49 protein-coding genes (1 of these 49 running past the window's edge) are annotated in these 57,671 nt (G+C 38.1%); 18 read left to right on the top strand and 31 right to left on the bottom strand.

Annotation, left to right across the window (positions count from 1 at the left end):
* Both argJ and PVV64_RS03600 read right to left on the bottom strand, forming a co-directional pair.
* A protein-coding gene (gene argJ, locus PVV64_RS03605) for a bifunctional glutamate N-acetyltransferase/amino-acid acetyltransferase ArgJ (protein WP_273759904.1) crosses the window boundary here: on the bottom strand, nt 1-208 show its beginning. 1,025 nt of this gene lie to the left of the window's left edge; only the first 208 of its 1,233 coding nucleotides appear in the window; the start codon lies at nt 206-208; the stop codon falls past the left edge of the window.
* Between the two features lie 131 nt (nt 209-339).
* Nucleotides 340-1,293: a peptidylprolyl isomerase gene (locus tag PVV64_RS03600; RefSeq protein ID WP_273759843.1), complete on the bottom strand. Its 954-nt coding sequence runs from the start codon at nt 1,291-1,293 to the stop codon at nt 340-342.
* A gap of 415 nt (nt 1,294-1,708) precedes the next feature.
* Here PVV64_RS03600 and secA point away from each other — a divergent pair, with 415 nt between their 5' ends.
* The 4 genes from secA to prmC all read left to right on the top strand — a co-directional run bounded on the left by secA (nt 1,709) and on the right by prmC (nt 6,995).
* Nucleotides 1,709-4,426 carry a preprotein translocase subunit SecA gene (gene secA / locus PVV64_RS03595; RefSeq protein ID WP_273759842.1) on the top strand — a complete coding sequence of 906 codons (2,718 nt, stop codon included), beginning with the start codon at nt 1,709-1,711 and terminating at the stop codon, nt 4,424-4,426.
* Nucleotides 4,365-4,862 carry a Fur family transcriptional regulator gene (locus tag PVV64_RS03590; protein ID WP_273759841.1) on the top strand — a complete coding sequence of 166 codons (498 nt, stop codon included), beginning with the start codon at nt 4,365-4,367 and terminating at the stop codon, nt 4,860-4,862. Before secA ends, PVV64_RS03590 begins: the two co-directional genes overlap by 62 nt.
* 190 nt (nt 4,863-5,052) lie before the next feature.
* Nucleotides 5,053-6,132: a peptide chain release factor 1 gene (gene prfA, locus PVV64_RS03585; RefSeq protein ID WP_273759840.1), complete on the top strand. Its 1,080-nt coding sequence runs from the start codon at nt 5,053-5,055 to the stop codon at nt 6,130-6,132.
* Complete coding sequence (prmC, locus tag PVV64_RS03580) at nt 6,129-6,995, top strand: peptide chain release factor N(5)-glutamine methyltransferase (RefSeq protein ID WP_273759839.1); 867 nt, start codon at nt 6,129-6,131, stop codon at nt 6,993-6,995. Before prfA ends, prmC begins: the two co-directional genes overlap by 4 nt.
* Here the strand turns inward: prmC and nrdF are convergent.
* From nrdF to nrdH, 4 genes are read right to left on the bottom strand one after another with little or no spacing between them, the layout of a single operon-like run.
* Nucleotides 6,992-7,966 (bottom strand): class 1b ribonucleoside-diphosphate reductase subunit beta, encoded by a 975-nt coding sequence (gene nrdF, locus PVV64_RS03575; RefSeq protein ID WP_273759838.1) that lies wholly within the window; start codon nt 7,964-7,966, stop codon nt 6,992-6,994. The two genes, prmC and nrdF, sit on opposite strands and share 4 nt — an antisense overlap.
* An 11-nt stretch (nt 7,967-7,977) precedes the next feature.
* The gene (gene nrdE, locus PVV64_RS03570; protein WP_273759837.1) at nt 7,978-10,128 is read right to left on the bottom strand and encodes a class 1b ribonucleoside-diphosphate reductase subunit alpha; all 2,151 of its coding nucleotides are present in this window, start codon (nt 10,126-10,128) and stop codon (nt 7,978-7,980) included.
* Complete coding sequence (nrdI, locus tag PVV64_RS03565; RefSeq protein ID WP_273759836.1) at nt 10,110-10,508, bottom strand: class Ib ribonucleoside-diphosphate reductase assembly flavoprotein NrdI; 399 nt, start codon at nt 10,506-10,508, stop codon at nt 10,110-10,112. Before nrdI ends, nrdE begins: the two co-directional genes overlap by 19 nt.
* Nucleotides 10,508-10,732 carry a glutaredoxin-like protein NrdH gene (nrdH, locus tag PVV64_RS03560; protein ID WP_269030073.1) on the bottom strand — a complete coding sequence of 75 codons (225 nt, stop codon included), beginning with the start codon at nt 10,730-10,732 and terminating at the stop codon, nt 10,508-10,510. The genes nrdI and nrdH overlap by 1 nt, the downstream gene beginning before the upstream one ends.
* A 694-nt stretch (nt 10,733-11,426) precedes the next feature.
* On the opposite strand from nrdH, the gene PVV64_RS03555 reads away from it, so the two are divergent.
* The 7 genes from PVV64_RS03555 (at nt 11,427) to PVV64_RS03525 (ending at nt 19,308) form a co-directional block, all read left to right on the top strand.
* Nucleotides 11,427-12,179 carry a metal ABC transporter ATP-binding protein gene (locus tag PVV64_RS03555; RefSeq protein WP_273759903.1) on the top strand — a complete coding sequence of 251 codons (753 nt, stop codon included), beginning with the start codon at nt 11,427-11,429 and terminating at the stop codon, nt 12,177-12,179.
* 4 nt (nt 12,180-12,183) lie between these two features.
* Nucleotides 12,184-13,092: a metal ABC transporter permease gene (locus tag PVV64_RS03550; protein ID WP_273759835.1), complete on the top strand. Its 909-nt coding sequence runs from the start codon at nt 12,184-12,186 to the stop codon at nt 13,090-13,092.
* On the top strand, nt 13,068-13,994 hold the full coding sequence (locus PVV64_RS03545) for a metal ABC transporter solute-binding protein, Zn/Mn family (protein WP_273759834.1): 927 nt from the start codon (nt 13,068-13,070) through the stop codon (nt 13,992-13,994). Before PVV64_RS03550 ends, PVV64_RS03545 begins: the two co-directional genes overlap by 25 nt.
* A 1,086-nt stretch (nt 13,995-15,080) precedes the next feature.
* The gene (gene ugpB, locus PVV64_RS03540; RefSeq protein WP_273759833.1) at nt 15,081-16,406 is read left to right on the top strand and encodes a sn-glycerol-3-phosphate ABC transporter substrate-binding protein UgpB; all 1,326 of its coding nucleotides are present in this window, start codon (nt 15,081-15,083) and stop codon (nt 16,404-16,406) included.
* Between the two features lie 106 nt (nt 16,407-16,512).
* Nucleotides 16,513-17,397, top strand: a complete 885-nt coding sequence (ugpA, locus tag PVV64_RS03535; protein ID WP_273759832.1) for a sn-glycerol-3-phosphate ABC transporter permease UgpA — start codon at nt 16,513-16,515, stop codon at nt 17,395-17,397.
* Between the two features lie 10 nt (nt 17,398-17,407).
* The gene (ugpE, locus tag PVV64_RS03530; RefSeq protein WP_273759831.1) at nt 17,408-18,259 is read left to right on the top strand and encodes a sn-glycerol-3-phosphate ABC transporter permease UgpE; all 852 of its coding nucleotides are present in this window, start codon (nt 17,408-17,410) and stop codon (nt 18,257-18,259) included.
* Between the two features lie 2 nt (nt 18,260-18,261).
* Complete coding sequence (locus tag PVV64_RS03525; RefSeq protein WP_273759830.1) at nt 18,262-19,308, top strand: sn-glycerol-3-phosphate import ATP-binding protein UgpC; 1,047 nt, start codon at nt 18,262-18,264, stop codon at nt 19,306-19,308.
* A gap of 107 nt (nt 19,309-19,415) precedes the next feature.
* Here the strand turns inward: PVV64_RS03525 and PVV64_RS03520 are convergent, their stop codons facing one another.
* From PVV64_RS03520 to PVV64_RS03510, 3 genes are all read right to left on the bottom strand, one after another.
* On the bottom strand, nt 19,416-20,138 hold the full coding sequence (locus tag PVV64_RS03520) for a glycerophosphodiester phosphodiesterase family protein (RefSeq protein ID WP_273759829.1): 723 nt from the start codon (nt 20,136-20,138) through the stop codon (nt 19,416-19,418).
* Between the two features lie 220 nt (nt 20,139-20,358).
* On the bottom strand, nt 20,359-21,915 hold the full coding sequence (gene guaA / locus PVV64_RS03515; RefSeq protein ID WP_273759828.1) for a glutamine-hydrolyzing GMP synthase: 1,557 nt from the start codon (nt 21,913-21,915) through the stop codon (nt 20,359-20,361).
* Nucleotides 21,916-22,046: 131 nt separating this feature from the next.
* On the bottom strand, nt 22,047-23,333 hold the full coding sequence (locus PVV64_RS03510) for an RsmB/NOP family class I SAM-dependent RNA methyltransferase (protein ID WP_273759827.1): 1,287 nt from the start codon (nt 23,331-23,333) through the stop codon (nt 22,047-22,049).
* Between the two features lie 1,270 nt (nt 23,334-24,603).
* Between PVV64_RS03510 and PVV64_RS03505 the strand changes: the two genes are divergently transcribed.
* On the top strand, nt 24,604-24,753 hold the full coding sequence (locus PVV64_RS03505) for a hypothetical protein (RefSeq protein WP_208441582.1): 150 nt from the start codon (nt 24,604-24,606) through the stop codon (nt 24,751-24,753).
* 162 nt (nt 24,754-24,915) lie between these two features.
* Here PVV64_RS03505 and guaB read toward each other — a convergent pair whose 3' ends face one another.
* The 3 genes from guaB to PVV64_RS03490 all read right to left on the bottom strand — a co-directional run bounded on the left by guaB (nt 24,916) and on the right by PVV64_RS03490 (nt 29,875).
* Nucleotides 24,916-26,415 carry an IMP dehydrogenase gene (guaB, locus tag PVV64_RS03500; protein ID WP_273759826.1) on the bottom strand — a complete coding sequence of 500 codons (1,500 nt, stop codon included), beginning with the start codon at nt 26,413-26,415 and terminating at the stop codon, nt 24,916-24,918.
* Between the two features lie 140 nt (nt 26,416-26,555).
* Nucleotides 26,556-28,127 carry a phospholipase D family protein gene (locus PVV64_RS03495; RefSeq protein WP_273759902.1) on the bottom strand — a complete coding sequence of 524 codons (1,572 nt, stop codon included), beginning with the start codon at nt 28,125-28,127 and terminating at the stop codon, nt 26,556-26,558.
* A 362-nt stretch (nt 28,128-28,489) separates the two neighbouring features.
* Complete coding sequence (locus tag PVV64_RS03490) at nt 28,490-29,875, bottom strand: sigma-54 dependent transcriptional regulator (protein WP_273759825.1); 1,386 nt, start codon at nt 29,873-29,875, stop codon at nt 28,490-28,492.
* Between the two features lie 250 nt (nt 29,876-30,125).
* Between PVV64_RS03490 and PVV64_RS03485 the strand changes: the two genes are divergently transcribed.
* Nucleotides 30,126-30,485 (top strand): hypothetical protein, encoded by a 360-nt coding sequence (locus PVV64_RS03485; RefSeq protein ID WP_273759824.1) that lies wholly within the window; start codon nt 30,126-30,128, stop codon nt 30,483-30,485.
* 678 nt (nt 30,486-31,163) lie between these two features.
* On the opposite strand, the gene PVV64_RS03480 is transcribed toward PVV64_RS03485, so the two are convergent.
* Nucleotides 31,164-32,156, bottom strand: coding sequence for an SIS domain-containing protein (locus tag PVV64_RS03480; RefSeq protein WP_273759823.1), 993 nt, complete (start codon nt 32,154-32,156; stop codon nt 31,164-31,166).
* Between the two features lie 39 nt (nt 32,157-32,195).
* On the bottom strand, nt 32,196-33,086 hold the full coding sequence (galU, locus tag PVV64_RS03475; RefSeq protein WP_273759901.1) for a UTP--glucose-1-phosphate uridylyltransferase GalU: 891 nt from the start codon (nt 33,084-33,086) through the stop codon (nt 32,196-32,198).
* 272 nt (nt 33,087-33,358) lie between these two features.
* Here galU and PVV64_RS03470 point away from each other — a divergent pair, with 272 nt between their 5' ends.
* The gene (locus tag PVV64_RS03470; protein ID WP_273759822.1) at nt 33,359-34,615 is read left to right on the top strand and encodes a lytic murein transglycosylase; all 1,257 of its coding nucleotides are present in this window, start codon (nt 33,359-33,361) and stop codon (nt 34,613-34,615) included.
* Nucleotides 34,616-34,684: 69 nt separating this feature from the next.
* On the top strand, nt 34,685-35,692 hold the full coding sequence (locus tag PVV64_RS03465) for an SGNH family hydrolase (RefSeq protein WP_273759821.1): 1,008 nt from the start codon (nt 34,685-34,687) through the stop codon (nt 35,690-35,692).
* Nucleotides 35,693-36,074: 382 nt separating this feature from the next.
* Here PVV64_RS03465 and PVV64_RS03460 read toward each other — a convergent pair whose 3' ends face one another.
* Nucleotides 36,075-38,099 carry a M3 family metallopeptidase gene (locus tag PVV64_RS03460; RefSeq protein WP_273759820.1) on the bottom strand — a complete coding sequence of 675 codons (2,025 nt, stop codon included), beginning with the start codon at nt 38,097-38,099 and terminating at the stop codon, nt 36,075-36,077.
* Nucleotides 38,100-38,452: 353 nt separating this feature from the next.
* Here PVV64_RS03460 and mgtE point away from each other — a divergent pair, with 353 nt between their 5' ends.
* From mgtE to ppa, 3 genes are all read left to right on the top strand, one after another.
* The gene (gene mgtE / locus PVV64_RS03455; RefSeq protein ID WP_273759819.1) at nt 38,453-39,829 is read left to right on the top strand and encodes a magnesium transporter; all 1,377 of its coding nucleotides are present in this window, start codon (nt 38,453-38,455) and stop codon (nt 39,827-39,829) included.
* 1,079 nt (nt 39,830-40,908) lie between these two features.
* On the top strand, nt 40,909-42,735 hold the full coding sequence (gene typA, locus PVV64_RS03450) for a translational GTPase TypA (RefSeq protein ID WP_273759818.1): 1,827 nt from the start codon (nt 40,909-40,911) through the stop codon (nt 42,733-42,735).
* Between the two features lie 68 nt (nt 42,736-42,803).
* A complete protein-coding gene (ppa, locus tag PVV64_RS03445; protein WP_273759817.1) occupies nt 42,804-43,334 on the top strand; it encodes an inorganic diphosphatase in 531 nt (176 codons plus the stop codon).
* A 38-nt stretch (nt 43,335-43,372) separates the two neighbouring features.
* Here the strand turns inward: ppa and PVV64_RS03440 are convergent, their stop codons facing one another.
* From PVV64_RS03440 to PVV64_RS03365, 16 genes are all read right to left on the bottom strand, one after another.
* Complete coding sequence (locus PVV64_RS03440) at nt 43,373-43,690, bottom strand: DUF167 domain-containing protein (RefSeq protein ID WP_273759815.1); 318 nt, start codon at nt 43,688-43,690, stop codon at nt 43,373-43,375.
* Nucleotides 43,691-43,714: 24 nt separating this feature from the next.
* The gene (locus tag PVV64_RS03435; protein WP_273759814.1) at nt 43,715-44,008 is read right to left on the bottom strand and encodes a YggT family protein; all 294 of its coding nucleotides are present in this window, start codon (nt 44,006-44,008) and stop codon (nt 43,715-43,717) included.
* A 339-nt stretch (nt 44,009-44,347) separates the two neighbouring features.
* A complete protein-coding gene (locus PVV64_RS03430; protein ID WP_273759813.1) occupies nt 44,348-44,908 on the bottom strand; it encodes an invasion associated locus B family protein in 561 nt (186 codons plus the stop codon).
* Between the two features lie 111 nt (nt 44,909-45,019).
* A complete protein-coding gene (locus tag PVV64_RS03425; RefSeq protein WP_273759812.1) occupies nt 45,020-45,541 on the bottom strand; it encodes an RNA pyrophosphohydrolase in 522 nt (173 codons plus the stop codon).
* Between the two features lie 39 nt (nt 45,542-45,580).
* On the bottom strand, nt 45,581-46,891 hold the full coding sequence (locus tag PVV64_RS03420; protein ID WP_273759811.1) for a S41 family peptidase: 1,311 nt from the start codon (nt 46,889-46,891) through the stop codon (nt 45,581-45,583).
* The gene (locus PVV64_RS03415; RefSeq protein WP_273759810.1) at nt 46,888-48,039 is read right to left on the bottom strand and encodes a peptidoglycan DD-metalloendopeptidase family protein; all 1,152 of its coding nucleotides are present in this window, start codon (nt 48,037-48,039) and stop codon (nt 46,888-46,890) included. Before PVV64_RS03415 ends, PVV64_RS03420 begins: the two co-directional genes overlap by 4 nt.
* Nucleotides 48,040-48,260: 221 nt before the next feature.
* The gene (gene rlmH, locus PVV64_RS03410) at nt 48,261-48,743 is read right to left on the bottom strand and encodes a 23S rRNA (pseudouridine(1915)-N(3))-methyltransferase RlmH (RefSeq protein ID WP_273759809.1); all 483 of its coding nucleotides are present in this window, start codon (nt 48,741-48,743) and stop codon (nt 48,261-48,263) included.
* Between the two features lies 1 nt (nt 48,744).
* On the bottom strand, nt 48,745-49,188 hold the full coding sequence (rsfS, locus tag PVV64_RS03405; protein ID WP_273759808.1) for a ribosome silencing factor: 444 nt from the start codon (nt 49,186-49,188) through the stop codon (nt 48,745-48,747).
* A 334-nt stretch (nt 49,189-49,522) separates the two neighbouring features.
* Nucleotides 49,523-50,116 (bottom strand): nicotinate-nucleotide adenylyltransferase, encoded by a 594-nt coding sequence (locus PVV64_RS03400; protein WP_273759807.1) that lies wholly within the window; start codon nt 50,114-50,116, stop codon nt 49,523-49,525.
* A 29-nt stretch (nt 50,117-50,145) separates the two neighbouring features.
* A complete protein-coding gene (locus PVV64_RS03395; RefSeq protein ID WP_273759806.1) occupies nt 50,146-51,405 on the bottom strand; it encodes a glutamate-5-semialdehyde dehydrogenase in 1,260 nt (419 codons plus the stop codon).
* Nucleotides 51,406-51,453: 48 nt separating this feature from the next.
* Complete coding sequence (proB, locus tag PVV64_RS03390) at nt 51,454-52,593, bottom strand: glutamate 5-kinase (protein WP_273759900.1); 1,140 nt, start codon at nt 52,591-52,593, stop codon at nt 51,454-51,456.
* 5 nt (nt 52,594-52,598) lie between these two features.
* Complete coding sequence (obgE, locus tag PVV64_RS03385) at nt 52,599-53,621, bottom strand: GTPase ObgE (protein WP_273759805.1); 1,023 nt, start codon at nt 53,619-53,621, stop codon at nt 52,599-52,601.
* Nucleotides 53,622-53,795: 174 nt separating this feature from the next.
* The gene (locus tag PVV64_RS03380) at nt 53,796-54,518 is read right to left on the bottom strand and encodes an RlmE family RNA methyltransferase (RefSeq protein ID WP_273759804.1); all 723 of its coding nucleotides are present in this window, start codon (nt 54,516-54,518) and stop codon (nt 53,796-53,798) included.
* 35 nt (nt 54,519-54,553) lie between these two features.
* Nucleotides 54,554-55,864: a Ppx/GppA phosphatase family protein gene (locus tag PVV64_RS03375; protein ID WP_273759803.1), complete on the bottom strand. Its 1,311-nt coding sequence runs from the start codon at nt 55,862-55,864 to the stop codon at nt 54,554-54,556.
* Nucleotides 55,865-56,690: 826 nt separating this feature from the next.
* Nucleotides 56,691-57,299: an invasion associated locus B family protein gene (locus PVV64_RS03370; protein WP_273759801.1), complete on the bottom strand. Its 609-nt coding sequence runs from the start codon at nt 57,297-57,299 to the stop codon at nt 56,691-56,693.
* Nucleotides 57,296-57,671, bottom strand: a 376-nt coding sequence (locus tag PVV64_RS03365) for a YadA-like family protein (RefSeq protein ID WP_273759800.1), incomplete at its 5' end; no start/stop codon positions are given. The genes PVV64_RS03365 and PVV64_RS03370, both read right to left, overlap by 4 nt.

Raw genomic sequence — 57,671 nt, 5'->3', positions numbered from 1 at the left:
ATGCGCGACAATGTTCCACAGGAGCAGACGGACATTTTGAGCGCGTAAAAACACCAGCTACACTTGCCGGTTTATCAAATATGATGAAAAGAAGATCTGTACGACCTTTATATTTAATCCCAGCTTCAGCTGTTGCTATCCGCACACCAAATAGCGGCGGAAGCTCCGGTATATTTTGCGGAGATAACGGAGATATTTTTAAAACCACACTCTGTTTTCCATAAAAAGAGATAAAATGATTGTAGATAAGTTGTCTCTCATTAAATGACTGCTCAGCTTTTTGAACGACATTCATCACTCAAATCACCCAGCAAAATACTTTCTACTACTTCTTCTTTATTATTCCGTATCTTCTTCATCGGCTGTTTCATCCGGAAGCGGTGTCCCATTCTGATTAATCGATTGCATAAGCTTTGTCACATTGGGATCAGGATATTTCACATCCATTTTACTGCGCAAATCAACAATCAGTTTTTGGTAGCGTTCTCTTATCAACTGTGTACGCAACATCTCTTTAACATCATCAAATGCAGGAGGTTGTTTTAAACGACGATCTTCTACCTTAATAACATGCCAGCCAAAAGGACTTTCAACGGGTGTTTTGGTATATTCGCCAACTTTTAAGCTAAACGCAGCATCTTCGAAAGGTTTGACCATTTGACCATGGCTAAAATAACCAAGATCACCCCCTACAGCCGCAGAACCATCTGTTGAAGTCTTTTTTGCAATCTCTTCAAAATCTTCCCCTTTATTTAAACGCTTCACGATAGCTTCTGCTTCTTTTTTCGTTTTAACTAAAATATGACGCGCCTTTACTTCATCCTCTTTAGGCAAAGCAGCAACTTCCTTTTTGTAAAGAGTTTCCAAATCATTATCAGAAATCTGGTCAACAATTGTCTGTTTAAAATAAAGCTGCTGGAGCACATTATCACGCATAACCGCCATACGTTTATCATAAGCTTCACTCTTATCAATGCCCTTGTCCCTAGCTGCTTTCGCAAGTGCTTGCATATCCAAATAAGCTTTTAAAACCATTATACGGCGTTGTTCATCAGGAAAACGTACTAAATTAGGATTTATTTCAAGCGCTAAATCATCTAATTGTCCTGCAGTAATATCCTTCCCCTCAATAACCGCCATCACATGAGAAGAAGGAACTGCCTTTTCAGAAGCTTTCTCCAAAGTCTTTAAATCATCTGATGGTGAATTCAAACTTTCTTGGGCTATCACCCCTAAACTCGTACTTGCCAATACAGCTAATGCTAAAAATAGCGTGCTAAAGTTGAATTTCATAAATATACTCCTTAAAATGAAGGCAGATTCAAAATCTCATTTTATTTGAATGTAGCATTTTAATCTCTAAACAAAGATAAATAAATCAGTAATTTTATTTTAAAAAGCATAAACTTGTCCTTTTATCTTCGTTTACACCACCCTCTCTCATACTCATAAAAAACATGAGAATATAGAAAATGACATATTATATCGTAAATTACTTGGTATTGTCTTAGCTAAAAAGCACTCCTAAAGTTGACACGGTGCACTTCGCCTCTTATCTCTATTTTACAATCAAATGAAAAATTGCACACCCACAAGTATAATGGTACCACTTGCATCCAGTTATTAAACACTTTTGGGATTGTAGAATATGGGGATAACATATGCATTACCCAATCATAATGGTAACAATTAAAAGAAAGGGCCAGAGATGGTCGGTTTAGGTGTTTTTGCACGCAAATTTTTTGGTTCAGCTCAAGAGCGACGTCTCAAAGCTCTTCGCCAAAAAGTTATGAAAATTAATGAGTTAGAAGAACAATTCGTGAAATTAAGCGATACGCAACTCTGTCAAAAAACTGACGAGTTTCGTAAACGTCTCGCTACAGGTGAAACCGTTGACTTGCTCCTACCAGAAGCTTTTGCAACTGTCCGTGAAGCAGCAAAGCGTGTTTATGATATGCGTCCTTTTGATGTACAGCTTATTGGTGGAATGGTCCTTCATGACTGTGGTATTGCTGAAATGCGCACTGGAGAAGGTAAAACATTAATGGCAACTTTGCCAATTTACCTCAATGCATTGGAAGGAAAAGGCGTTCATGTTGTGACAGTCAACGATTATCTTGCTAACCGTGATGCTGAAACGATGGGAAAAATCTTCGGTTTTCTAGGGCTAACAACAGGCGTGATTCTCCATGACCTTGAGAGTGATGCCCGTAGAGCAGCCTATGCATGCGACATCACCTATGCAACAAATAATGAATTGGGCTTTGATTACCTGCGCGACAATATGGCTTTTGATCGTAGTCAAATGGTCCAACGTGGGCATCATTATGCCATTGTTGATGAAGTTGATTCGATTCTCATTGATGAAGCCCGTACTCCTCTTATCATTTCTGGTCCTCTAGAGGATCGTACTGATTTCTATAATCTTATTGATACATTTATTCCCGCTTTAACTCCAGAAGACTATGAAATAGACGAAAAACAAAAAACAACAACTTTTACTGAAGTGGGTACTGAAAAAATTGAAAAAATGCTCGAACAGGCTGGGTATCTTAAAGGTGAAAGTCTTTATGATATCGAAAATGTTGCTATCGTCCATCATGTCAATAACGCCCTTAAAGCCCATAAATTGTTTGTCTGTGACAAGGATTATATTGTACGCAATGATGAAATTGTTATCATTGATGAATTTACAGGTCGTATGATGCCAGGACGGCGTTATTCTGAAGGACTTCATCAAGCCTTAGAAGCTAAAGAGCATGTTGCTATTCAACCAGAAAATCAAACACTTGCTTCCATTACTTTCCAAAATTATTTCCGTATGTATCGGAAACTTTCTGGAATGACTGGAACAGCCACAACAGAGGCCGAAGAATTCAGTAATATTTATGGCCTTGAGGTTGTAGAAGTCCCCACAAACTTGCCCATACAGCGTCTTGATGAAGATGATGAAATCTACCGAACTGCAGAAGAAAAATATCGTGCTATTGTCCGTGATATCCGTCAAGCACATGAAAAAGGACAACCCATTCTTGTTGGAACAACCTCTATTGAAAAGTCAGAACAATTAGCAGAACGTTTACGAAAAGAAGGCATTACCGATTTTAGAGTCTTAAATGCCCGCTATCATGAGCAAGAAGCATATATTATTGCACAAGCTGGTGTTCCTGGAGCTCTTACCATCGCAACAAATATGGCGGGTCGTGGTACTGATATACAGCTTGGTGGGAATGTTGAGATGCGTATCCGACAAGAATTACAGGATATGCCAGATGGAACAGAACGGACTGCTAAAATTGACGAAATTAAAAAAGATGTTAAACAGCTTAAAGAAAAAGCATTAACCGCTGGTGGTCTTTACGTTATCGCTACTGAACGCCATGAGAGTCGTCGTATTGATAACCAACTGCGTGGACGTTCTGGTCGCCAAGGTGATCCTGGGCGCTCAAAATTCTTTCTTTCTCTCCAAGATGATCTCATGCGTATCTTCGGTTCCAACCGTATGGATAGTATGCTGCAAAAGCTTGGGTTAAAAGAAAATGAAGCGATTACTCATCCGTGGATTAATAAAGCCCTCGAAAAAGCGCAAAAAAAAGTCGAAGCACGAAACTTTGAAATTCGTAAAAATTTGTTAAAATATGACGATGTCATGAATGATCAACGCAAGGTTATTTTTGAACAGCGTATGGAAGTCATGAATGCAGAGGATTTGACAGACATGATCCTTGAAATGCGTCATGAAGTGGTTGAAGATCTCGTAGAAGCTTATATCCCATCTGGAACATATTCTGAAAAGTGGAAGGTGAAAGCTCTACAAGAGGAAATTCAACAACTCTTCAATCTTGAGCTCCCAATCGAGGCATGGGCCAAAGAAGATGGAATTGCCGAAGAACAAATTTTAGAACGCGTATCAAATGCTGTTACAAAACTTGAAAATGAACGTACTGAACGCTATACTCCAGAGGTCATGGCTTATTTTCATAAAGCAATATTACTCGAAACTATTGACACGTTATGGCGTGAGCATTTGGTAAGTTTAGATCATCTGCGTTCTGTTGTTGGCTTTCGTGGTTATGCCCAACGGGATCCACTCAACGAGTATAAGACAGAGTCCTTTGAACTTTTTCAAAGCATGCTGAGAAATTTACGTAGAGTCGTGACTTCTAAACTCATGCGTTTTGAAATTATTCAACAACCTACAGAGCCACTTATGCCTGAGCAAACGGATGTCGATCACTTTGTTCAAAATGATCAAGAGAAAGGAAAAACTTCCACCCTGTGGGCACAAACACAAGAAAATAGAATTGTTAACCCGAAAGACCGTGATCCCAATGACATTACCACGTGGGGCAAGGTGGGACGTAATGAACGTTGTCCTTGTGGTTCAGAAAAAAAATACAAACATTGTCATGGAGCCTTCGTTTAAAAAAACAATGAAGAAGATGAATAAAAAACGAAATTATGAGAAGGAATTACGCGCTGCAGGTCTAAGAGTAACACGTCAAAGGCGCATTATTCTTGATATTTTGGCTGAAACAAACGACCATCCAAATGCGTTTGAAATTTTTCAGCGTGCTCACAAAATAGATTCGAGTATTTCGCTTTCAACCGTTTATAGAACAATGAAAACATTAGAAGGAAATGGAACAATTCATCGCCATAGCTTTAGTGGTGGGCCCTCTCGTTTTGAGCAAGCAGATGGCCAACACCATGATCATCTCATTGATGTGGAAACAGGGCAAGTGATCGAATTTCATTCTGATATCATTGAAAAGTTGCAAGAAGAAATTGCTAAATCCCTTGGCTATGATATTATTCATCATCGCCTTGAACTTTATGGAAAAAAAACAACTCTCAAGTAGCTTATCTCGCATGCGTCATCAAAACGCACTTTAGGAAAAGAAGATTTTCTACAAGTTTACGCGAAAAATCTATAGTTTTCATTGGCAAGAGAGTTTTTCTGCTTTATGAGCCTCTGTTATCTGATTGCTATAAGGCAACCAATTGCTCGTATTACAACAAAATATTATAACAAATTAGGCTAATATTGTCATGGTTTCTTTGCCAAAAGATCGCATAAAACAGCTTGAAAAGCGCTTCGAAATAATTGAAAGCCAAATGGCAAAAAACCCAGATGCTGAAACTTATGTAAAATTAGCTTCTGAGTATGCAGAACTACAGCCAATTGTTTCTTCTATACGAACACTCAGTGCTCTTTATAGAGAAATTACGGATCTCGAAACACTTATCAGTGATAAACTCACAGATACAGAGATGCGTCATCTTGCCCAAGAAGAACTCCCATTATTATGTCAGAAAATGGAACAACTTGAACAAGAACTGCAGATTCTTCTTTTACCTAAAGACGTTGCTGATGAAAAAAGTGCCATTGTTGAAATTCGCGCAGGAACCGGCGGTTTAGAAGCAGCGCTTTTTGCAGGAGATCTTTTCCGTATGTATGAGCGTTATGCTGCTTCCCATAACTGGAAAGTTGAAGTTGTTTCACTTAATGAGGGAGAAGTTGGTGGATATAAAGAAATTATTGCCAGTATTTCAGGGAAAGGAGTCTTTTCTAAACTGAAATTTGAATCAGGCGTTCATCGTGTACAACGTATCCCTGAAACAGAAACCGGTGGACGTATCCATACATCTGCTGCTACCGTTGCTGTCCTTCCAGAGGCTGAAGAAATTGATATTGAAATTCGCCCTGAAGACATCCGTATTGACACCATGCGTGCCTCTGGAGCAGGAGGACAGCATGTCAATACAACGGACTCAGCTGTTCGTATCACGCATATTCCAACAGGGATTATGGTAGTACAAGCAGAGAAATCACAACATCAAAACCGTGCACGAGCGTTGCAAATTTTACGTGCACGCTTATTTGATATTGAACGACAAAAAGCGGAAAATGAACGTTCAGCTTCTCGTAAAAATCAAGTCGGCTCTGGTGATCGCTCAGAGCGTATTCGTACTTATAATTTTCCACAAGGACGTGTCACTGATCACCGTATTAATCTCACTCTCTATAAGCTTGACCGCATTCTAGAAGGAGAGCTTGATGAGATTATTCATGCATTGATATCCGATCATCAAGCAGCCCTCCTTATGGCAATGGATGATCATGGATGAACGCGCATACTCTCAACAATGTTATCCGACAGACTCAAGAAAAATTGCGCACTCAGGGAGTTTCTGAAGCCAATCTTGAAGCAAAAATACTTGTTGAATGGATCACAAATACAAATGCATCGGATAGAATTCTTCAACCCAATCTCTGTCTGTCCTTTGAGCAAATTGCACAATTAGAAAGTGCCATTCAACGACGTATTGCTGGCGAACCTGTTTACCGTATTATAGGTGTGAGAGAGTTTTATGGCATCTCTTTCGCACTCTCTCAAGAAACATTAGAACCACGTCCTGATACAGAGACGCTGGTGGATCTTGTTTTACCATTCCTCAAAAAACAGAGTGAAAAAACAAAAAAAATAACACTGCTGGATATGGGAACAGGAAGCGGTGCTCTTGCTATTGCAATTCTTAAACAAGTTCCTCAATCCTCTGCAGTGGCTGTTGATATTTCTGAAAATGCCCTCAAAACAGCAACAAAAAATGCAAAGAATGCCAATGTTATCAATCGTTTTACACCTCTTCTTAGTGATTGGTTTGATTCTGTTACAGGCCAATTTGATCTTATTCTTTCGAATCCACCCTATATTCCAGAAAAAGATATCCAAAATCTTGCAAAAGAAGTGCGACTCTATGATCCATTGCGTGCACTGATTGGTGGAGAAGATGGCCTTGATTTTTATCGAAAGCTTTCTGATAAAGCCGCAAACTACTTAAAAGCAGAAGGTTATGTTGCTGTTGAAATCGGCTACTCTCAAGAAAAAGAAGTTTGCGACTTATTTGGAAAAAATGGCTTTAAGTGTTTAGAAATGCGCAAAGACTTAAGTGGTGTCCCCCGCGCCCTTCTCTTTGTATACAACCCTTAAAATTCCCAATCATCATCTGTCGTGGCAACTGCCTTGCCGATAACATAAGAGGAACCTGCTCCTGAAAAAAAGTCATGATTTTCATCCGAGTTTGGTGATAAAGCCGCCAAAATAGCTGGATTAACACGGCAAACTTCTGGTGGGAAAAGAGCTTCAAAACCCAGATTCATGAGGGCTTTGTTTGCATTATAATGAAGAAAAATTTTGACATCTTCTGTCAATCCAAGTGCGTCATAAAGATCTTCAGTATATTTGCATTCAATATTATAAAGGTCAAAGAGTAAGTTAAAAGCAAAATCCTTAATTTCTTGCTTTTTGTCCTCATCAAGTTTTGCAAACCCTAATTGAAATTTATAGCCTATATAGTAACCATGGACAGCTTCATCACGAATGATAAGCCGAATAAGATCAGCTGTATTTGTTAATTTAGCACGACTGGCCCAATACATAGGCAAATAAAAACCAGAATAGAATAAAAAGCTTTCAAGCAGAGTTGAAGCAATTTTCTTCTTTAGCGGATCATTCCCTTCATAACGTTCAAGTACTAATCTGGCTTTTTTTTGTAAATGAATATTTTCCTCTGACCATCTAAACGCATCATCAACTTCTACCGTCGAACAAAGGGTTGAAAAAATAGAAGAATAAGAACGCGCATGAACCGCTTCCATAAAAGCAATATTTGTCAATACTGCCTCCTCATGCTCTGTTATTGCATCAGCAAGCAGTGAAATGGCTCCTACGGTATTTTGAATCGTATCTAGAAGAGTTAACCCTGTAAAAACACGAATCGTGAGCTTGCGTTCTTCCTCTGTTAAACTTGACCATGAAGGAATATCATTAGAAAGCGGAACCTTTTCAGGCAACCAAAAATTTCCAGTTAAGCGGTTCCATACTTCAAGATCTTTCTCATCATGCAATCTATTCCAATTGACAGCGCAAACAACAGGATTTTGGGTTGTAATCTTTGTCATGTGATTATCTCCTATAGACTGCACGAAACACAGCCATCCACTTCCGTTCCACTCAATGCTACTTGCCGCAACCGTATATAATAAATGCTCTTTATACCTTTTTTCCAGGCATAAATTTGTGCACGGTTAATATCACGCGTGGTAGCGGTATCTGGAAAAAAGAGCGTTAATGAAAGACCTTGATCAACATGCTGCGTGGCAGCAGCATAGGTATCAATAATCTTTTCAGGGCCAATCTCATAGGCATCTTGGTAAAAATCTAAATTTGTATTATCCATGTAAGGAGCAGGATAATAAACGCGCCCAATTTTTCCCTCTTTGCGAATTTCAATCTTCGAAGCAATGGGATGAATAGAAGAGGTTGCGTGATTAATATAAGAAATAGACCCAGTGGGGGGAACTGCTTGCAGGTTGCGATTATAAAGCCCATACTCAACAACTGAAGCCTTGAGTTCCTGCCAATCCTTTTGATCTGGTATAGCAATATTATTCCGTGCAAAAAGCTCTTGTACAAGTGCAAATTGCGGCTTCCACTCTTTCTCAATATATTTGTCAAAAAAACGACCATCTGCATAAGCAGACTTTTCAAATCCTGCAAAGATTTCCTTACGCTCGCGTGCAATTAAATTGGAAGCACGTATTGCATGATAGGTTACCGTATAAAAATAGATATTGGTAAAATCAATCGCTTCTGGAGACCCATAATAGATCTTCTCACGCGCTAAAAAACCATGCAAATTCATTTGTCCCAAACCAATCGCATGGCTTTCAGCATTGCCTTTGGCAATAGAGGGTACACAAGCAATATCGCTCATATCGGAAACAGCAGTAAGAGCACGAACAGCAGCTTCCACTGTTTGCCCGAAATCAGGACTTTTCATTGCTTTGGCAATATTCATGGAACCAAGATTACAAGATATATCACTTCCAACAGTGCGGTATGTTAAATCTGTCTCTAATTCACTTGCCTCACTCACCTGTAAAATCTCTGAACATAAATTGCTCATACTTATCCGCCCAGCTATCGGATTGGCTCGATTAGCAGTATCCTCAAACAAAATATAGGGATATCCTGATTCAAATTGAATCTCCGCCAAAGTCTGGAAAAAAACACGTGCACTTATTTTCTTTTTACGAATCCTTGCATCATCAACGAAAGACCGATAATGCTCCGTCAAAGAAATATCGCTAAAGGGTTTGCCCATAACGCGCTCAATATCATAAGACGAGAATAGGTACATATCCTCATTATTACGTGCAAGCTCAAAAGTAATATCGGGAATAACAACACCAAGTGAAAGCGTTTTAATTCTGACTTTTTCATCAGCATTCTCACGCTTTGTATCTAAAAACTTCATAATATCTAAATGATGTGCATGTAAATAAACAGCACCAGCTCCCTGCCTTGCACCAAGCTGATTGGCATAAGAGAAAGAATCTTCCAAAAGTTTCATCACCGGTAAAACACCTGAAGATTGATTTTCTATCTGCTTGATCGGAGCTCCCGCTTCTCGCAAATTTGTCAAACAAAGCGCTACCCCTCCACCGCGTTTTGAAAGCTGTAAAGCTGAATTAACCGAACGCCCTATGGACTCCATGTTATCTTCAACACGCAACAAAAAACACGACACCAACTCGCCCCGTTGTTTTTTCCCTGCATTCAAAAATGTCGGAGTGGCAGGTTGAAACCGTCCTGTAATAATTTCATCTACAAAAATTTCAGCAAGAGCCTTATTGCCCTGTGCTAAATAGAGAGAAACAAGGCAAACACGGTCTTCATAACGCTCAAGATAGCGCTTTCCATCAAAAGTCTTCAGTGTATAGCTGGTATAATACTTAAATGCACCCAAAAAAGTGGGAAAGCGAAACTTAAACGCGTAAGCACGCTTAAAAAGCTTCTTAATAAAAGAAAAATCATAAAGTTTAAACAAATCTTCTTCATAGTAACCTTCTTCTATCAAGTAGTCTATTTTTTCCTTCAAATTATGAAAAAAAACCGTATTTTGGTTAACATGCTGAAGAAAATATTGTCGCGCGGCAAGTCTATCCATATCAAATTGGATATGACCGTTTTCATCATAAAGATTAAGCATCGCATTCAGTGCATGATAATCTGTGATCTGACCTGTTTTTTGCGCCTGTTCTATACCAATTGTTTCCAAAATCTTTCCAATCCCTTTTTTACACAAATAACATCTTCATCAGTTCCACGCAGCTCAAAACGATAAAGGCAAGGTACAAAACATTTTTCAGAAATGATCTTGCTTGCTAAATTATAATAGCGACCAAAATTACGATTCCCACCACCAATGACACCACGAATGAATTTGCGGTTCTCACTTTCATTGAGAAAACGAATAACTGCTTTCGGCACAGCTCCTCTTCCCTCACCATCTGCATAAGTCGGAACAATCAATACATAAGGTTCACCAACTAACACAGACGGTTTTTTTTTATCAATTTTGAAGAGTCGTTGACCAAGCTGTGAAACAAAATGTTCAGTATTACCCGTAGCACTCGAATAATAAACAATAAGTCCCATTAAACACAAAGACCACTAATCATATCTGGTCTAAAACCAGACCAATGATTTTCACCACAAACAACGACAGGAACCTGACGATAACCCAAAGATTGAACAAAAATATAGGCTTGTTCATCACGAGAAATATCCACAACACGATAATGAATACCCTTCGCATCAAAGGCACGACGTGTAGCATCACATTGGACGCAAGATGGTTTGCTATAAATAGTGACCGGCATTTTCTTCAACTTTCACAATCTTAACAAATCAACCCTCAAAGGGTTCATTCTGATTCATTTATAAATACTCAAGGATAACAAAAAAATAGAAATTGTACGCAAACACATATAGCTATACTCTTTATTCAAATAACACATAGCTTCCTGAATAGAATAGAAGTCCCCATCAAATAATTTTAAAATTATGATGAGAATAAATGGATCATTCTACAACTTAAATGGCACAGCCTCTCAGTTATAAAACAATCTTTTGCTTGCATTACAATTCCCTCCTACTGTCTAAAAAACTAACGCCCTCAGCCACTGTTTGCCAATAGCTTAGTTTTCTCTTACGACAAAAATCAACTTACAAAAACGAAAGGAAATTCTTCCAAAAGAGCTCCCTGCCAGAACACTACTCTACTCTTGGCCAATAAACTCTTCTACAATCACATTATGGAAATAACGTAGATACCAAACGAAACACACTACACCCTCACTTGTGCTTATTTAGAATCACCAATCATTTTGATACTATATATAGTATACACACTCTCTCTTTCGTCAAGGCAAATTCAATCATTATTTTTAATTTTCCACGATCTTCCCACTAAAAATCTCAAGGTCTAAAACATATGTAATAATATAACGTTTTATTGACAAACGTTATATTATTACATATGTCTATGAGAGAATAATGAAAGATGGTAACAGTATGGACCTGCATTTTGATCGTGCAACTTTAGGCTATGGAAAGAGAGTAGCAATAAGAGGCTTTTCAGCAAAGTTAAAAGCTGGCTCGTTGGTGGCAATAACGGGTGATAATGGTTCTGGAAAATCTACGCTCCTGAAAACTATTGCTGGCTTGATTAAACCGCTCAAAGGTAGAGTTATAAAACCCAAGAAAAGCCGAATGGCTTATCTTGCTCAGCAATGTGACATAGATAAAACATTTCCCATTGATGTGAGGATGTTGGTCAAAACAGGACTATGGTCTTTTTGTGGATTGTGGAAAAACCAGCGCCCTTATGACTCTAAAATACAAAATGCTCTTGAAATGGTTGGGCTTACAGCACTCGCTACCCGTCCCCTTGAGACACTATCAGGTGGACAGTTACAGCGTGCTCTTTTTGCGCGTGTTATTGTACAAGATGCTGATATTATCTTGCTCGATGAACCTTTCAATGGTGTAGATTATAGTACCCAAGAAGATCTTCTTTCCCTCATCTCACACTGGCAACAACAAGGACGAACAGTTCTTACAGCACTCCATGATCCCCTCATTGTGCAAAAATGTTTTCCCAAAATGCTTCATATTCATCAACAACATGCTTTTTATGGAGAAACACCCCAATTCTTCTGTGATAACATGCATCACATTATATCTCCCCTTATACCCAGCTCTTTGCCTACTAGCACACTAAAACAACATTTTCCTCTCAGTGATTCTCGATCTATGGGGATATAGAGACGTGTACACATTTTTTCTTGCCCCCTTCGTTGATTTCCATTTTATGCAAAATGCTCTTATCGGCTCAATCCTTCTCTCCATCAGTGCTTGTCCGGTTGGTGTATTTCTGATGCTACGTGGAATGAGTTTAACAGGAGATGCTATATCCCACGCCATTCTTCCTGGTGTTGCTGCTGCTTTTCTGATAAGTGGATTTTCACTCCTATCTATGACACTTGGTGGTATTTTCGCTGGCATCATTGTTGCTCTCGCCACCGCCCTTATTTCACGAAATAGTTTTCAGAAAGAAGATGCATCAATGACAGTCTTTTATCTTATTGCACTCGCCACAGGTGTCATTATTATTTCCCTGAAAAACTCAACAATTGAACTGCTTCATCTCTTATTTGGCTCGGTACTTGCACTCGATACACAAACTCTTTTACTTATCACCACGATCATGCTGATCACAATATGCAGCCTTTGTATTTTCTGGCGCGCGCTCGTATTAGAAAGCTTTGATCCTCTCTTTTTTAAATCGCTCTCTCCATTGAGTAAATATGTCCATATATCATTGCTTGGACTCGTCGTATTAAATCTGGTTGGTGGTTTCCAATCACTTGGCACATTACTTTCTGTTGGCATTATGATGATTCCAGCTATTACAGCCCGTTTCTGGCTTTCGCGGTTGGGGCCTATCTGCATACTTTCTATTCTTTTGGGAATCATTGCTAGTATATGTGGTCTACTGCTTTCTTTTCATCTGTCACTTCCCTCCGGCCCTGCTATTATCATTGCCGCAGGATTTATTTATCTTTTTTCCTGCTTTATCAGTCCACGGGGTCTTATTGTAACATGGTTTCCTCACCTGTTTTGTACATCCCTCCCTCGTTTAAGGAAATTAATGTGTCTAAATTTATTCAAAAATTGATTCTCCTTGGAACCCTCTTATCGTTTGTTCTTTTTCCATTTTCTGCTGTTGCACAACATAAAATTAAAGTTGTCGTGAGCTTTTCTATTCTTGCCGATTTAGTCAAAAATGTAGGAGGCAATCATATCTCTATGACTACTTTTGTTGGACCTAATGCAAATACCCATACTTATGAGCCGGCCCCCCGAGATGCCCAAGCTCTTAGAAATGCTGATATTATTTTCATCAACGGTCTCCATTTAGAGGGATTTATTGACCGTCTTATCACAGCAAGCGGGACAAAGGCGCTGCTTGTTGAAGTGGCTGCCAACATTCCTCCCCTTAAAATAGAAAATCAAGAGCAGAACGCCCAACCACATCACAACCACAGTAACATTGATCCACATGCTTGGCAAACTATCCCTAATGTTGAAATCTATATCAAAAATATCGCTACTGCTTTTTGTAAAATCGATCAACAATCCTGTCTAAGCTATAACAAAAATGCTCATGCTTACCTCCAAAAGCTTCAAAAAACGCAAGAAAAACTTAAAACAAAGATTGCCGCAATCCCAAAAGATCAGCGCATTATCATTACATCTCATGATGCTTTTGGTTATTTTGCCCAAGAATATGGTTTTACTATCCTTGCACCGCAAAATGCTTCAAAAGAAGCTGAAGCAACAGCAGGTGATGTGGCCAAACTTATCAAGCAAATTAAAACCAATAAAGCAACCGCACTGTTTATTGAAAATATCTCTAACCCGCGTCTTATAAAACAGATTGCAAAAGAAACAGGATTAAAAATCGGTGGAACATTATATTCCGATGCATTATCAAACGAAAATGGTCCTGCGGCAACTTATCTCGATATGATGGAACATAATGTAAATACCATTATTGATGCTATTACAAAACATTAAGAAGCATTTTATAAAAAAAATGAACAACCCTGATTCTTAAGAGAAAAGAAAACTCTTCTGAAAACCTGCTTCTATTCTATGAGAATGGTTTACTCTATGATTTTTACGCGCCCCTAAATCATGTTCATGGGAAAAATTTTTTGGCCATTGTGCGCCTCACTATGGCCTATGATGTATTAAACAGAATAATACTACGAAAAACGCTTAAAATCTCTTACGAATTAAAGTTTTTATAGAAATTATTCAAAATCCATCACCAAAATGCTTCTACAGCGTTTTTACAAGCTTGCCCTCATGATGAGCAATAAATCTTTCACAACTGAAAACACCATTTATACTTGAATTCACTTTCTTGTTTTTCAATTTTTTTCACTATGCATTGATAACAGGAGATTATTAGGTGAAACATGTCGTTATGTTTTATTTTAAAATTGTTTTTTCCTAAAATCAATCTTTTTGGGGTAATCATTTTTCTGTTTTCGTACTCATAAAATGCCTTATAAATCATGGTGTTAAATCGTATAAAAACGCTAAAATAAGCCATTTTATAGATCAAAGATACTCGCTCTAAAGATGTTTCCTAAACCTTAAAAAGAGGCTTGTTCATTCCTAAAAACGCGATTCTCATATGATCTTACCATTCATCAGAAAAGTTTTGGAGAGCTATAAACCCTTAGTAGAGCCTGTTCGTTTTAGTAGAATACAAACATTTTACCTCAAACTGATCATTCAAAAGTTACAAGACAACTCACACAAAAAATACGTAACTCTTTCTTGAAGAACATAAATCTAAACACTGTCATAGCCATACCTTAAGTAACATTTACTGTTTCTATCCTTGATCTTGTCTCCTGCTTTACTCAACACCATTTCGTTTTTATCAGATGTTTACAGAGCAGTATCTCGTACCATACAATAGCTTCATAAAGGAAAACACGTAAGTCTAAACAAATTCGTTTGACCTTTTGGTGGTTCCTGTTTAAATGAACTAATCTATTTCTGAAACAAAACTGTCATGGCATGTTCATGTATAATACCATAAATCTAGGGAAATCAGTATTCCATCACTTCAAACAAGGGGGAACTATGAATCGTTTTTATTTTTCTATCGCAGCGTTTGCAATTACTCTTAGCATGACAACAGCGGTATTTGCGCAAACAAAAATTAGCTTTTGGCATTCTATGAGCGGCGAGCTAGGAAAACAAACTGAGCGTTTCATCAACGATTTTAATGCCAGTCAATCTGAGTATAAAGTTGTGCCTTCCTTTCGTGGTGAATATGAAGAAAGTATGGTTTCTCTCATTGCAGCATTCCGTGGAAAACAACAACCTGTTCTCGCCCAGATTTATGAAATTGGTACAGGGACTATGATGGCTGCAAAAGGTGCCATTTATCCTCTTTATCAACTTATGAAAGATACAAAACAAGAATTTGATCCTACAGATTATTTACCTGCTATCAGTGGCTATTATTCAGATGTTCAGGGGCGAATGCTTTCTATGCCATTCAATGCTTCAACACCAATTCTCTATTATAATAAAGATATCTTTAAAAAAGCGGGGCTTGATCCAGAACAACCCCCTAAAACATGGCAAGATATAGAAAATTTTTCTAAAAAAATTCTTGAGACTAAAGCTGCAAGCTGTGGTTTTACAATGTCTTATGCAGCCCAATGGATTGGCATAGAAAATTTTTCAGCATTGCACAATGTTCCCTTTGGAACCAAAGAGAATGGTTTTGGCGGACTTGATGCAAAACTTACCTTGAATGGACCTTTACAAGTGCGTATGTGGAGCGACCTGAAAAAATGGTCTGACAAAGGTATTTTTCGCTATGGTGGTCCTGCTGGAGCATTAGATGCAACACCAATGTTTATGACACAAAATTGCGCGATCTTTATGCAATCTTCAGGCTCTCGCGATGGAATCCTGTCTGAAGCACAGTTCAAGGTGGGATTTGGTATGCTGCCCTATTATGATGATGTAAAAGGTACGCCACAAAATTCAATTATTGGGGGCGCCTCTATTTGGGTTTTGAAAGGTCATACCCCTGAGGAATATGCTGGTGCAGCTGCTTTTCTTAAATATCTCTCCAGAGCCGATAATCAGGCTAAATGGCACCAGATAACAGGCTACCTGCCAACAACAAAAGCTGCTTACGAATTAAGTAAACAACAGCATTACTACGATGAAAATGTCGGTGCAGATATTGCTATTAAACAAATTAATCTTAACCCACCAACTGTGAACTCAAAGGGCATAAGATTTGGTAATTTACCACAGATTCGTTCTATTCTTGATCAAGAATTAGAAGCTGTTCTTAGTGGTTCAAAAACACCAAAAGATGGATTAGATGAAACCGTTAGACGTGGCAATAAGCTCTTACGTGAATTTGAAAAAGCCAATCATTAGGGTTTTATTCTTAATCATTAAAGATCAAAAGGTTAATCAAACAGTTTAAGTCTTTTTGTTTATTTGTTCACCTTTATAAAGTTTCTGTGTGTAAAGAACCCTACGTATGCAAGAAAAACACGCATATTTCAAAAATAGTCTCCTTCCTTATTGGTTGCTGTGTCCTCAGCTCATTGTGACTTTTTTGTTTTTCTTTTGGCCTGCTGCCCAAGCAATAAAATCATCTTTCGAGCGGGAGGATCCTTTTGGTTTTTCGACAACTTTTATTGGTTTTGAAAATTATATAAATGTTCTCTCTGATCTTGCTTATCTGAAATCACTGCTTACAACCGCAATATTTTCTATTTCGGTTACTGTTGTTTCAATGACGAGCGCGCTTCTTTTAGCTGTCTGTGTTGATCGTGTCATCCGTGCAAAAAAGGCTTACACAACGCTTTTGCTCTGGCCTTACGCTGTGGCTCCAGTATTGGCAGGTATATTATGGTTGTTTATCTTCCATCCAACCATCGGAATTATCCCTGTTTTGTTGGAGAAAATTGGTATTATATGGAATTATCGTATTAATGGTATACAAGCGATGATCCTTATTGTGATTGCAGCCAGTTGGAAACAAATCTCCTATAACTTTCTCTTTTTTCTTGCCGGTCTCCAGTCTGTTCCACGTTCCCAAATAGAAGCAGCAGCAATTGATGGTGCTGGACCCTTTAAACGATTTTGGACCGTGGTGTTTCCACAAATTTCACCGACAACCTTTTTTCTTTTTGTTATCAATATTCAATATGTCATGTTTGATACATTTGGTATTATTGATAACATAACCTCTGGAGGTCCTGCACGTGCAACAAGCACTCTCGTCTACAAAGTGTATGACGATGGTTTTAAAAACCAAATCATCGGTGCATCAGCAGCACAATCAACAATATTAATGTTGATGGTTATTGTGTTAACGTTTATCCAGTTTCGCTGGATTGAACGCCGCGTGCAATATTAGGAAACAAATTATGGTTGAAAATCGCCCTATTTTGAAATTTCTAACCCATCTCACTCTCATTGTTGGTATTATTGTTATTTGTTTTCCGGTTTATGTTGCTATTATTGCATCAACCCATAGTTCAGCGGCATTTAGTTCAGGAACACTTCCTCTTTTACCAGGAAAACATGCTCTGGAAAACTATCAAATAATCTTTGGCGATGGTCTAGAAAAACTTGGACTGCCCAATCTTTGGCCACTTTTAATGAATTCGCTTATTATGGCTCTTGGTATTAGTATTGGAAAGATTATTATTTCGCTCTTTTCTGCTTATGCAATTGTTTACATGCGTTTCCCTTTCCGAAAAACTGCTTTTGCTCTCATCTTTATTACCTTGATGCTCCCTGTCGAAGTTCGCATTATTCCAACATATGAAATCGTCGCACAATTAGGCATGATAAATACCTATGGCGGAATGATTATTCCACTCATCGCATCTGCAACTGCTACATTTTTATTTCGCCAGTTTTTTTTAACTGTTCCAGACGAACTCTTAGAAGCTGCTCGTGTTGATGGAGCAGGACCATTTAAATTTTTTAAAGATATTCTTCTTCCTCTCAGCAAAAGCAATATCGCTGCTTTATTTATTATTATGTTTATTTATGGATGGATACAGTATCTCTGGCCTCTTATCGTTACAACTGATCAAAATCATCAAACTATTCTTATTATTCTCAAACAGCTTATCGTAGAATCACTTCAACATGATCCTCAATGGAATATACTCATGGCAGTATCGGTTGTTGCTATGGTGCCGCCTGTTCTTGTCGTCATCTGCATGCAGCGACTTTTTATCAAAGGTCTTATTGAAACGGAGAAGTAACTGTGGCCATAATCCAGTTATCAAACATAAAGAAACAGTATGACAACGGCATTCTGGTTATCAATGATTTAAATTTAACCGTTGCCGATAGGGAACTTCTTGTCCTTGTGGGACCCTCAGGATGTGGAAAATCAACGTTATTGCGTATCATTGCAGGACTTGAACAAGTTACCTCAGGTGAACTCACTATTGATAATGAGCGTATCAATGAGCGTGAACCAGCTGATCGTGACATTGCTATGGTTTTTCAAAATTATGCACTTTATCCCCATATGACAGTTCGTGGAAATTTAGAATATGGTCTTAAAAATCGTAAAACACCTAAAGATGAAATAAATCGACGTATCACACATGCTGCAAAACTTTTACAAATAGAGTCATTTCTGGACCGTAAGCCGCGACAATTATCTGGAGGACAACGCCAACGTGTAGCCATGGGACGTGTGATTGTACGTCAACCGCGCGTCTTTCTCTTCGATGAACCTCTCTCAAACCTTGACGCAAAGTTGCGGGCACAAATGTGTATTGAGATTAAAACACTTCAGCGTTCACTGGGAACAACTAGCCTCTATGTTACCCATGATCAACTAGAAGCGATGACATTAGCGGATAGAATCGTTGTCATGAATAACGGAGCTATTGAGCAAATTGGCACGCCAATGGAAATTTACGATTATCCAGCAACAATATTTGTTGCTGATTTTATTGGTTCTCCTCCTATGAATTTTCTTGATCGTCAAATCCTAGAACAATACTTAGGTCATTCATTATCTTATAGTGCAGAAACTGATCTTTTAGCTTTTAGACCAGAAATCATTTTGTTTGGAGAATATCCAGATCAAGGACCTGTCTTTCACACACAAATTGAACTTATTAAGCCTGTTGGAACAGGAAGCCATGTTTTAACCCGTTGGAAAGACAATATTTTTACCATTGAAATAAAAGAACGCTTGACACACGACTATGGTCAAAAATTAAGCTTTACTGTTCCTTATCAGAATTTTCATACTTTTAATAAAACCACTGGAAAACGTACAGATGATAAGTAAATAAAGTAGAGACTTTTAATCTTATAAATATCATCAGAGAGTGTTTCTTACCTCCCTCCTATTAATTCCATTTCTGCTAGGAGGGTAAAGTTTTGATGGATATATATTTATCTTTGTGCACGCAATTGTAAAGCTAGGTCCGGTTGATCTGTAGTGATATAATGAACAGGCATATCTAGCCAATGCGATAGTCGAGCTTTCCCATTAATTGTCCATACCCCCACAGTAAAGCCAGATTCAAGGGCAGATTCAATAAAGTTCTGTGGAACAGTGGAGCCATCTACACTCAAATCAGCATATCCCAATTGTTTCCACTCAGAAAAATGATGGTCCATATTACCGGAAAAGCTATCAAGACATGGTCCAGATGTTATTCCTGCTTCAATAAAGGGACGAAGGCTTGTAGGATCAAAACTGATTGCAGAAACACGTTCTCCTAAATTTCTACTTTTTATCAATGAGAGTGCTTTTTGAGATAAAATTTTCTCACGCTCAACCTCACCACATGTTTTAATTTCAAGATGTAAGGCAACGTTGGTGGGCGCTAAAAGATCAAGAACTTCTTCTAGTAAAGGAGGTGCTTCCATACTTCCTCTTACGCAGAGTTGTTTGCGTGTTTCATTATCAATATCATGAATATATCCTGTTTTCCCAACAAGTTGTTCTAGACGAAAATCATGAAATACAACCACTTCACCGCTTTTAAGCAAATGAACATCGCATTCAATTTCATCAACACCTAACGTTATAGCGTTACGAAATGTAGAAAGGGTATTTTCAGGATAAAGGTGCGCTCCACCACGGTGTGCAACAATTTTTTTCTCAGGCATGCAAAATTTCACACTTCTCAATTTTAAATGATATTAATTCATACTGATTAGACAGTGATTTTAAAAAATGTTTTTTTGTTTACTCTTCTGAAAATCAAATTTTAAACAATACTCTCATTTCTGAAATGACTTTGGAATTATACCATACACAACACGATTAATGCTCTCTCCTTCGCTCATCATCATAGTGCAATAAGGTTTATATTTTATTTCATTTCAATCATTCCCACTCAATAGTACTGGGCGGTTTTGAAGTTATATCATAAACAACACGATTAATACCCCTTACTTCGTTAATAATGCGCGCTGCTGTTTTACTTAAAAACGCCATATCATAGGGATAAAAATCAGCTGTCATTCCATCTACAGATGTCACGGCGCGAAGGGCACAAACAAATTCATAAGTGCGTCCATCACCCATCACACCAACGGTCTGAACAGGAAGAAGCACAGCAAAAGCCTGCCAAATTTCATCATAAAGCCCCGCTTTACGAATTTCATCAAGATAAATAGCGTCTGCCTCACGTAAGATTTCTAATTTTTCACGTGTCACTGCTCCTGGACAGCGAATTGCAAGACCAGGACCTGGAAAAGGGTGACGCCCAATAAACTGCTCAGGTAATCCTAATTCTCGCCCTAGCACGCGAACCTCATCCTTAAATAGTTCACGCAACGGTTCTACAAGTTTCATGTTCATTTGTTCCGGTAAGCCGCCCACATTATGATGGCTTTTAATTGTTACCGATTTACCAATGGCTGAAACACTCTCAATGACATCTGGATAGAGCGTACCCTGTGCTAAAAATTCCGCGCCGCCAATCTTTTTGGTTTCTTCTTCAAAAACTTCAATAAAAAGGCGACCAATTGTTTTGCGCTTTTTTTCTGGATCTGTCTCTCCTTCTAGAGCACTGAGAAACATGTTGGCTGCATTAACATGAATAAGCTCTATATTATAATGATCACGAAAGAGTGTGAGCACTTCTTGTGCTTCATTCTTGCGCATCAATCCATGATCTACCAAAATACATGTGAGTTGATCTCCTATGGCTTCATGGAGGAGCACAGCTACAACTGACGAATCCACACCACCTGAAAGACCGCAAACGACACGACTCTTTCCAACTTTCTGTTGTATCTTAGCAATTGCCTGCTCACGATAAGAAGCCATGGACCAATCGCCCTTAAGACCAGAAACTTTATGAACAAAGTTTTGCAAAAGTTTTGTACCATCCGGTGTATGAACAACTTCAGGATGAAACTGCACTGCGTAAAAGCGCCTTTTTTCATCCGCAATAGCAGCATAGGGAGCACCTTTTGAGGTTGCTATGACACGAAAACCTTCTGGCAAAGCCGTCACACGGTCACCGTGACTCATCCATACTTGATAACAAGAACCCTTTTCCCACACACCATCAAAAAGTGAACTCTCTTCTTGTACCTCCAACAAAGCACGTCCAAATTCACGCTCATGTCCAGCTTCAACATTTCCCCCAAGCTGAACACACATCACTTGTTCGCCATAACAAATACCAAGAATTGGAATACCCCTTGCAAAAATTTCCATCGGAACACGCGGTGAACCATCATCAATAACTGAATAGGGACTACCCGATAAAATAACAGCTTTAGGGCTTATCCTTTGCATGCCTTCTAACGCAGACTGAAAAGGGACAATTTCACAATAAACACCCATTGCTCGCACCCGCCGTGCAATAAGTTGTGTCACTTGTGAACCAAAATCGATAATAAGAACAGTGTCTGAATGTACTACGCTCATAGAAAACCAATCAATCATTTAAGAGAGAACAAATAAGATTTATTATTCAATCTTTTTCTTTTCACAAGCCTCTTCACTTAAAAAAAGGTTCTTCCCGTAAAATTTAAAGATAAAAAATGCGAAAAGAGATCTCAATGTCTTTTTTGCAACACAGATAAAAAGAAACCATCTGTTTTTGTTGTTGCTGGCGATAAGATGAGTCCATAATTTGAAAAAATCGGTTGCACCGGTGAAGAACTGAAATATTGCTGCCAAAGAGCCTGCATATTTATTGGATAAAAACTGCAATGCTGTTGTAGAAAACGAAAAATTTGGTTCTCATTTTCATCCACAAAAAGAGAGCATGTAATGTAGACTAAACGCCCGTTTGGTTTAAGATAATTTATAGCCTCATGCATAATAGTCTTCTGTTCTATTTGGCGTTGTCTTACCTGTTCTAGTGTCAAGCGCCATTTCGTATCTGGCCGCCGCCGCCATGTTCCTGTCCCGCTACATGGAGCATCTAGTAAAACGATATCCATTTGACCTACTAACGGCTTTAATGCTTCTGTATACCTAAGTGGCTGTACATTGTGAACACCAGCACGGCGAAGACGTTCAAAAAGAGGAGCCAAACGGGCTTCATTTGAATCATAAGCATAAATTTGCCCTTGATTTTTCATACTCGCAGCTAAAGCTAAGGTTTTTCCACCAGCTCCAGCACAATAATCCAAGACCTGCATATTGGCTTTTGCTTCGACAAGATAGCCAACAATCTGAGATCCTAAATCCTGTATTTCAAAATGCCCCTTCTGAAAGGCTGGTTCAACTTGAAGATTGGGATGACGTGCAAATTTTTCAAGCGGCGCAATTCTTAAAGCTTGCGGAAACCATGAAAGCGGTTGAAGTTTGGTATTTACTAATTCTTGTAAAACCTTCTCTGACGTTGCCTTTAAACTATTTACACGTAAATCTAAAGGAGGACGTGTTGCTAACGCAGCAGCTTCCACGACCCAATTTTCAGAAAATACAGGATACAGATGTGTTTTACACCATTTGGGAATATCACCACGAATATAGTCGGGCGCAGCCTCCAATCGCCGTTTTTGCCATGATTGGCGCTGCTTCATTCCTAAAAGCTGTGGAGCAAATCGATCTCCTGCTAATTCACCATCAATTTGTTCAATGGTCATTGTTCCAATGTCTAACAAAGTACCAAAAACGCTATCCCGAATATCATCACTCTCCATACGCCATTGTAAAGAATAACGTCTTCTTAAAACATCATAAACAATTGTACCAATTGCTGCACGATCACTTGCACCAGCAAAACGATGAGAAAGCCCCCAAGCTTTTAAAGCTTCGCTTGCTGAGTAGTGCCGCGTTTCTATCTCTTGTAGGATATCCATTGCTGCACGCAAACGGCCACCTAAGCGCATTCATTTCTCCCATTGAATTTTTACAAATCTCTCAATAGTTAAGTCAAAATAAATTATCTTTCTCAACGCCAATGGAATTTCTCAAAATTCTACAAAATTTACATTGAAAACTAAATGATTCTGATCACGCTTTATTTAGCATTTCAAAATCTTCATTTCACCTGCTATCCGTTTACATTCCCCTCATTCTAAAATAGATATATTTTATCTTAATCCTGCAAAGTAAGATATCTTCTTAAAAACCTTTCCAAATATATATTAATATATTGATTTATAATCATAATTATTTATTTGTTTGTGGAATAGAAGTCCTGAATATCGTAAGTTTTGCTTATTTTAAATCTCCCTCATGTTGAATCAAACAAATTACTTGCTTGCATATTACAAGCAAAGTTCGCGCTGGATAAAAAGACTTAAAAAAAAGAGTAAAAATACCTCTCATAAACGCTCTTAAATGCCGAAAACTCTCACAACATTGAGAGAAATAATATGAGAGTGCCGGTTACTCCTTCATAAGCAATGAGATAATGATACGGTTTTATCCTTATAACATTCACCAATGCCTTAGTGAAATGTGCTTTGGTGCATTAAGAAAGGTTTCTTTTAAAAAACACGTGAATTGGCAATACAATGGTATTCTGTTTTATATGAAGGGCATACCCTTACTAAAAAACGAAACAAAGAAAAATGTGAAATAATGTGTCATCTGGGTTATTTAGGAAATATTGCTGTAGATATTTATGAAAGTAGTCAAGCTGAATGAAAGAATGGTGGGAAACAGAGCAATTGAGTTCAAGGTCTACGGCTTTATCTCCTCTCCAAATGAGACTGTCTTCCTGTTTGAGAGATTACTCAAACAGAAATATGATGTGTACTTTCCCTTATTTGCTATACAAAAGCTAGAATTGTTTACAAAACTCTTCTTTGTCTCAATTTTATCTCAAACATACGGCTGTATTAGGCTTTTATATTAATTTACAGATAACAAAATAAGCACGCGCCTTATAAGATAGGCAGAAATTATTCTCTCCTGAAATCCTCGTTAATTAAATTTTTACAGCTTTCTATAAACAGTATTTGACACCCAATATCTCTCTATCTTGAAAATGCTACCTTTCTGAAAAGATGCAAAAACACTCCGCTTAAGGCCAGCACGCCCATATTATTCTTCAAGAAATATTAACTTTTTAGAAAAGGCTTGGAACCACTATTTGGCACGACCGTTTTTACTATACTGGTTTTAAGCCAGATAATTTAAAAGGAGAAAATAATGAACACTTATAATAATGGAAAAACAACTTCATCTAAAAGCCGTCACAATACAATGCCCTCAAACAATGGAAAGAAATCCATCCAAAGTGATCAGGCTAACACTCGCCAACGTGCGTCAAAGTCAGCGCGGAAGACAACAAAAAGTTAATTCCCTTACTTTCGTATAACACACAGAAAGAATTGGAATATTAGCCTCCAATTCTTTCCCTTTTAGAGTTATTAAACGAAATAATAAAGAGAAAAATGATAGCCTCGCTGCATTTTCTCAAAAGATTATATACCATGTCACATAGCTCTATGCGTTCATACATCAGACAGGGCCACGGTAATTAGGACTCTCCCGTGTGATAGCAACATCATGTGTATGGCTTTCATGAAGTCCGGCATTGGTGATACGAACAAATGTCGCTTTTTCACGAAACTCTGCCAAATCCTTCGCTCCAACATAGCCCATTGAGGCACGCAATCCACCAGCAAGTTGATGTAAGACCGATGCGATAGGGCCTTTATAAGCTACTTGCCCCTCTACACCTTCAGGAACCAATTTCAGTTCATCACGCACTTCATCCTGAAAATAGCGATCTGCCGATCCCCTTGCCATAGCACCAACGGATCCCATACCGCGATAAGCTTTAAAAGATCGCCCTTGATAAAGGTAAACTTCGCCAGGACTTTCATCTGTACCTGCTAAAAGAGAACCAATCATAGCAGCACAAGCCCCACCTGCTAAAGCTTTAGCAAAATCCCCCGAAGCTTTAATCCCGCCATCCGCAATCACAGGAATACCCGCTTTTTCAGCAACTTCAGCAGCATTCATAATGGCTGCAAGTTGTGGTACACCAACCCCTGCAACAATTCGTGTCGTGCAAATAGAACCAGGACCAATACCAACTTTTACCGCATCTGCACCACTATCAATTAATGCTTGTGTTGCTTGAGAAGTCGCTACATTACCAGCAATAACAGCTGGAGAACACGCCATTTTTTTAATTCGCTCAACGGTCTCTAGTACACGTTGAGAATGCCCATGCGCTGTGTCAATCACTAGGACATCAACACCTGCATCAATAAGTCGTTCAGCCCGTTCAATCCCATCATTCCCCACACTACTGGCAGCGCCAACACGCAAGCGACCCTGAGAATCTTTAGCGGCATTTGGATTTAATTGTGCTTTTTCAATATCCTTCACTGTTATCAAACCAACACAACGATTTTGTCCATCCACAACCAACAACTTTTCAATCCGGTGATGATGTAAAAGATACTTTGCCTCACTAAGTTGGACATTTTCATGCACGGTTATCAAATTTTCATGAGTCATCAATTCATAAATTTTTTGTTTTGGATCCGATGCAAAACGCACATCTCTATTCGTTAAAATGCCAACAAGCCGTCCCGCAGTCTCACCTTTAGCACCATTTTCAACGACCGGAATACCCGAAATAGCATGAGAACGCATCAAAGCTTTTGCTTCTTCAAGTGTTGCATCTGGCCCAATTGTTACTGGATTAACAACCATACCAGATTCAAACTTTTTTACCTGACGAACTTCTTCAGCTTGCTCTGTAGGAGACATATTACGATGGATAACACCAAGACCACCAGCTTGAGCCATAGCAATAGCCAAGCGCGATTCTGTTACAGTATCCATCGCAGCAGAAAGCAACGGCAAATTTAGTGTGATATCAGCTGCAACACGCGTTCTCAAATCTACTTGACTAGGCATAACAAGAGAATGACCAGGCTGTAAAAGCACATCATCAAAAGTCAATGCCAATACACCTGTCGCCGTTTCAACAATCTTTGCCATAGCCAAATTCCTTTTATAATAAAACACCGCAAGTAGTTTGATACAACTGCGGTTCTCAGACGTTGTGGATTGGCAGGAAATTATGCCATGCCACAAAAAAAATGAAAAGAAAAATAATCTTTAATGACAGTTTATAAAATCTACAATTGTGATTCAATGGGTAACCAACTTATTATTTTCGCAAACACACGACGCCAAAAACTGCTTTCCGGCTCATAATCAAGACTATGCTTTTTTTCATTTTCAATAAAATCCCAATAAATACGGTTATTATCACCAAGACGGAGGTGATAACTCATTTCACCAGTTGTTTCTTCAGAAAAAAGCAAATCTAATCTTGCTGTAATCGGTGCACATTCAAAAAGGATACCCATTTCCGTATTCAGCGCAGCTGACCTTGGATCAAAGTTTAGAGAACCAATAAAAGCAGTTTTACGATCAACTAAAAAAGCTTTAGTATGTAAACTTGCCTTACTTGAACGAAAAAGTCGTAATCCGTGCGTATTGCCGTCGGGTTTTAACTCATAAAGCTTAACACCACTTTTCAATAACGCTTTACGATACGGTACATAACCACCATGTGCCAGTGCCACATCAGTGGCTGCTAAGGAATTTGTAAGAATTTTGACATCAACACCCTTTGCAACCAAATTGCTCAAATTCTGCGTACCTACTCTACCTGGAACAAAATAAGGCGATGTAATTTGGACCGTTTTTTTCGCATCACCAATCACCTGTGAAAGTGCCTTCATAAGCCAATTTCCTGCTTTTTTGCGCAATGCTTTTTCCGGAGGGTCAGAGAGTACGACAACTTTATCTGCTAAAAATAACCGATTTCCTGCTTGGATAAAACAATCAAAATGAATATGTTCTTTGACATAGTCGAGATAAACTTTTGCAACCTTGGAATCACGAAACTTACGTAATTTATCCTTCCAATAGCCAAGATCACTTGCACTTTTAGGGACAACCAAAGTATGAATTGGTAAAACAACAGTGCTATTCCAAAACTCATCAAAAATGGTTTCCACCTTTTTAACCGAAGGACCAATTAACATCAAATCTAAATCTCGAAAATGTGATTCTTTACCAGCGTCAAAATAAGAATCGGCAAGATTACGCCCTCCTACAAAAGCTACTCGACCATCTACAATGAAAGCTTTATTATGCATCCTGCGCGTTACAGTAATTGCCCGCAATATAATCTCTAAACCACGGCGTAATCCCCCCTTACGTGATCGCCCTGGATTAAACATTCTCACTTCAATATGTGGATGTTTATCCAAGGCAATATAAGCTGGATCACGTGCTTGAGCATTAATATCGTCTAAAAGAAGACGCACACGAACACCACGATCAGCTGCCTCTACTATTTCGCTTAAGAGTAAACGCCCTGTCAAATCATCATCCCAAATATAATACATGAGATCAAGACTACGACCAGCCTGTGCTGCTCCTATCACACGAACACAAAACGCATCCAAATTACTAATGATGAGTGAAAGAGCATCTTTATCAATTCCTAGCCCATCTGTCTCCTCTGCCAATCGGCTTATGATACGGTCAAGCTTGGTTTCATCTTTCTTAATAGCCAATGCATAAGAACACACTCCCCTAGCGTTTTTCATAAAACGCCCATATGTGTAAATAGCCAACGTAGATGCAATAGAAAAAAATATAGTAAAACTGATAACAATCTCTAAAAAAGTCAAAGAAGACAAACTTTCTATTTTAAAGCCATCGCACTACTAGCAATACAAATAATAATATTTAAATAATGATCAAATCTTAATCATTACAATAGATAGAATGACATCTCTTACTTAAGAGAAAATAAACTTAGCTCAAATTATGAAAAATAAAAAGAAGCATTAAAACCGAGTTTATTTTAATAAAATTAACACTTATTAAAATTTCAAAATTATCCTCAATGCTTCATCTAGAGTAGACAACAATTCTTTTAAAATCTCCCCTTCTACTGCTGATATTAAAAGCCATTACACTTTTTGAAGATTATACTTCTTAATCAACTTGAAGATTATACTTCTTAATCAACGGAGATTTCTTGTGAATTTTATTTCCGTTCTTGGTTTTTTATTGCTCTTAATGCTTCTATTTTTCGATAAAGTGTAGAGCGACCAATACGAAGACGGCGAGCAATCTCACTCATATGTCCCTTATAATGTTTTACTGCTTTCTCAATAATATCATATTCCATCTCTGCAAAAGGTCGCACATGCCCATCAGCGTTTAAAAATTGTATTGATTCTTGTTCATGATCTTCTTGAACATCATTCTCAACAATATTTGGAACACCTATTAATGAATTTCCCATTAATTGAGGAAAATCCCGAACCGTTAACAAAGGTCCCTCACTGAGTAAAACCGCACGAAATAAAAAATTTTCAAGTTCGTTGCGATTACCAGGCCAATCATACTGCATAAGCAATGAAAGAGCTGATCCTGCTAAACCATGTACATGCGATCGCCCTGTTTCAATGATAATGTGGTCAATCAAACGTTGTGTAAGCTCTGGAAAATCATCTCTCAATTCCCGCAAAGCAGGAACACTAATTGATAATTGGGAAAGTTGTTCAAACAAACTGTGCGAAAAACAATCTTCTTTAACTAGATCTGAAAGCCGTGACGTTGAAATAGCCATGATACGAACGGAGGGGGGATTGTTCTTTGTAGCCTCTTCCCTCTCTTGAAGATAGCGTGCAAAACGTTTTTGCTGTATGGGCTCAAGGCGATCAACATCGTAAAGACACAGTGTTCCTCTTTCAAAAGAAGAAACCAGTGGCAGAAATTCTTGAAACCACTGGCGATTTTCTTCTTCTGGATCTATGAGAGCTGAACATTGAAAGCGAACAAAAGCTCCATCTGATAACAAACCCTCATGATGAATAATGCGGGCTAATGTTTCGCGACCAGTGCCATTTTCACCTTCTATCAAAAGATTCTGTAATGAAGAGGCTGCATCCCTTGATTGTTCCAGAACAATCTGCATCGCCCTACTTTTTATACAGAGATCAGAAAAGCGCAAATGATTCTCATTTTTTCGCCGAGTATAATGAACCTCACGCTCTAATGCTGATAAAAGAGAAAGAGTATCCAAAGTAACCCTTAAGCGCAGTGGTGTAACGGGATGAATCCAATAATCAATAGCTCCTGCTGTTAAAGCCTTCTGGAGTAAATCTTGATTCTCTTGTTGTGCTATCACAACAAGAGGAACAGAAACACCAGCAACCCTAATCATTTTAATTAAATCACCTATACCCAAATCACTCATGGCAACATCAATGAATGCAAGAACAATATTTTTACGTCTGTGTAAAAGATCAATCGTACGCAGACCATTTTCTGCTTCAATGACACGGTGACCAAAACCTCGAAGCATAGCAGAAAGTTCTATACGTCTTCCATAATCTTCACTCGCAACAAGAATGGGACCAACCATAGTTTTAATAATCTCCTTTGAGACTACTAAACGACTTAATGTAACAATTGTTGTAAACCATAAGAAATATTTCGCCTCTTGTGTTTATCTACAAATTTCATCAAGTCGTTAATTAAATACAACATTAAGGCATTTTTTTCTATTTTTTTCCTTTTTCATTGATTTTTATCAAATTTTTCATCTTGACTCATGGAATAATTTAACAATCTTATAGAGGTTGGAGAGTAAAGTAACATAAAGAGTGAAATAAATGAAACACACCTACCGTATTTTATGTCTTACAATCATCGCTTTGATGTTAGGTGCCTGTGGCTTTTCACAACATTATGGGCAAAATACACCGGCTGGAATTGATGGTAAATGGGTTGATGAAAATGGTATTATTTCTTCTTTCCGTGGAGGTGTTTTTGAAACGCGTGCAGCAGACACAGAAGAAAAATTGTCAGAAGGCACCTATAATTATGTCAGTGCTCAACATATAGAAATTGAAATACGCTCCATTCTTCGTGGCACAATCTCTAAAGTTAGTTGTATGATATCACAAGATGCAATGCAACTGTTCTGCTCATCATATACAGGATCACAATTTTCTCTTAAGAGAAAATTTTAACATAATAAAAACTATGGGTTCTACAAGAAATGTGATAAACACGCATATTAGGAGGTATAACCTCTCTTCATGATGAAATTTCTTTTAAAAGAGCAAAGATAATACAGTTCCTTATAGGTAACATATTGATTATAATGATCCTTCATTATTTGCATATAGAATGAGAGCGCTGAATATCGTAGGATTTTTTTCATTCCAATCCTCTCCCATAGTGAATCAATCACAACCATTCGCTTAGACCTTACAAGCGGGATGAGCGTGTAGATCAAAAATTCTTAAAAAAGTAAACATACCTCTCATGAATACTCTCCAGTACCAAAGGCTGCCGCAACCGATCACGATAAATCATATGATGGTGCCAGTTTTCTCCTTCATGAGCATAAAGATAATAATGCTTCAATAGATTTACCCGTTATACCATTCACGAGCGATGTCATGAAATGGGTTTTGGTGCCAAGATGTTCTTCTACAAGCGCGCGAATTTGTAATACAATGGCGTTCTGTCTTATATAAAGAGCGTGCCCGCGTTAGTGAAATTTGCTAACACCATAAAATATTCAACCAGCTGTCTTTACCAAGAAATCCTCATAAAGCGACTGCCTCATAAAATTTTATTTTTACTATTGTTGAAGCTGTTTCACTCTAAAATCAAATTCTCTCTGGTATGAGCGCTCCCACTTATGCAGCACCAATACGCAAAAGATCATGGAAATGAACTATCCCTATCGGTTTCTTATTTTCAACTACGAAAAATGCCCCAATATGATGATCATTAATAAATGCTGTTGCAGCACCAACAAGTGTATTTGGCTCTAGAGTTTTAGGTTTTTTTGTCATCACCTCATCAACATTAAATTTTGATAAATCAAAATGCATGTTGCGTGCAAGGTCACCATCGGTCACAATTCCGATTAATTCACCTTTTTGATTCACAACGCCAACACAACCAAAATGTTTTTCAACCAAAACATTCATTGCTTTAGTCATAGTCGTTCCCTGCGCAACTAAAGGAATACGATTCCCTCCGTGCATGATGTCACGCACATATTTCAGACTTGCACCAAGAGAACCACCAGGATGATAGACTTTAAAATCCGTTGCAGTGAAGCCACGCATTTCTAAAAGAGCAATAGCCAATGCATCTCCCATTGCTAATTGCATAATGGTTGAAGTTGTCGGAGCAAGTCCGTGAGGGCAAGCTTCTTCTATCTGTGGCAACAAAAGGACAACATCAGCTTGTCTTCCTAATATAGAGTTTTTACCCGATGTCATGGCAATAAGTGGTATACGAAAACGCGCAGCATGATTGATAATGCCACTTAATTCTAAGGTTTCACCTGACCATGACAAAGCAAGAATAACATCATCAGAGCCAATCATACCAAGATCACCATGATTGGCTTCTGCAGCGTGAACAAAAAAAGAAGGTGTTCCAGTGGAAGCTAAAGTTGCCGCAATTTTTGTACCTATATGCCCACTCTTACCAAGGCCTGTAATCACCACATGACCACTCGCATTTTTGATAGTTTGGACAGCCCTTTCAAAAAAGGAAGAAAGATTTCCAATAAGAGCTGCTTCAAGGGCTTCAATCCCTTGTTTTTCACTCGCAAGCGTTTTAAGCGCCGAGGCAATGGCACCTTGCAAAGCCATATGAGGAGACTGTATTATCATGATCAAATTTGATAAATGAAATTAAACGAGAGATCTAGATCATTTCTCAACTTTAATAATTTCTAGTAAATTTTTCAACGAAGCAGAAACTTCGCTATGCATATCAGCGCGCGCTAAAGAAAATGCTACGTTAGCTTCAATAAAACCAGCTCTAGAACCACAATCAAATGTGCGCCCCTCTAACTGAAAACCAAAAAAATCCTGCTCCTTTGAAAGCCGTACCATCGCGTCTGTTAATTGAATTTCGTTTCCTGCTCCCCGTTCTTGATTGGAAAGAATATTAAAAATTTCTGGTTGCAAAATGTAACGACCATTAATGTACAGATTTGATGGCGCGGTTCCTTTTGCTGGTTTTTCTACCATTGTTGTGATTTTAAAACCGTTTGCAATCTGTTCACCTTGTCCAACAATACCATATTTATGCGCCTTTTTTGGCTCGCATTCTTGAACTGCTATAATATTTCCTCCATCGGTTTTCTCATAAAGATTGATCATTTCACAAAGACAACTCTTTTTAGCTTGTATAAGCATATCTGGTAACAATAAAGCAAAAGGCTCATTCCCAACTAATTCGCGTGCGCACCAAAGAGCATGTCCTAATCCTAAAGGTTTCTGTTGGCGCGTGAAAGAAGTGGTCCCTGGTGGAGGTTGTAAAGCGTGTAAATGTTCAAGTTCTTCCCTCTTGCCACGTTCGGCAAGCGTTGTATATAACTCAACTTGCGCATCAAAATAGTCCGCAATGACTGCTTTGTTGCGTCCAGTAACAAAAACAAAATGTTCAATACCCGCTTCACGTGCTTCATCTACAACATATTGAATAACAGGCTTATCAACAACCGTGAGCATCTCTTTGGGAACTGTTTTTGTTGCAGGAAGAAAACGTGTACCAAGACCAGCCACAGGAAATACTGCTTTCCGGATTTTACGCACTTTCACTCTCTTGCTCCTCATTCATCGTATTACTTTCTGATTTGCTTTAACATATGTTTTTACTAAATAGTAAAAAAGATATCTTATTGTTTTTATCGCCATTATAATGGACAAGAAAGAGATACAAGAGTATGCTAATCTATCAGGAATCTTCCTTCAAAATAAACAATCCGTTTTAGCCTTTCTTATTTGCTTGATAACATCTTTCAATAAGACCAAATAAATGAAGTTCTTGCACAGCAAAATACTTGAATATTGAGGGAAATTTTAAAATGCAAAACACAAAATCTAAAATTTTCTCTTCTGAAAAAAAATCAACAAATCAGAAAGCTTTTATTATAGGTTTAGTCACTCTCTTTTTTGCTTTTTTCACGTTTTCTACATCATTTTTACATGCTGATAGTGGTTTTAAACTTTGGATTAAAGAATTTAAAAAAACAGCTCTTGCCAATAATATTTCACCCTCTACGTTTGATATAGCGTTTAAGGGTGTCAACGCAATTGATCCAGAGGTTTTAGAAAGAGCTGCATACCAACCAGAATTTGTTGATCCCTCATGGAATTATTTCGATAATCGTGTTCATGATATTGCAATTGTAGAAGGACAGCGCCAAGCTAAAAAATGGCAAAAATGGCTTCCTAAAATCGAAAAACGTTTTGGTGTTGACCGTAATATCCTCCTTGCTATTTGGTCAATGGAAAGCAATTATGGAAAGATTTTAACAAATAAAGGTGTGATGCGTGATACCATTCGCTCCCTTGCAACCCTCGCCTATGCTGATAAAAAACGTACTAAATACGCCCACGCGCAACTCATTGCTGCTATGAAAATTCTCCAACGCGGTGAAATTACACGTGTACAACTTACTGGATCTTGGGCTGGTGCTATGGGGCATACGCAGTTTATTCCAAGCAGTTATCTCGCTTATGCTATTGACATGGATGGTGATGGACGACGTGATATTTGGAACTCTGTTCCAGATGCTTTGGCTAGTGCTGCTAATCTTCTCCATATGAATGGTTGGCAGCCTAACCTTCCTTGGGGAATAGAAGTTAAAGTGCCAAAAGATAAAAACCTTCCAGCAAGTTGGCATTCCTTTGAGCAATGGGCGAAATTAGGTGTAAAACAGGCGAATGGGCAACCTCTTTCTGCTCTCTCTGAACCAGCAATATTAAAATATCCAGATGGACCAGAAGGCCCTATATTTTTAGTAACAAAAAACTTTTTTGTTCTCAAACGTTATAATAATGCAGATCGTTATGCTTTCGCTGTTGCTCTTCTCGCTCACCGTATTGCTGGACATCCTAAATTGATTCAAGATTGGCAAAGACCATTTCCCTCTCTGACACTCCATGAGCGTAAGGAATTTCAATCTCGCTTAGCCAAACTTGGCTATTATAAAGGAGAAGTTGATGGAAAAATCGGTACTGCCTCTCAAAAAGCCATCAAAGCTTTTCAGCTCCGCCATGGCTTAACAGCAAATGGTTATCCAACTCATGATGTTCTCTTTTTACTGCGAAAACAATAATCTGGAGTAAAATATTTGTCCGGTTTCCGCTCATTATACTTGATTTTTCTGTGTTGTTCTCTCTTTGCCATGAATGTCTTACAACCATCTCCAAGTAAAGCCACGAATTTTTTTAAATGGTTGTCCCAACATAATACACACGAACAACAACCACCGCAAGTACTAGAACAAAAGGTATATAAACCACAAAAAAAGAGTGTCGTAAGAAAACCCCAGCAACAGTTAAAAGATGAGAATGCAAAACGCATTCTTGTCATAGGAGATTTTGTAGCTTCTGCTGTTGCTGATGCACTCAAAAAGCTTTTTACTGAGAACAATGATGTTATCGTCATAAATAATACAGTGCCAGCTTCTGGTTTGGTTAGAACGGATCATATTTCTTGGAAAAATACTATTTCTGAACGCATTGATAAAAATAAACCTGACGCTATCATCATGGTGATCGGCGCGAATGATAATCAACCAATCACAACCTCTTATGGCATATTTAATACAGCTCAACCAGAATGGCTCAACATCTATCAACAGAGAACTAGCGAAATTGTTGAAAGTCTTCACAGTTCGGGAAAACCGTGGATATGGATGGGGCAACCTGCTTTTGGCAATGATATCTTGACACAAAAAATGAAAATTTTTAATGCGCTCTATAAACAAAAAACAGAAGAAGCAGGAGGATATTTCATTGATATTTGGAGCGGCTTTACTGATGAACAGGGACAATTTTCTTTTTCAGGCTATGACACAAATGGAAAAATCGTTAGATTGCGTACGCCTAATGGTATCAATTTTACCACTGCAGGAAAAAGAAAACTTGCTTCTTATTTAGAAAAACAATTAGAAAATATCTTAAGTTTTCATACATCTTCCCATGAAAATTTCCTTTCAAATAATACCACTGTTCCAAAGCTTATACAACAACCAAACAATATTGTCCGCCAACCGCCAATGAGCCTCGATAACATCGCGCAACAAAATACTCACCTCATAGGTAAAATAGAGCCAAGTTTCATACAAAAATCGTGGTCACCTCCCAATGGTCATCAGAGAGACCGCGCTGATAATTTTTCTTGCCCTTGATGTTTTGTAAAATATTTTACAAATTTGAAAACTCTATTATATGCTAATAATAGATTGATTTATAATAATCATTTATTCACTCTCATATTAAGTGAAAGACTTTAATACCGTAAAATTCTCTCATTTTAAATCTGTTGATAGCGAATTAATCAAAATCATTTACTTGTACGTTATAAGCGAGATTAGCGTATGGATAAAAGCTATAGAAGAAAGAAGTAAAGATGCCTCTTATGAACTATCTCAAGTTCCAACAACCGTTGCAACATTGAATGCTAGTAAAGAGTCTGATGGTGCCATCTTATCTCTGATAGGATAAAAATTTGCATACATTTCATGGCTAGAAAAAATAACGGCATGGCTCCCACCATACCGTTCTCTTTTTCTATAGTCCACGTTTTTTAATCATCGCTTCTGGTGAAGGCAGCCGTCCGCGAAAAGCTTTATAGAGTTCTTCTGGATCGCGGCTTCCCCCAGCAGAATAGATAAAGCGCTTTAAACGATCAGCAAGTTCTGAATTAAAAACATCATGCACTTCTTCAAAAGCCTGAAAAGCATCAGCATCAAGCACTTCTGACCACAGATAAGAATAGTAACCAGCAGCATAACCATCTCCTGAAAATATATGCATAAAATGAGGTGGACGATGACGCATGATAATTGCATGAGGCATTTGTAATTTTTCTAACTCCTGATGCTCAAATATTGTTGGATCTGGTATGGTTTTTCCTTGGTGAAAAGCCATGTCCATGAGAGCAGATGAGGTAAATTCAACCGCAGAAAAACCAGCATTAAATGTCTGTGCCAATAAAACTTTATCCATCAATGTTTGTGGCATGGGAAGCCCTGTTTTTGTATGTGTAGCATAAGACTTTAAAACCTCCGGTACAGTTAACCAATGTTCGTAAAGTTGAGAAGGAAGTTCAACAAAATCACGTGCAACTGATGTTCCCGCAACAGACGGCCATGTTATATCAGACAGCAAACCATGTAATGCATGACCAAATTCGTGGAAAAGTGTGCGTGCATCATCAAGGGATAAAAGAGCAATCTCTCCTTTGAGGGGCTTCGCAAAATTACAAATATTGTAGATAATGGGCTTTTGTCCACCATCCAATTTATGCTGTGATTGCAAACTGCTCATCCATGCCCCAGAACGTTTTGATGAACGCGCAAAATAATCACCAATGAAATGCCCAAGCACATTTCCATCAGATTTTTTTACTTCCCACAAACGTGCATCAGGATGCCAAAGTGTAACAGTGCTTTTTTCTTCAAAGGTAATACCAAACAGCTTTTCTGCCACACCAAAAGCTGCTTCAATCATGCGATCAAGCTGAAAGTAATATTTAATTTCAGAGCCATCAAAGGAAAATTTTTCGGCGCGAAGTTTTTCAGCGTAATAACGCCAATCCCAAGCCTCTAAAGTATCATTGCTGCCCTGATTATTTGCAAAATTTTGCAATTCAATCTGCTCGACCACAGCCTTAGCTCTCGCACGTTCCCATATAGGTGTGAGCAAATCCATAACGGCATCAACATTTTTGGCCATGGTATTATCAAGTTTCAAATCTGCGAAAGAGTTATACCCTAGTAACTTAGCCTTTTCATCTCGAAGTGAAATGATCTCTACAATAATCGCTCGATTATTATTCTCGTTCTCATTTTCACCACGTTTGGCCCAAGCTTGGAATGCAATCTCACGCAAATCACGACGATCAGAGAATTTCAAAAATGGTTCAATAATTGAACGTGCCAATGTTAATGCATAAGCACCTTCATTGCCTCTTTCACGCGCAATTTCCTTCATTGAAGCAATGAGATCCTCCGGTAAACCAGATAAATCCGTTTGTTTTAAAAATAAAATCCATTCAGCTTCATCTTTTAAGACATTCTGACCAAAAGTAGCATTTAAAAAAGCAAGTCTTTCATTAATTTCAGTAAGCCGTTTCTTACCTTTTTCATCCAGTTTTGCACCATTACAAACAAATTTTTTCCACCATAATTCAAGCACACGTGTTGTTTCACTATCATACATGCCTTGCTGTGATAGTTGATAAAGTCTGTCTATTTTTGCAAATATCCGCGTATCCAGCATTATTTTTGAAGAATAACGAGAAAGCTTTACAACAAACTCTTGTTCTAACTGTTGAATAAAAGCGTTACTATGGGCTCCCGTGCGCAAGAAAAATATTGAACATACGCAACTGAGCGCTTTACCAGCAAGCTCAAAAAGCTGCAAAAAATTCTCAAGCGTTGGTGTTTCTTGCACCGTTGCAATCGTCTCCAACTCTTCTTCTGCTTCTTGAAGTGCCTGTTCAAAAGCAGGTTTAAAATCTTCATCACTTATTAAAGAAAAATCAGGAAGCCCTGCAAACCCCTTCCAATCCAATACTGCCGCTTTTGTCATAATATGACCTATCTCCAATTATAAATTTAAAGTATAATTACCACCTTTACGATACAAATTGATCATACACTAAAAATAATGAGTATGCTTTAAAATGCCTTTTAGACCACTATTTTAGGAGTAGAAATAAAGGATATCTTCAACACTAAGAAATAAACAAAAATAAGAATCCCTATCTCTCTGATTCATGAAATTGTTTATAACCTGTGATCTATCCTTGACTTTATTTTAAATATTAACAATTGGGAGAATATAATTGGGGAGGGCTTTTCTTCAATCTTCCACAACTTTTGTTTTATCTTAATCCATGATTTAAAATTATCATTCTTTAACCTTTCAGAAGGTACTTTATTATGACTGAAATTAAAACGACCTTCGACTTTAAAAACTCTTCTCCTGAAGCTCTTGCCGAAGAATTACAAAATCATCATTTTGCGGACTCAATTGATATCATTAATGATCTCGATATCATGGAACGCGTAGCTATCTTAAGTCTTTTACCTCTTGATTATGCCATTGAACTCTTCGACAAACCAGAACTTGAACAACCAGCTGCTATTCTTGAACTTCTTCCTGTTAATCGTTCTGTTGAAATTCTTGATGGCATGTCTGCTGATGCCGCCGCCGATGTCTTTCAAGAAATGGACAAAGAAACCCGTACGCGGCTTTATGCATTGCTCAAACCTTTAACGCGTTCTGAAATCAAAAAACTGACCAGTTACCCTGACCATACAGCGGGCGCATTGATGACCACAGAGTTTATAGCCATCCCTGCAAACTGGACCGTAAAAAAAACTCTGAATCATATCCGTGAAGTCGAACGAACACGTGAAACAGTTTATACAAGCTATGTCATTGATCCCAAAACAGGCACCCTTCTCAAAGCTGTTTCCCTGCGTAATCTTATCCTTGCTTCTCCTGATGAACAAATTCTTAACGTCTACACACATGACACACCCATTACAATATCTCCCTATACACATCATGAAGATATCGCACGTCTTTTTCAGCGCCATGATCTTCTCTCTGTGCCGGTGATTGATGATGATAATCATGTCATTGGAATTGTGACAGTCGATGACGTCCTTGATACAATGGTTGATGAAATGAGTGAAGATGCTTATAAATTCGCAGGGATGGAAGCTCTTGATAAGCCCTATATGCAGATCAATTTTTTAGGAATGATGAAAAAACGGGGTGGCTGGCTCGCATTACTTTTTCTTGGTGAAATGCTCACAGCAAGCGCTATGCAATATTTCGAAACAGAACTTGAAAAAGCCATTACTCTCACACTCTTTATTCCCCTCATTATGAGTTCGGGAGGAAACTCTGGATCGCAAGCAACATCCCTTATTATTCGCGCATTAGCTCTCCGTGAGCTCACACTCAAAGACTGGTGGAAAATTATCATTCGTGAAATTCCAGCAGGAATATCCCTTGGCCTTTTACTGGGAATTATTGGAATGATGCGTATTGCTCTTTGGCAACAACTTGGTATCTACAACTACGGTGAACATTGGATTTTTATTGCCATAACAGTAGGAACAGCTTTAGTTGGAATTGTCACCTTCGGTTCTTTATCCGGCTCTATGCTTCCCTTTATCCTTAAAGGCTTTGGATTTGATCCAGCAAGTGCTTCCGCACCTCTTGTCGCCACTTTAGTGGATGTGATGGGAATCGTGATCTATTTTTCTGTTGCCTCCCTTATCTTGTCTGGAACTCTGCTCTAACATAAAAAGTAAAAGTCTTATGAAATCTCAGATCTCTTCATTAGATAATAGAGTGATTGATAATTTATCGTTTTACAACTTGAATGAGAAACCTAATACAGGAAGTTTCCCTTATTTTAAACCTATCTTATTACAAAATATAAAACGCCTATTCACTTGCACATCATAAGAAGAGGTCATATGTAAAAGAAAAACTGTTTGAGAAAAAAGTAAAATACCATCTCACTACAATAGTAGTTGGCAATATTAAAAACCAAAAATAACATATGAGTGCTAACTTATGCCTTGAATAAATTAAAGATGATAGTCGCAATGATTTTGCATCATATCTTTCACGAGTAGTGCTATAAATAGCGTTAGAGTGATATATTGCTCTTTATAAAGAGCATGATACATGAAGCAACATCTTAACTTGTAAACTATAAACTAAGCTATAAACAATGCATATTCACCCAAGCTCTTTGATCTTATTGTATTGTTTCAAACTTACTAGAAATATGCTTAATATATTTTGCTTTGATGATATTCACAGATAAAATAATATAATACTCTGCTGTTTTTTGTGAGAAGTATAATATCATAAGAATACAAATCTTAAAATATAATACGCTGCGTAAGCTTACTATTTAAAAGATAATATGATAAATGCTTTTGAAAATTATAAAGCTGAATGAAAGAAAGATAATAAAAAGAGACAATTAAATATCCTAACTCTTCATTTAGCAGAGAAAAATGAGACTATACCAAAAACACTGAGCTCTTTCAATCGTTATCCAAAGCATACCACTATATTGTGTCTCAATGTTTTTTATCAGCAAAAGTGCAATGACACATTTTGCTTATAAAAAGAGCAAATGACATTATTTATTTTCTGAGTGCATCCTCCGTACAAAACGTCATCTATTCAAAAATTTTCGAGTTAACAGAACATGAGAAACTTTTGCAAACACTTTGCTATAAAAATATTTCCTCTCTTCCAAAATTATAAAAAAACATGTAAAAGGTTCTGTAATAGTAAGGTAAGGGACGCAAAAGCGTTGCCTCAAGTGAAATTTCATTAAACGAAAAGAAGAAAATTTATGCAATTGCGCAATATCGCCATCATTGCCCATGTTGACCATGGCAAAACAACGCTCGTAGACGAGCTTCTCAAGCAATCAGGAAACTTTCGTGATAATCAGCGTACCAGTGAACGTATGATGGATTCAAACGATATTGAAAAAGAACGCGGAATTACAATTTTAGCAAAAGTAACATCCGTTGTTTGGAAAGATACTCGGATTAACATTGTTGATACACCAGGACACGCTGATTTTGGTGGAGAAGTTGAACGTATTTTGAATATGGTAGATGGAGCAATTGTCCTTGTTGATGCCGCTGAAGGGCCGATGCCACAAACAAAATTTGTCGTTGGCAAAGCATTGAAAGTCGGTTTACGCCCCATTGTTGCTATTAATAAAATTGACCGAGCTGATGCCCGTGCCGATGAAGTTATCAATGAGGTTTTTGACCTTTTCGCTACTCTTGATGCAAATGATGAACAGCTTGATTTTCCCATTCTTTATGGGTCAGGTCGCGATGGTTGGATGGCTGAAACTCCCGAAGGACCAAAAGATCAAGGACTTGCTCCTTTGTTTGATCTTGTAACCCGCCATGTTCCTGCGCCTCATGTAGCAGAAGGACCATTCCGTATGATCGGAACTATTCTTGAAGCGGATCCATTTTTGGGGCGGATTATTACAGGCCGTATTCATTCGGGCACTATAAAATCCAATCAAAGTGTCAAAGTTCTTGGGCAAGATGGAAAGCTTTTAGAAACTGGGCGTATTTCAAAAATTTTGGCATTTCGTGGGTTGGAACGGCAACCTATTGAAGAAAGCAGTGCTGGTGACATTATAGCAATTGCGGGCTTACAAAAAGGTAGCGTTGCTGATACCTTTTGTGATCCCACGATCAATGAACCTCTTACTGCACAACCTATTGATCCTCCCACCGTTACGATGAGCTTTCTTGTCAATGATAGCCCCCTTGCAGGGACTGAAGGTGATAAAGTAACAAGCCGTGTTATCCGTGATCGTTTATTGAAAGAAGCAGAAGGGAATGTAGCCCTTAAAATTGAAGAATCCGCTGATAAAGATTCTTTCTACGTTTCAGGACGTGGCGAATTGCAACTCGCTGTTCTTATTGAAAATATGCGTCGTGAAGGATTTGAACTAAGTGTTTCTCGTCCACGGGTTGTTATGCAAAAAGATAAAAACGGAACAACTCTTGAACCAATCGAGGAAGTTGTCATTGATGTTGACGAAGAATATTCTGGAACTGTTGTTCAAAAAATGTCTGAGCGTAAGGCTGAAATGGTTGAATTACGCCCTTCTGGAGGAAATCGTGTTCGTCTTGTCTTTTACGCACCAACGCGAGGGCTTATTGGCTACCAATCCGAACTTTTAACCGATACACGCGGTACAGCTATTATGAATCGTCTTTTCCATGCCTATGAACCTTACAAAGGAGACATTAGTGGTCGTGTCAATGGTGTGATGATTTCAAATGATAATGGTGAATCCGTCGCTTATGCTCTTTTTAATCTTGAAGATCGTGGGCCCATGATCATTGATGCCGGTGTTAAAGTCTATCAAGGTATGATTATTGGAATCCACTCTCGGGATAATGACTTAGAAGTAAATGTGTTAAAAGGAAAAAAGCTCACCAACATGCGTGCTTCTGGAAAAGATGAAGCTGTAAAATTAACTCCTCCCCTTAAAATGACATTAGAACGTGCTCTATCGTGGATACAAGATGATGAACTTGTCGAAGTAACTCCTAAAAGTATTCGTCTTCGTAAACTTTATCTAGATCCTAATGAACGCAAACGTTTTGAAAAAACACGTGCATCAATTTCAAGCTAATTTCATAACTTCTTCGGTCAAATTTTTTATGACACCTCACTTCCTCACACTCTGGAAAGGATATTTACATGAATATTAAAGAAATCCCCGTTGGTAAAAATCCACCACAAGACATCAATGTTATCGTAGAGGTCTCTCTTGGTGGACAACCAATAAAATATGAGATGGACAAAAAATCGGGAGCATTATTTGTTGACCGTTTCCTTCATACATCAATGGTTTATCCTGGAAATTATGGTTTTGTCCCCCATACCCTTTCAGATGATGGTGATCCCATTGATGTTCTTATTTGTAATACGCGTCCACTCCTTCCTGGTTGCGTTATTAATGTTCGTCCCATCGGAGCCCTGATTATGGAAGATGATGGGGGTAAAGATGAAAAAATTATCGCTGTCCCTACCCCAAAATTAACAAAACGTTATCTTAATATCCATGACTATACAGATCTTCCTGAAATTACACTCAAACAAATTGAACATTTCTTCGCCCATTACAAAGATCTTGAACCTGGAAAATGGGCTAAAATTGAAGGTTGGCGAGATAAAAATTTTGCCTGTGAACTGATTAAGCAAGCCATGGAGCGTCATGAAAATTTGTGACTTTTTCAAAAATAAAAGCCTGTTTTTTGAATGGGCTTTTATTTTGAGGTGTAATCACCTAAAGATTGCCATATTTGCTTTAGCTCTTCTAAGTGTCTTGAAAAATAAAGTTGTTTGTAACGGGATGTCGCGCCATTTTTAAGAGAAATACAAGACGTTGGAATTTTCCATTGCTTCGCTAAAAATTTGATGAGTGCCTTATTTGCTTTTCCATCTTCAGGAACAGCACGCAAGCGTATAACCAAATACTGTTTTCCATTATCTCTACATTCAACACCCATTATGCGATCTACAGACGATTTTGGAATGAGATATACAAATAAAATTAAACCATTCGCGTCAAATTGATGAAACATTTTTATTCATCTCATACAATATCTTTACTGATACATATCTGCGTAAACCCGCCACATAAACATACGAATAAAATAAATAATAATAAACACGACAACAGGTGAAATATCAATTGTTCCAAGATTTGGCAAAAACTGCCGAATACGGCTTAAAACTGGTTCTGTTAAGCGATGCAAAAAGCTTCTTATTAAAACAACAAAGCGATTTCGTGCATTTATGATGTTAAATGCATAAAGCCAAGAAAAAATGACATTTGCGATTAAAATATCAATATAAATATCCAAAATAAGATCAATCACTTGAAGCAATGCATAAACCATGCCTTATCCTTTTTTCCACTCAAGAAAGAGAAGATCTTATAGAAAACTTTCATTAAAATAAGCTTTTTTGTTAAACAACAGTTTTATACTCCAACATTTTTTTCACAAATGAAAGAATCTAAACATCTCAATTCTTCACTTTTATCATCATGGTGAATTTCATAATCGGAATAAAAAACGATTTAGCAAAATAAAAGTACAGTCAATAGCTCTGAAAATCTTCAAAAAACTTTGAAAACTTCCTATGTAACAACCCCGTTGTTTTAATCGTAAGCTTACTACAAGAAACGCTCAGGCTAAAAACGGCCTTAAAAGGCCGCCTTTTTTATATTCCATAGATTATTTCTGCAAAGCAGACAAACGATTAAGAGCATTACTAAAACCATTCAGTTGAACGAACAAATCATTCAAAGGTGGTTCGCCTGGAGCAGCAATCGTCATAGCGAGCTTCAAATGCTTTCCAGAGCGTAAAGCTGCTACATGATTTTTGTCAAAAACTATTGGGACAATGCAACCTGCTGGTACACAAGTGCGAATACCGGTCTCGATAACAGCTTTCCCTTCATCGACTTGTAAACGAACAGGCTTAGAAACTAAAATACCAAAAGGAACCGTTAAATTACCAGATACCACACCATCAGCATTAAGCATAACGTTCATAGCCACTACCACGCGACCTTGATCATTCACTTCCTGACGCCCCATAAAACAAATCTTCTTTCCTTCCTGTATACCACAGCTAATACTCCACAAGCCATAAGTTTCCGTCAAAGAAGAAGCACCATTAGGCAAAGTCGCTGCTGCAGGTTTAGTGGCAGCTGGCTTTGAATCTGATGCAAATGCTACAGAAGAAATACTCCAAAGAGTAAAAACTATAAGTAAATTAAATAACTTTTTCATCTTATATTCCAGTTCTTTACATAAAAGAGAAACATTTTTATTACTATGTTAATGATTATACATAATATCAAGCATCTTCACAAAAAAGAGCCTGCTATCATTATATAGCTTTTATATTTCTCTAAGGCTACTGCGAAATTCGTTGACAACTTGCATATAAACACGCTTTTTAAAAGAGATCACAATTGAGGGAAGGTCTTCCAAATCAGCCCATTTCCACTGATCAAATTCTGCTTTATGACCATTTGGAGGAGGGTTTATAGCGATTTCATGTTGATCTCCTGTAAACTGAAAAGCAAACCATTTTTGTATTTGTCCACGATATTTATTGTTCAATGTACAGCCAACAAGTTCTTGTGGAAAATCATAATGGAACCAATCTTGCGCTTCCTTAATCAACCTTATAGATCGGATTCCCGTTTCTTCGTAAAGTTCACGACATGCTGCATCAAATGGTTCTTCATTCTCATCTATCCCCCCTTGGGGAAGCTGCCACCGATGAGATATATCAGTATCGGGAAGAGCGCATGCCATTAAACGGCGCCCAACCCAAACTTTACCCACATGATTAAAGACAACAATCCCCACAGATTTTCTATAAGGAAGAGCCTTTACATTAACCACCGCATTCATTCAATTACCTCCCAAATGCATAAATTGTACACATCCTTTCTACTTTAAAACACCCTTATTGGAATCTGGTGGAAATGCTGCATTTGCCATTTCACCTCGTAACAGCTTATAAGCCTCATGTAATTGAACATCATCTTTGGGATCTTGCGGAACAAACGCAGCTGAGCCAGAACCTTTATTATTTTCTCGTTTTCCTTTGATATGCCTTTGTAACGCAGATTCACCAACCTTGACGTCATAACCTTTATATTTTTCAGGAAGTGGTTGCTCTACAATAATATCAGGTGTAATCCCTGTGCCTTGAATTGAAGTGCCTGACGGTGTGTAATAAAGTGCTGTTGTTAAACGTAAAGCACCATTTTCACCCAAGGGAATAATTGTTTGGACAGAGCCCTTACCAAAAGATTGTGTTCCTAAAATCGTTGCACGACGATGATCTTGCAATGCACCTGCAACAATTTCAGAAGCACTTGCCGAACCACCATTAATAAGCACAATGAGAGGCTTTCCATTAATGATATCTCCTGGTTTAGCATCAAATCTCGTCACATCACTCTTTTTACGCCCACGGGTTGATACAATCTCACCTTTATCGAGAAAAGCACTCGAAACATTCACTGCTTGGTCTAAAAGACCACCAGGATTAAGCCGTAAATCAAGAACATACCCCTTTAATTTATCTTGAGGAATTTTAGATTGAATATCTTTAATTGCAGCCTGAAGATTCCCAAAAGTTTGCTCAGAAAACTGAATAATCCTTACATAACCAATATCGTTCTCAACACGATATTTCACCGCTTTCACTTTGATGATATCACGAATAACCTTAATTTCGAGCGGCTTATCAACACCAGAACGAATAATTGTCAATGTAATTGGTGTGCCAGGCGCACCCCGCATCTTATTAACAGCTTCATTCAATGTCTGACCATTGGTTTGTACACCATCAATTTTTGAAATGAGATCTCCTGCCAAAATCCCTGCTTTTGAAGCAGGCGTATCATCCATTGGAGAAACAACTTTAATTAAATTTTTCTCCATGGTGACTTCAATACCAAGACCTCCAAATTCTCCCTTCGTAGAATCCCGCATTTCTTTGGCTTCTTGCGCATTCATATAAGATGAATGAGGGTCAAGTGATGTGAGCATCCCATTGACAGCATTTTCAATCAGTTTTTTATCATTTGGAACCGTAACGTATTGCATACGTACCCGTTCGAAAATATCGCCAAATAGAGCCAGCTCTTTATATACATCATTTTCTTTATTCGCAGCAACAGACTGCACCATAATCATTGAACTGGCGCCGAGCAATACCCCAGCGACCAAAAGAATAACTTTACGAATCATTTTGGTTCCTTCTCGTTTTTTTCAGTCCGCCACCAAGAAGTTGGATTTACAGGCTTCCCCTGCTTTCTAAACTCAATGTAAAGCATTGGAACAGTTTTGCCTATATCCAATGCAACACTGTTCGCAATAAATTGCATCCCCATGGTTCCAAGAGGTTCACCTGCAAGAACAAACTGCCCCTGAGTGACATTAATTCTCGACATTCCAGTCAGAACAATATGATAACCATTCCCCACATTGAGAATAATTAATTGTCCATAAGAACGAAATGGTCCAGCAAAAGCAACAAGAGCATCAGCAGGAGATATAACAACTGCAGCTTCTTCTGTTTCAACCATTTCACCAAAGCGTGTAATTTGTGAACTTTTATGGCCATGCCGAACTTTTGTTCCCACAACAGGAAAAAGCAAAGAGCCTTTTTGGCCTTCAAAATTGTTTTGCTCTAACAATTGTAAATTTTTCTGTACCTGTATGGATGTATCAGAACTCAGTTTTGATTGACGGTCAAGTTCTACAATCAATTCTTCCAAAGACTGGGCTTTTTTAGCAAGAACAATGTTTTTTTGTTGCTGTTGTGTAAGTTCTTCTTCTGATCTTTTTTGTAATTTGGCTTTTTCTTCTAACAAAAGCTCTAAACGTTTTCTCTGCTCTGCTTGATTTTGCATTTTGGTCTTTAAGGAAGCATATTCCGCAGAAATTGAATTGCTCAAAGTAGTTAATTCCTTGAGACTCTCTGTTAAATCCCTTGTTTTCTCTTGCATCTGAGGTACAACAGCCCCTAATAAAATAGAACTCCGTACAGAAGCTAACGCATCTTCAGGTCGCACCATAAGAACAGGAGGAGGCTTTAAACCCATACGTTCTAAGATAGCGAGAACTTCTGCAAATTCAGCACGACGATTTTTTAAACTTTGATGAACTTGTGCCCGCTTTTCTATCATTTTTTTTAGCTTTTTTTCCCTTTCAGCAATATCTTTTGCTATCCCACGTTCTAATTGAGCAGTTTTTATGAGTGCATCACTTAAAGCATGTTGATCTTTCTTTAAACGCTCAACTTGACGCGTAAGAAAAGCAACACGTTCACGCGAGATGGAAATATTTTGGCGAATTTCTACCAACTCTTTATTTGCTGTCTCTACACTTCTCACTTTATCCTCAGCATGTGAGAGAGAACAACAAAAAAACATACTCAAGAACAGTACGACAAATATCACGCATTCCTCATATAAATATCGCATTTTTCTATGAAGAAGCTTCTTCATTTACCCAACCATTCAGCATCATCACATAAACTAGAGTGCTTTAAATGATGTCCGCTAAAACAATATTAATAAATACATAAATAACTGCTAAAAATCGCATAAAAATTTTATGCCCTATGATAAGGATGATTACTTGCAATCGTTACAGCACGATAAAGCTGTTCTATAAGGAGTATACGCGCAATTTGATGTGGCCATGTCATAAAACCAAAAGATAACAGAAAATCAGCACGACTTCTTATCTGTTCATTATGTCCATCAGGCCCTCCTAAAGCAATTACGAGATCACGGATGCCTTCATCACGATAAAATCCCAATTTTTCAGCAAAAGCAGATGATGAAATTGACTTTCCACGCTCATCCAACACAATTAAGCGACATTTTTCAGGAAGAAACTCGATAAGTTTTCTTCCTTCTTCTTCCATACGCTGATATGCTGTTTGAGCACGACTTTCTGATATTTCTTGTAGTTTTTTTAAATGAAATCCTACTGCTCCACAACTTTTAGAAAAACGATCCAAATAATGATCAACTAATTTATGTTCTGCTCCCTTTTTCATGCGACCAACAGCAAAAATAGAAATTTGCATGTTAATGATCTCCAAAGAGAATCGATTTTGTATTGTTGAAATCTGGAGCAAGCCACATTTTTTCTAAATTATAAAAGAGACGAATTTCCGGACGAAAAAGATGAACAATAATATCACCTGTATCAATCAATACCCAATCACCTCCAGCCAGCCCTTCTACATTTACAAAACCGCATCTTTTGTCTTTCCAAGTACGTAACAAATGATCAGCGACAGCAGAGACATGACGCTGTGAATTTGCTGAAGCTATAACTATATAATCAGCTAAGGACGACTTCCCCTGAATATCAATGGAGACAATATCTTCTGCTTTTGTATCCTCTAAACTCTTAAGAATAATTTTGAGACCATCTCTCACAGAAAAAACTTTTTTTTCTGTGCATGATGCAATACCGTAAAAGTGTTTTTCCAATGTGTTTTCCAGACCAATATCCTTTCTTATCATTTAAAGTATAAAAAGAACTTCTTCTTAAAAAAGAAGAGAGAATCTTTCGTACTCCTCCTTATCCTTTAGAGCAAAAATCCGTACTCCTCCACCAATCTATCATAAGATTGGTTCAAGTTTGCTCTCCCTCTTAAGCCCTTTGATGGCTTCACTTTATAAGCTTAACTAAACAAGCCCTATCTTGAATGTCCCATTTAACTTCACCTTTTACACTTAATTGATGCAAAAGAAAATTGAAATTATACATAGGCATCATTGTATTTTTACATGTATCAATAAGCCTTATATCATTATCCTGATAAGGTAATATTTTATGGCATTAAAAATCAAATGTTTAAGAAAAATTGTTCTCCTTTAAACGAAGATTCGTTGAAGACTCAAAAGACAAAGGCCCATGCAAATAAGTCCAAACTGGTGGTTTCATAAAAGGTAATCGTCTACTTTCTCTCTCATCTAAACGAAAAGAACGATAAATATGTGCTATAGGAGACGAGAGCGCTGACATCTGTACAAAAGGACGATCAATAACCGCAAGAGGAAGCATAGAGATGATATCATGCCATCGATACCAATGATGAATCGTAGCAAAACTATCTGCACCGATAATCCACACAAAATGGACTCCTCGATAATGCGCAAGAATATGAGAAATCGTATCTACGGATACTTTACTACCTATCGCCTGCTCAAAACCGGTTACACGAATCTTTGGATGATCAACCAGTTGAACACTGAGCCACATTCTCTCTTCTAAAGAGAGTAAGTGTGTACGATCTTTTAAGGGATTTTGTGGTGTTACCATCCACCATAATTGATCAAGATGCAAACGCCGAATTGCAATTTTTGCAACAAGAAGATGTCCCTCATGGGGGGGATTAAAAGATCCTCCAAAAAGACCTACAACATTGGACCTTTCAACATGGGGCATACGATGCTTCCATGGGAAAAAGAGCTGTTTCAACAAGGTCTAACCTGTCCATTTCCCCTAATATGGTACTGAAATGATGTGAGTTGTTCAACACCTATAGGACCACGCGCATGTATTTTTCCCGTGGCAATACCAATTTCCGCCCCAAAACCAAACTCACCTCCATCAGCAAATTGGGTAGATGCGTTATGAAGTAAAATGGCTGAATCCAAATGATTAAAAAATTTCTCCACCATTTCCCTGTCATCAGTAATAATCGATTCCGTATGTCCTGATGAATAACGCTTGATATGAGCGATGGCTCCCTCAATACCTTCAACTGTTTTGACAGAAAGAATGGCATCAAGATATTCGTATGACCAATCTTCTTCACAAGCTAATTTGAAACTTGGCATAAGAGAAAGAATATCTTCTGTTGCACGAATTTCACACCCTTTCTCCTGCAAATCTGTGAGAACAGGAAGAAACTTTTTTAATGCTTTACGGTCAATAAGAACTGTTTCAACAGCACCACATATACCTGTCCGCCGCAACTTTGCATTTAAAACAACCTTGCGCGCCATCTCTAAATCTGCTGATTGATCAATATAAATATGACAAAGCCCCTCTAAATGCGCAAAAGTCGGAACACGTGCATCAGACTGAATACGCGCGACGAGGCTTTTTCCACCACGAGGCACAAGCACATCAATCATACCATCAAGCCCTTTGAGCATTTCTCCCACAGCATCACGATCTGTCGTTCCAACCATTTGAATGGCATCTTTAGGAAAACCAGCTTTCTCTAATCCTCTCACCAACGCACCATGAAGTGCATGGGCAGAATAAAAACTATCCGAACCACCACGTAAAATTGCAGCATTGCCTGCCTTTAAGCACAAAACACTTGCATCAATTGTAACATTTGGTCGACTTTCGTAAATAATGCCAATCACACCAAGAGGTGTCCGAACACGGCTAATATGAAGCCCATTGGGACGTGTCCATTCACTCATCACTTGTCCAACAGGATCAGGCAAATGAACAATTTGGCGGACACTTTCTATAATTGCACACAAACGCGACTCATCTAATTTCAGTCTATCAACCATTGCGGTATTTAAATTATTTTGAGTAGCATTTTCTAAATCCTGACAATTCGCCCGTAAAATTTCAGCCGATTGATCTTCTAAACTTAAAGCTATCATTTCTAATGCTTTGTTTTTTTGTTCAGAAGACATAATAGCCAATGCCGCAGCCGCATGGCGCGCTTTTCGCCCCATGTCCTTCATTTGTTCTTTTAAAGCCATAATATCATCCATTCTGTTAAAACATAAAGAAAGCAAAAGATAACTTTTTTAAGCAGAATCGGTCAAGCAACGTAAAACCATATCATTGCGATGTACCATAGCAGAACGCGCTTCATAGCCTAAGATAAATTCAATTTCTTCACTTTTACGTCCCATAATGCGGACAACTTCATCTTCGTCATAATTCACAAGTCCACGAGCAATCTCAACTCTATTTGTATCAATAATCGCCACCGTATCCCCACGATTGAATTTTCCTTCAACCGCAACAACTCCTGCAGCTAATAATGACTTTCCAGATTCAAGAGCCTTAACCGCTCCTTGATCAATCATCAAAATACCAGAGGGATCCAAATGACCAGAAATCCACGTTTTCCAAGCATTGACCGGCTTTTCACTGGCAGCAAAAAAACTGTTACGTTCTCCCCTATCAAGAGCCGCAAGAGGATTCATACGCTTTCCTGAAGCAATCACCATTGCTGTTCCAGCGGAATTTGCTATTTTTCCGGCATCAAGTTTGGTCTTCATTCCTCCACGAGAAAGTTCTGAAGCAGCAACATCGGCCATTTTTTCGATATCACTGGTGATTGATCCAATAAAGGGAATAAATTCAGCTGTTGGATCACGATGGGGAGACTTCGTATAAAGTCCATCAATATCTGATAACAATATCAAAAGGTCTGAACCCATCATCGTCGCCACACGTGCTGCTAAACGATCATTATCACCATAGCGAATTTCACTTGTTGCCACAGTATCATTTTCATTAATAACGGGCACCGCTCCAAAGCGCAAAAGCACATTAATCGTAGCACGAGCATTGAGATAACGCCGTCTTTCTTCTGTATCAAAGAGAGTGAGTAAAATTTGTCCCGTTTTTAATCCATACCGTGCAAGCGCATCACCATAGGTTTTTGCTAATTCAATTTGCCCTAAAGCAGCACATGCCTGACTCTCTTCTAATTTCAAAGTTCCGTTGGGAAGCTGTAGTAATGTCCTTCCTAAAGCAATGGCTCCTGAAGACACCAGTAAAATCTCCACGCCTTTTTGACGCAATTTGACAACATCACTTATCAAACTGTTGAGCCATTCAGCCCGCAAACCTGTCTGAGGATCAACCAAAAGCGCAGAACCAACTTTGATCACAATGCGTTTATAATGTACAAGCTTTTGCAATCCAACTGCCATCCTCATTAATCCTGCTCTTCTCCACCATCATCCTCTTCACGTGCCATTTCAATCACACGAGCAATAGCACGGAGTACATTTTCTAAACCTTCATGACTAACCGCAGAAAACATCAACACAGGCCTACCCGTTATGCTCTGCAATACCTCTTGTTTGATTTTACGCTCTTCAGCAGTGAGGGTATCTATCTGACTTAAAGCTATAATTTCAGTTTTATCACTCAAATTATTTCCATAAGCCTCTAACTCATTACGCACGATCTGATAGGCTTTCGCTACATCTTTCTCTTGAGCAGAAATTAGATGAAGTAAAACACGACAACGTTCTACATGCCCTAAAAAACGGTCCCCAATCCCTACACCTTCATGTGCCCCTTCAATGAGACCAGGAATATCCGCCAAAACAAATTCACGGGCATCGATACGTGCCACACCAAGATAGGGATGCAGAGTTGTAAAAGGATAATCGGCAATTTTTGGCTTTGCTGCCGTCACAGAAGCTAAAAAAGTTGATTTGCCAGCATTAGGCAAACCAATAAGCCCACCATCAGCAATTAACTTCAAACGAAGCCACAATGTGCGCTCTTCTCCAGCCAATCCAGGATTTGCACGGCGAGGTGCTCGATTCGTAGATGTCGTAAAATGCAGATTTCCAAAACCACCATTCCCGCCTTTTGCAAGACGATAACGTTGTCCTACTTGTGTTAAATCACAGATTAAAGTTTTATTATCCTCTTCAAAAATTTGTGTCCCAACTGGTACTTTAAGGATGATATCATCACCCTTTTCACCCGTCATATTACGTCCCTTACCGTGCCCCCCTGTTTTTGCTCTAAAATGCTGTTGGTAACGATAATCAATCAGCGTGTTAAGCCCATCAACAACCAGTGCCCAAACATCACCACCACGTCCCCCATTACCTCCATCAGGACCACCAAATTCAATGAATTTTTCACGACGAAATGATACTGCCCCTGCCCCTCCATTACCAGAACGAATATAGACTTTAGCTTGATCAAGAAATTTCATTGGAAACGCTCACTGAGGAATCAATCTCTTTACCTTTATAGGCAATACATCGATTTTACCAGTCTCCATTATCAACAAAAAAACATTTCATAACATCACCAACACCACCGAAAACCGTTTAACAATACCCTTATGTTATAAATATGTAAGTAAACTTAAACATGCTAAAAAAAACTATCCTTCTTCTTTTCCTTTAAACCCAAGTGCTAAAAGATAGAGCTCCACGGATTCTGATCGGCTTGCAGGTGGTTTAACATGATGAACTGTTTTAAAATTCTGTTTCAATGTTGTGAGAAGGGTGTTTTCTGCTCCCCCTTGAAAAGCCTTTGCTAAAAAATGCCCTCCAGGCTTGAGCACTGACAAAGCAAAATCAGCAGCAACCTCACATAAATAAATTGTTCTTAAATGATCTGTCTGACGATGACCTGTTGTTGGTGCAGCCATATCAGAAAGTACCACATCTGGCTTCGTTCCTAAAGCACTTATTAATTTCTCTGGTGCATCTGCATGCAAAAAATCCATTTCCAACATCACAACTCCAGGTAATGGCTCAACAGGCAAATAATCAATACCAACTACATTAGGTTTTTGATCACTTGACCCTACAATACGCTTTGCCACCTGACACCATCCCCCCGGTGCTGCTCCTAAATCAATAATTTTTTGACCTTTTTTGAGAAACTTATAGCGTTCATTTATTTCGATTAACTTATACGCTGCACGCGAACGATAACCATCCACTTTCGACTGATGAACATAAGGATCATTCAGATGTCTCTCTAACCATCTTCGTGATGATGCTTTAATGGTCCCTGCTTTCTTCTTTACACGTTGATATAGTTCATGTGATCCTGAACCACCATATCCGCCAGTTGGTGTCTTTATCGTCTTTTTCATTGTTATTTATTCTCTCTATGACTCTAATAACTGCCTTAGCGTTTGAAGCTTTTTCCCTTCCTATGACGACACCATACACCATCGCGTAACATTAACTCTATCAAAATTCCTTCTCTCAATCCACGATCAGCAACTCTTAATCGTTGACTGGGCCAAACTTCTCTAATAACGTCTAGAATTGCACAACCAGCTAAAATTAAATCTGCTCTACCTCTTCCAATACAAGGATTAGTCACGCGTTTTTTCATATCCCATGATAATAAACGTTGCATCATAAGAGTAATGTCTGCATCATTCATCCAAATGCCATCAATTTGCTTCCGATCATAACGCTCTAAATTAAGATGTATGCCTGCTAAAGTCGTAATCGTTCCAGAAGTTCCCAAAAGATGAAACTTTGAACTTTTAGCCAAAGCACCTAATTTATGACGTTCTGAAAAATTATTGAGAAAACTCCGTACATAACTTTTCATCTTTTCAAAATTATCTAAACTCACATGATTTCCCCCAAAACGCTCAGCAAGCGTGACAACACCAACAGGAAGTGAAGTCCACGCAGTAATCTGTTCCGTTAAACGTAAAGAACGCTTCTTAGAAACATCAAGGAGCACAATTTCTGATGATCCTCCCCCAATATCAAAAAGTACAATCGCATCAGTATTCGGCTCAACGAGCGTACCACACCCTGAAACAGCAAAACGTGCTTCTGTCTCCCTATCAACAATTTCCAATTCAAGACCAGTTTCATCCAAAACACGTTGAATAAAATGTTCACCATTTTTCGCTGAACGACAAGCTTCCGTTGCAATTAAACGATAACGCTTAATACGTTTTTGCTTTAACTTGAAATGACAAATCTTTAATGCTTCAATTGTCCGATCCATCGCTTGTGTATTCAGAAAGCCGTTATTTACTAACCCTTCTCCCAATCGTACAATACGTGAAAAAGCATCAACAACGCGAAAATATCCAGGTTTACTAGGAGAGGCAATAAGAAGCCGGCAATTATTCGTTCCTAAATCAAGTGCCGCATAAAGAGGTGGAGATTGTGGTTGAGAAAAATGTGAAAGAAATGGGGATTTGATGCGTTTTGTTTTTTTTACGCCTACAATTTCCCGACCATGCAATTCAAAAACTTTATTTGATTGAATAAATACCCGTTTCTGTTTACCGTGTCTTTTTCGCTGTTGTTTCTCTATATCAACCGAAATAGAATCCCTCTCTATCTGTAATACTGTAGAACAGTTTTTTTTGTTACACTCACGCTTATCAGATAATTGATTTGCTTTCGTATCATACACTCTTTCTCGCTTTGACTCTTTTGAACCATAATCTAATGGGGGCATTTTTCCTATCCTTTAAGCGTTTTCCCCCAATAATAAACGCGAGAACTCTTCTGCTCATTCATAAAGCTAAAATAACAATGCGGTATTAAATGACAAATATCAAGCAAACATTACCTATTTTTCTATCATAAAGCTTTCTACGCTAGCATCATTCAGATGTTGCAATATTTTTTTTTATTCTTAGCGCAGATCTATAATTTTTTATGAACTTTATAATATAAATGACGTATTTAATCTTAATTTTATAATATTCTAACCATCCTTTATATCATTTACTTGGAATACGTCTTTATTTTAGATAGTTCAATTTATCATTTTAGAACATCTCTTAACCACTACCTTTTCTTTGTTCTCATGAGATCACAATATTGTCATTGTAATTACATTTTGTAAAATGACTTATCTCTTCTGCCATTACCCCAAACTGATTATAGCATTTCAATGGGAAGTTATTGATGTCAAATAATGTCATTATAAAATCAGGAAGAACTGTTACAGAAATAAATGCACACATTTCTTTCTTGTTCGAGGAAATCGTATTCTGTCTCTTAAAAAATAGCTATTTTAATGATTTTTACTGTTAATGACTAACGTTAGTAACTCTATAAATTTTATAGAAAAACTTTAACTTCATTTTTCCGTTACATATAGTGACCTGATTGTGATTATAAAGCTGTAAAATGCATTCTTGTTTGAAGTCACCTCTATATCATATCGTGTAGAACTTTTTACTCATGACTCTTCATTTAAATTTGAATTTGCAGCTACATCTGAAATACAACGCAATAATTTGCAAAAAAAACTCTGGAAATACTCTCTATGTCCCCTATCGTTGTAGAGAATTAAGTGCTGCACTTAACCCTTTAAATGGCACAACAAAAGAAAATACCTTTCCTTCTTTTACCTTATAGGAAATCCGCACTTTTTTATCTTGCTCTATTTGTTTACTAAGAACTGATCCTACAAGCGATTGTGCTAAGCAGACTGTTTCATTACACTGCGTATACTGAATAAGAATAGGCTTTTTAACGCCCTCCACAAAAATTTGGATAGGAACATTTTTATCAGCATTTGGCAATGTTCGAAAGAGCATTACTGGTTGACCATTTTTCGTAGAAACAAGAGACCAACTAAATATAGTATTATCCTCTTGATCATGAACTGTCTGCGTCACATTGCATATGCCTCGCTTAAGCTTTTGTTTTTCATCCTGTTTTTCATCACAAATCAAAGTCCAATGAAAAAACTGCATAATAATTCGGCGTGTTTCACCAGCTTCTCCCTTAGGAATAGATAAATGTGGTGGTTGCACTGTATAGGTATTATTTTTCTCGTTAGCAAAACTTTCGCCCTTGCCTAATAAGGCAAGAACGAACAAGATCTTCACAAAAATATTTTGTTTTTTTATCATAATATTCATTTTTTTCATAATCATCTCAGCCTCAGAGTAATTCCTGCGCCTATACCCCAGTGACCTCCAGCACTCGTGACAGATACGTTAGAACGAATATTCCCATCTTCAGATGTATAACCAGCACCGATAGCGAATGCCGATTGGCTACGCCATACACCCGTACCAAATGAAACACTTAAAGATCCTGGTATATCATAGTAACGCAAATTAGAGACAGCCAAACCAATAGCAGCTGCTTGTCTTGCTTCTTTGCGAACATCCTCAATTGCATAATTTAACGTCTCAAACTTCATATCCGTGTAGGCTTTGGATTCATTAACCCCATTGTTTACTAAATCAGTCACACGATCATCCGTATATTTCTTCGCATCATCAAGAACTAACTTCATCTGT

The sequence above is a fragment of the Bartonella sp. ML70XJBT.G genome (assembly GCF_028618575.1).
Taxonomy (GTDB): Bacteria; Pseudomonadota; Alphaproteobacteria; order Rhizobiales; family Rhizobiaceae; genus Bartonella.
This window is presented reverse-complemented; position numbering and strand designations above follow the sequence as displayed.

What these genes read in the sequence shown, in the direction of transcription:
- mgtE (WP_273759819.1), top strand. Translation starts at nt 38,453, where the DNA reads ATGACTGAAATTAAAACGACCTTCGACTTTAAAAACTCTTCTCCTGAA.
- PVV64_RS03490 (WP_273759825.1), bottom strand. Translation starts at nt 29,875, where the DNA reads ATGGTTGGTCCCATTCTTGTTGCGAGTGAAGATTATGGAAGACGTATA.
- ppa (WP_273759817.1), top strand. Translation starts at nt 42,804, where the DNA reads ATGAATATTAAAGAAATCCCCGTTGGTAAAAATCCACCACAAGACATC.
- PVV64_RS03425 (WP_273759812.1), bottom strand. Translation starts at nt 45,541, where the DNA reads ATGAATGCGGTGGTTAATGTAAAGGCTCTTCCTTATAGAAAATCTGTG.
- PVV64_RS03370 (WP_273759801.1), bottom strand. Translation starts at nt 57,299, where the DNA reads ATGATTATGAAAAAAATGAATATTATGATAAAAAAACAAAATATTTTT.
- rsfS (WP_273759808.1), bottom strand. Translation starts at nt 49,188, where the DNA reads ATGATAAGAAAGGATATTGGTCTGGAAAACACATTGGAAAAACACTTT.
- PVV64_RS03375 (WP_273759803.1), bottom strand. Translation starts at nt 55,864, where the DNA reads ATGCCCCCATTAGATTATGGTTCAAAAGAGTCAAAGCGAGAAAGAGTG.
- nrdF (WP_273759838.1), bottom strand. Translation starts at nt 7,966, where the DNA reads ATGACAAAGATTACAACCCAAAATCCTGTTGTTTGCGCTGTCAATTGG.
- nrdI (WP_273759836.1), bottom strand. Translation starts at nt 10,508, where the DNA reads ATGGGACTTATTGTTTATTATTCGAGTGCTACGGGTAATACTGAACAT.
- PVV64_RS03505 (WP_208441582.1), top strand. Translation starts at nt 24,604, where the DNA reads ATGAACACTTATAATAATGGAAAAACAACTTCATCTAAAAGCCGTCAC.
- rlmH (WP_273759809.1), bottom strand. Translation starts at nt 48,743, where the DNA reads ATGCAAATTTCTATTTTTGCTGTTGGTCGCATGAAAAAGGGAGCAGAA.
- guaA (WP_273759828.1), bottom strand. Translation starts at nt 21,915, where the DNA reads ATGAGCGTAGTACATTCAGACACTGTTCTTATTATCGATTTTGGTTCA.
- PVV64_RS03485 (WP_273759824.1), top strand. Translation starts at nt 30,126, where the DNA reads ATGAAACACACCTACCGTATTTTATGTCTTACAATCATCGCTTTGATG.
- PVV64_RS03380 (WP_273759804.1), bottom strand. Translation starts at nt 54,518, where the DNA reads ATGAAAAAGACGATAAAGACACCAACTGGCGGATATGGTGGTTCAGGA.
- PVV64_RS03400 (WP_273759807.1), bottom strand. Translation starts at nt 50,116, where the DNA reads ATGCCCCATGTTGAAAGGTCCAATGTTGTAGGTCTTTTTGGAGGATCT.
- obgE (WP_273759805.1), bottom strand. Translation starts at nt 53,621, where the DNA reads ATGAAATTTCTTGATCAAGCTAAAGTCTATATTCGTTCTGGTAATGGA.
- PVV64_RS03465 (WP_273759821.1), top strand. Translation starts at nt 34,685, where the DNA reads ATGAATGTCTTACAACCATCTCCAAGTAAAGCCACGAATTTTTTTAAA.
- PVV64_RS03480 (WP_273759823.1), bottom strand. Translation starts at nt 32,156, where the DNA reads ATGATAATACAGTCTCCTCATATGGCTTTGCAAGGTGCCATTGCCTCG.
- nrdH (WP_269030073.1), bottom strand. Translation starts at nt 10,732, where the DNA reads ATGCCGGTCACTATTTATAGCAAACCATCTTGCGTCCAATGTGATGCT.
- PVV64_RS03395 (WP_273759806.1), bottom strand. Translation starts at nt 51,405, where the DNA reads ATGGCTTTAAAAGAACAAATGAAGGACATGGGGCGAAAAGCGCGCCAT.
- PVV64_RS03440 (WP_273759815.1), bottom strand. Translation starts at nt 43,690, where the DNA reads ATGTTTCATCAATTTGACGCGAATGGTTTAATTTTATTTGTATATCTC.
- guaB (WP_273759826.1), bottom strand. Translation starts at nt 26,415, where the DNA reads ATGGCAAAGATTGTTGAAACGGCGACAGGTGTATTGGCATTGACTTTT.
- ugpB (WP_273759833.1), top strand. Translation starts at nt 15,081, where the DNA reads ATGAATCGTTTTTATTTTTCTATCGCAGCGTTTGCAATTACTCTTAGC.
- PVV64_RS03430 (WP_273759813.1), bottom strand. Translation starts at nt 44,908, where the DNA reads ATGAAAAAGTTATTTAATTTACTTATAGTTTTTACTCTTTGGAGTATT.
- PVV64_RS03510 (WP_273759827.1), bottom strand. Translation starts at nt 23,333, where the DNA reads ATGCGCTTAGGTGGCCGTTTGCGTGCAGCAATGGATATCCTACAAGAG.
- ugpA (WP_273759832.1), top strand. Translation starts at nt 16,513, where the DNA reads ATGCAAGAAAAACACGCATATTTCAAAAATAGTCTCCTTCCTTATTGG.
- prmC (WP_273759839.1), top strand. Translation starts at nt 6,129, where the DNA reads ATGAACGCGCATACTCTCAACAATGTTATCCGACAGACTCAAGAAAAA.
- ugpE (WP_273759831.1), top strand. Translation starts at nt 17,408, where the DNA reads ATGGTTGAAAATCGCCCTATTTTGAAATTTCTAACCCATCTCACTCTC.
- typA (WP_273759818.1), top strand. Translation starts at nt 40,909, where the DNA reads ATGCAATTGCGCAATATCGCCATCATTGCCCATGTTGACCATGGCAAA.
- secA (WP_273759842.1), top strand. Translation starts at nt 1,709, where the DNA reads ATGGTCGGTTTAGGTGTTTTTGCACGCAAATTTTTTGGTTCAGCTCAA.
- PVV64_RS03435 (WP_273759814.1), bottom strand. Translation starts at nt 44,008, where the DNA reads ATGGTTTATGCATTGCTTCAAGTGATTGATCTTATTTTGGATATTTAT.
- PVV64_RS03460 (WP_273759820.1), bottom strand. Translation starts at nt 38,099, where the DNA reads ATGACAAAAGCGGCAGTATTGGATTGGAAGGGGTTTGCAGGGCTTCCT.
- proB (WP_273759900.1), bottom strand. Translation starts at nt 52,593, where the DNA reads ATGGCAGTTGGATTGCAAAAGCTTGTACATTATAAACGCATTGTGATC.
- PVV64_RS03600 (WP_273759843.1), bottom strand. Translation starts at nt 1,293, where the DNA reads ATGAAATTCAACTTTAGCACGCTATTTTTAGCATTAGCTGTATTGGCA.
- PVV64_RS03470 (WP_273759822.1), top strand. Translation starts at nt 33,359, where the DNA reads ATGCAAAACACAAAATCTAAAATTTTCTCTTCTGAAAAAAAATCAACA.
- prfA (WP_273759840.1), top strand. Translation starts at nt 5,053, where the DNA reads ATGGTTTCTTTGCCAAAAGATCGCATAAAACAGCTTGAAAAGCGCTTC.
- PVV64_RS03555 (WP_273759903.1), top strand. Translation starts at nt 11,427, where the DNA reads ATGGACCTGCATTTTGATCGTGCAACTTTAGGCTATGGAAAGAGAGTA.
- PVV64_RS03590 (WP_273759841.1), top strand. Translation starts at nt 4,365, where the DNA reads ATGAACGTTGTCCTTGTGGTTCAGAAAAAAAATACAAACATTGTCATG.
- PVV64_RS03520 (WP_273759829.1), bottom strand. Translation starts at nt 20,138, where the DNA reads ATGCCTGAGAAAAAAATTGTTGCACACCGTGGTGGAGCGCACCTTTAT.
- PVV64_RS03420 (WP_273759811.1), bottom strand. Translation starts at nt 46,891, where the DNA reads ATGATTCGTAAAGTTATTCTTTTGGTCGCTGGGGTATTGCTCGGCGCC.